Genomic DNA, 57671 nt, shown 5'->3' with positions numbered 1-57671 from the left:
ATATAACAAATGGAGTGATTTATTATGTGGGACCAAGTCCATCAAAACCAGGAATGGTAATAGGATCAGCAGGACCAACTACTAGCTATAGAATGGACCCTTATGCACCGCAGTTAATGGATATTGGTTTAAAAGTAATGATAGGTAAGGGTATGAGAAATAAAGAAGTTATCGATGCTATAAAAAGAAATAAAGCGGTTTACTTAGGAGCTATAGGGGGAGCAGCGGCTCTTATAGCAAAATCTATTGTAAATTCAGAGATTGTAGCTTATGAAGAATTAGGTTCAGAAGCTATAAGAAAGCTGGAAGTAAAAGATTTTCCGGCTGTAGTGGTTATTGACAGCAAAGGAAATAATTTATATGAAATAGGACAAGAAAACTATTTGAATAGTTTATAATAAAAAGAAGAAAGCCTATGTGGTATGTGGCTTTCTTTTTTTAAAAGATTTTGATACTATGAGTCGCGATAGAGAAAGATAGATATTCTCTAATAGATATTTATGCTTTTATATATAGTTTTTCGAAATATTCTGTTAGCATTCTTTCTACTGCAAATTGATCTTTAGTAGTTTCTATACTTTTATGCATCATTGCTACCCATTTATCTTTGTTTTCATAGTAAGTTGGTATAACTCTATAAATAAGAGTTTGATAAAGAGCATCACCATCATGTTGGTCTATATCAGGCACATCTTTTTCAGTGAAGGCATCACCAAATTGCCATCCATTAATATCATCTAAGCAAGCTTCAGGCCACCAACCATCTAAAGTAGAGCAATTAAGCACTCCATTCATAGCTGCTTTCATACCAGAGGTACCACTAGCCTCCATAGGGCGTATTGGGTTATTAAGCCATATATCAGAGCCTCTAGTGAGCATTTTACCGATAGTCATATCATAATTTTCTAAAAATACAACACTATTAGGATATTTCTTACTCATTCTTACTAAAGTAGCTACTATTTCTTTTCCAGTATCATCTAGGGGATGTGCTTTACCAGAAAAAATTATTTGAATTTTTCCACTTGAAAGTAATGGATCTATTATTTCTTCTTTTCTAAAGATTAAATCACTTCTTTTATAAGGAGCGGCTCTTCTTGAAAATCCTATTAAAAGTTTATTAGCATCTAAAGTAACATTATTTCTTTCTTTAACAAATTCAATTAATTCTTTTTTTATTATCATATGAGTATTCCAAAGATCTTCATTTTTTTCAAAAGCATTTGTAATTCTTTCATCTACCCAAGTTTTTTTGTGTATAGCATTTGTGATGGCTAAAATCTCTGATTTGTTTTCAACATCTTTCCACATTATATTAGCAGTTTCACCATGAAGCTGAGCTACTGCATTAGCTTTTCTAGATAAATTTAAGGCAGCTAAGGTCATATTGAAGGGAGAACCACCTAAATCAAGCATTTGCTTTTTAGTTAAACCGTTGAAAGCACCCATATATTCTAATCTAGATAAAGGATGTGATTCATTACCTTGTACTATTGGGGTATGAGTTGTAAAAACTACTTCATCTCTTGTTAATTTTAAAGCTTCATCAAAATCTATTTGTTTATCCATTTTTTCTTTAATTAATTCAGTAGCCGCAAGAACGGCATGACCTTCATTAAAATGATATACATCAACGTCAATATTTAAGACTCTTAAAGCTTTTACACCACCGATACCTAGAACTATTTCTTGTGCTATTCTTTCTTCTCCAAACCAACCATAAAGCTGGCCAGTGATCCAAGCATCATCATTTTCTGGGATATCTGTATCTAGTAGATAAAGTGGGGCATTTCCAAAACAATCAACTAACCAAACTTTACAGATAACAGGAATTTCCCTTATCATAACAGTTACTTTTACCTTTGTATCTTCTAAAAAAGGGTAGTCGTAATTATGATAGGAATCATATGGTTTTCCACCTGTATCAATTCTTTGATCTGTATATCCTTGTTTCCATTTAATACCTATAGCGACTAAAGGTAAATCCATATCTTTGGAACCTTTTATGTGATCTCCAGCTAATATACCTAAGCCACCTGCATATATTTTGAAATTAGAAGCTAATCCGTATTCCATGCAAAAATAAGCTACTTTCGGTAATGATTGTTTTATCATAAAAAATCCTCCTTTTGGTGAATATAAAAATATTATACTATAAGTATATATATGGAACAACGTTTGCGCAAAATTTTTAACATAAATTAATCTTGATATAAAATAATAAAAATCTGCAAATTTTAAAAGCTTTTAACTTTTCTATATTAATTATCGTATATAATATATACAAGTGGAAGGAGGGATTCCCTTGTTAGAAGATGATATTAAGTTGATTGATAAAATATTGGAAGGAGATACTACAAGTTTTGAAAAAATAGTTGATAAGTATGAAATGGGTATAATGAGATATATTTATACTATGGTTAAAAATGTGGCAACAGCAGAAGATATATGTCAAGAGGTTTTTATTCAGGTTTATAATAAATTAGATACATATAATAAAAACTATAAGTTTTCAAATTGGCTTATCCAAATTGCCAAAAATAAAACCATAGATTATATAAGAAAAGAAAATAGAACAAAGGTATTCAATATTGATGAAGCTTATAATGTATCCTCAAAGGAGATTTCACCAGAAGATAGTGCTGAATTTAATGAAACCAAGGAATATTTAAAAAAATATATTGAAGGATTAGAAGAAATAGAAAAACAAATTATAATTCTTAGGTACTCAACAAAAAAAACATTTAAAGATATTGGAACAATACTTGATATTTCTGAATCTACAGTTAAAAAAAAGTTTTATAAAACCAGGCAAGAGTACAAAGAATATGTTTGTAAACTAGAAAGAAGGTGTGAATATGGATTGTAAAGTATTCGCAGAAAAGGTTAATGAATATATAAATAATGAATTAGATGCTGAAGAAAGAAAAGTTATAGAGGAACATTTAAAATCATGTGAACAATGTAGAAAAATTCTTTACTTTGAACAACAACTAGATAATGATTTAATAGATTTATTTGATGAAGAAAACTTGAATTTTAAAAGTAGAAAAACACAAATACTAGAATCTATTGATACAAATAAATATTTTAACAAAAAAGAAGAGAATAAAAAAGAACAAAGTAAAAAAAGTTATTACAAAAATCTGAAAAAAATAACTTTAGTTGCAGCAAGTTTTGTGGTGATTTTTGGGTTTTATAAGATTATAGTAGAAAATTTTAGTATGGGGTCTTATAAAGAAGCTAATAATGAAAGCATAGGAATGACTAAATCAGATATGGAATTAAATGATTCTTCATCTAGTGTTGCTAAAGAAAAAAACTTAATTGAGGGTGACTTAGAAAATAACAACCAATTTGGAGTTGATGGAAAAGTAGAAGAATCACCAAATAAAATAACAGAGGAAACACAAGAAAAGCCCCAAAATACACTACCGAATCAAACTTATGTTGAAGATATAGAATTTAATAGAATTGAAGATAATAAACTTCTCATGCAGGATACTACTTCTATTGATTTAAAATTTAAAGCTATGTCTACAACAGATTTATTGGTTTATATCAAAGATTTAAATAAAGATATTAATGGAGTTGTTAAACTAGATTTTAGTAACCTTGATGAAAATATATCTAAGATTTATTTTTATGAAGATAAATTATTAATAGGTAGTTACAATAAAATAAATAACTTAATCAAAGTTTATGCTTATAATGTGTATAAGGAACAATTAAATTTAGAATTTGAAGAAAATCTTGAGAATTTTAGTATAGTAGATTTTGAAAATGATAATAATGGTAGTATAATGATTATAATGAAAGAATTGATATCAACTAATGAAGAATATCAATATATTAAAAAAAATATAAAAATAGAAGGTAACTAACTTTTAGGAGGAAAAAAATGAAAACAAAATTAATAAGCTCAATTATAATAAGTTTACTGTTAACTACAGTAGTTATGGCTTCAGTAGGGTGTTCTAAAAAGAATACAACAACAGAAAACAATATAAAAGTAGAAATTGAGGAAAATGAAACTAATAACCAAGACAAAATTGATCAAGAAGAGAAAAAAGATGAAAGTAAAGACAATAACAAAGATAAGGTTATAGAAGTTGAAACTAATATATCTTTTGTTAAAAATGCTTTAGATAAAAGCATTGAACCAGAATTTTCTACACCATGGGCAACTTCTTTTGATGGAAAGTATGATGTATGTGTAGAAGGAAGAGGAGAAGATGGCATAGAGGAGGATATTGGGAAAATATATCTAAAAGATAATCAATCAGAAGAGAAATGGTCTTTTAATATAGAAGATAAAGGTGAACAACTATCTCCTAAAAAAGTTGTATGGATAGATGATAAAAATGTTGCTGTTATTGTAGGGTTTGCTTATGGAACCATAGCAGTAGGTGGAGATGTATATAAGCTTGATATTGAAAGTGGAAATTTAACTAAGCTTTATTACACTGGAGACGAAAAAATTCATGTTGTTGACATGAAAAACAATGGTAATAAATTAGAAATGGAATTGTTAGTTTATGAAGATGACAATTATTTAGAATCACATATAGAAAATAAAGTCATTGAATTAAATTAAAAAAGTTCATGGTAGTATGATTTATATGTATTATTAATGGATTTATGAAAAGAATAAATATGAGAAAATTTATTAGAAAGATATTTATAGAAGTTATGAAATTTTCTTGACAATAAGTATTTTTAAATCTATAATAATTATATGAATTACCCTAGAGGGGTATACAAAAATAAGATGTTTTGTAGGAGGTAAGTATGGTTAGAGAATTAATAAGTAAAAATTTCGGTGAAGATGTTATAAATTCAAGTACTCCTGTTGTAGTGGATTTTTGGGCTCCATGGTGTGGACCATGCAAGATGCTTGGACCAGTTATAGAAGAAGTATCAGAAGAATTAGCAGGTAAAGCAGAATTCTTTAAATTGAATGTTGATGATAATGGAGATATAGCTCAACAATATAAAGTATCTTCAATTCCAACAGTAATAGTTTTTAAAGGTGGAGAAGTTGTAGATAAAATGGTTGGTTTTAGACCTAAAGCGGATATTATTAAATTAGTATCTAAGCATATTTAATAATATAGAAGAATATATTATAATATATAAATTTGGGTATTATTTGCCCATAATATAAATCCGACAATATAATAAATTGTCGGATTTGTTATAGGAGGGGATTATCGGAATGGAAAGATTTGATATTGCGATTATTGGTACTGGCCCAGCCGGATTAGAAGCGGCTATTAATGGTAAAATAAGAAATAAAAATATAATTTTATTTGGAAACAGTGATTTTAGTAACAAGCTTATTAAAGCTCCAAAGATTAATAATTATTTAGGCTTTAATGATATTTCAGGCATAGAATTGAAAGAAAAATTTCAACAACATATTGAAGCTATGGATATCAAAATTAATAATGAAAGAATAAATGCAGTTTATGCTATGGGAGATTATTTTGCTTTAATGGTAAACGAGAAAACTTATGAAGCGAAAACAGTAATTCTAGCAATTGGCATGGAAGCAGCAAAACCATTAAAAGGGGAAGAAGAATTTTTAGGCAGAGGGGTAGGCTATTGTGCTACTTGTGATGCACCTTTATACAAAGGCAAAGTTGTAACTATAATTGGATATAATAAAGAAGCAGAAGAAGAAGCTAATTTTGTAAGTGAGCTAGCTTCTAAAGTCTATTATATAAAAATGGATAAAGGCGATTCTTCCTTAAATGAGAATATTAAAGTTATTAATGATAAACCTGTTGAAATAAGTGGTGAAAGCGAAGTTAAAAGTGTAGTAATGAAAAATGGCACCATAGAGACTGATGGAGTTTTTATCTTAAAAGATAGCATAGCACCTAATCATTTGGTTCCCGGATTAGAGCTTGAAGATGGACATATAAAAGTTAATAGAGCTATGGAAACAAATATTGAAGGACTTTATGCAGCTGGTGATTGCATAGGAAAGCCTTATCAATATATAAAAGCAGCAGGAGAAGGCCAAGTTGCATCTTTAAAAGCTGTTGAATATTTAAGCAAAACAAAATAGGATTACCTTATTGGTAATCCTATTTTGTTTTATTTAATTTACATTGAAGAATACATGCTGTCCTATCTTTTTTATGTTAATTTTTTTTACGTTAAACATCCACTTAGAGGTAGCAATCTTTGGATTGTAAAAGAACATGGCTTTATCAGTGGGATCAACACCCTTTATAGCGTCTAATACAGCTCTATAACAGGTATCATTGGTTGATGCTGATACATCACCATTCTTTACACAAGAAAAGGCTGATTTTTGAAGTATTACTTCTTTTATTGTATTTGGAAACTTACTATCTTTTAATCTATTAAGTATTACAGAGGCAACTCCTACTTTGCCATCATAAGGTTCTAAATTACTTTCGGCAAATACTACTTTTGCCATTAAATCTATATCTGATTGAGATAGCATGATATTGTCACCTGAATTTCCGAATACTGTTATTGCTTTGCTTTCATCTTTGTATAAATCTTCAGTTGTTGAATCATACAAAATTGTAGCTTCTGAAAAAGGTGTAATAACAGTAAAAAAGCTTAGCAATGTAACAAGCCAAACAATAAATCTCTTGGGTTTCATTTTAAATCTCCTTTTTATTACCTAAATTAAATTAGGGTTATTAGAATTACAGGAAATATTATGCCCATAATGTAGAAATATAATTCAAAAACTAAAAAAATCCTACCTAAGTAGGATTTAAATGGTTATTTTTGCACTGAAGATTCAAATTTTTCAAAAGCCTCAATAAATTTTTTGTGAGATTCTGTGGCAGTTTTGTAGTTAGAATTAGATGTTTTATAATAGTTATCAAGTATATCATCAGAAATATCATTATCAGTGGTTACAAGTTCTTCATTTGATATAGCGAATTTAAGATTGTTCAAATAAGGTTTATATGAAGAAATAACTTTTAGCATGGATTCATATACAGCTAGCCCATCTTGAGGGATAGAAATAAAAGTTATTTCTGATTCCAGTGAAGTTAGTGATACTAAATCATCATTTATTAAAGAAATGACGCTAGTATAGCTTTGAAGTTCATTTCTAGCACCTTCTATGTTAGTAGAATATGTTTTATTTAAATCATCAAATTGTCTAGAAAATGAATAAATTAAGTCTAAGAAATCTAGATTATCAGATAAAGATATATCAGTAATATTTTTGTTTGAGTCTAGTGAATTTGAAAAATAAGATGGCGTAGATAATAGTTTGAAGAAATTGTCATCAATGGATATTCTACTGGTACCTATAAAAACTTGAGAGTAATAATTCATTGTGTCATCTCTAAAATTTTGTAGTCTTGAAATTGAAATATTCATATCCATTTTTTCTATATCTTTAACAATAAATAAAATTTCTTCAAAAAGTAAAATGTTATTATCTAGTCCTGACAGTAAATTATTATGAGAAATTGAATAACGTTTATTTTTGGAAATAGACTTAATATTTGAACGTACATCTTTTAAAGTGTTTATATCATTAGGTAATAAAGTTAAGAATTTTTCTTGATTAATTGAATCTCCATCAATATAGCTTATAATATTCTTATTTGTTTCAGTAATTTTATTTATTTCAGTTGACATAGTTTTTTCATATTGAGATAAGGAGTTTCGTCTGAAATAGCTATAGCTTACAAAGAAAACACCTACGCAAATAGTGATAAATGCTAATGCAACAGTAATGGTCTTTAATATATTTTTTGTTTTATCTGTCATTTATGAACACTCCTTTTGTTTTTATAATTAATATGATTTAACTGTAACTTAAAAATACTAAATAATCGCAATAAAGTCAAATAATCAATGAAGTATAATAATAATTATATACTATAGTTTCTTTTATTTGTAATAAAATATTTAGAAAAATAAATTAATTAAAATATTGTAAAATGGGCAACAATTTAAAATAGAATAGTGTATAATTGTAAATATAATAGTTTTGAGAGGTGAATACATGGAATTTTTAAATATAATTTTGAATACCATTAAATCAATAAATATTTTTTCTATACTTGACATAGTGTCGGTTTCATTTATATTTTATCAAGTGTATATGCTCTTACGAAAGACAAGAGCGGAGCAATTGCTAAAAGGGATTTTATTAGTAGTATTATTAATACCCATAAGTAGCTTACTTCAATTGCAAACCTTAAATTGGATTTTGAATAAAACTATCACAATAGGAGTTTTATCTCTTGTAATCATATTTCAGCCAGAAATTAGAAAAGCACTTGAACATATTGGGAGAAGCGCTTTTACAGAAAAACATATTTTTCAAGATGATGAGACAATAAGTGTAATAATTTCTGAAATAACCAAAGCAGTTGAAAATTTATCAGCTAGTAAAACAGGCGCTTTGATAGTAATAGAACAAAAGACAGGATTAAGCGATATTATTGAAACAGGAACGAAAATTGATGGAAATACTTCGGCAGCTTTATTAGAGAATATATTTGTGGAAAATACACCTCTTCATGATGGAGCTGTAGTTATTAGGAGTAATAGAATAGCAGCATGTGGATGTTTCTTGCCTCTTTCAAGTGATAGAAATATAAGTAAACAGTTAGGAACTAGGCATAGAGCAGCAGTAGGGATATCAGAAGTTTCGGATGCACTTACTATTATCGTATCAGAAGAAACAGGAGTTATTTCCCTTGCAGTGAATGGAAAATTAACTAGATATTATTCTAATGAAAAGTTAAAAGCTATATTAATAAAAATAATTCAGTACAGAAGAGATAAAAAAATTACTATTGGTGAGAAGGTGAAATCTTGGGTGAAGATAAAAATAAAAGCATAATTATTAAATTAGCTTGTGTTTTAGCAGCATTTTTTCTTTGGATATATACTTCAAATGAAAGTAACTCTCTTCAAACAAGAGTAGTTAAAAATATACCAGTTCAAATTCTCAACACAGAAGCTTTAGAGGATGCAGGATTAATAGTATCAATAGATGAAGAATATACAATATCTTTAAAAATTACAGGAACGGCGGCATCTATTTATTCTGCTACCGTAGATGATTTTACTGTTGTTGCAGATTTAAGTGGGTATGTTTTAAGTGAAGGAACAAAAAAAATACCAGTAAATATTTTAAAATCCCCTGAATCTGTAAATATCGTTAATGATACAACTTTGTGGGCCGAAATTAAATTTGATAAATTAGTAAAAAAAGAAATGCAGGTTAAAATCAATACTACTGGAAATGTTGAAGATGGTTATTATCAAGATTCTCTTGTAGTAGAACCAAGTACTGTTACCATTAGTGGATCTGAAAAATATGTAGATATGGTTTCAAGTATTTATGCGGAAATTGATTTAGAAAATACTAAAACAGATTTAACATTATCTTTACCTGTTTTAGCTGTAGATTCTGTAGGAAAAACTGTTTCTGGAATTACTATAAATCCAGAAAATGTTAAAGTTAGCATTCCAATAAAAGGAACAAAAAATGTGGATATAAATATTACCACAAAGGGAAGTCTACAAGAAAATATGATATTAGAGAAAATCACACCATCCATTGCTCAAATTAAAATTGCGGGAGATGAAAAATTGATTTCTTCTATAGAAAGTATTAGTACTGAACCTGTAGACTTATCGTTACTAACAGAAAAATCTAATAAATTAACAGTCAAATTAGATATTCCTGAAGATTTGGTACTTGTAGGAGATGATGAGGCTATTGAAGTAATAATAGACCTTGATAAAGTAATAGAAAAAAACTTAACAGTAGATATTGAGAATAGAAATTTAGATAGTGCTTTAGATGTAAAATACGTTAGTAAAGAAGTGTCTTTGATTGTTAAGGGAGCTGAAAATATATTAAATAATTTAAGTGAACTTAATGTGGTAGGATTTTTAGATTTTATGGATTTAAACGAAGGAAGTTATGATATACCAGTAAAGTTTGAGTTGCCTAACAATGTTATTATAGTTTCTCAAAATTTAAAAAATGTAAATGTTGCAATCTCAAAAAAGAATATAACAGATACTACTATTGATAGTAGTGAAGATGAAAAGCCTAAGGAAATTAATTAGCTTAGGTGCTTGGAGGAAATAATGACAATAAGAATTAATAATATTACATTAAGTTTAAATGAAGATTTAAAAGTGTTGAAGGAAAAATCAGCTAAAAAACTTAAAATTGCTATAAATGAAATAAAGGATTTTAAAATAGTAAGAGAATCTTTAGATGCAAGAAAAAAAAGGGATATTAAATTTAATTATGTAGTTGAAGTTGCTTTAGAAAACGAAAAAAAAGTGTTTTCTAAATTAAAAGACAATAATATTACTTTAAATTTAGAGGAAAAAGAAAATAGCACTGTTTATGGCAATGAAGTATTGGAAAATAGACCAGTAATTATAGGTATGGGTCCGGCGGGTATGTTCTGTGCATTGCAACTTGCAAAGCATGGATATAAACCTTTGGTAATAGAAAGAGGAAGTGACGTTGAAAAAAGAACTAAGCAGGTAAAAGAATTTTGGAAAAATGGAGAGTTAAACCTTAATTCTAATGTTCAATTTGGTGAAGGCGGCGCAGGAACTTTTTCTGATGGAAAACTTACTACAAGAATAAAAGATACTAGATGTGATTTAATATTACAAGAATTAGTTGCACATGGGGCGCCAGAAGATATAATGTTTTTAGGTAAACCTCATATAGGTACAGATATTTTAAAAAATGTGGTAAAAAATATAAGAGAAGAAATAATTGCCATTGGTGGAGAAGTAAGGTTTGATTCTAAACTGGAAGATATAATAATTAAAGATGGAAAAGTATCTAGAATTATTGTAAATGGGGAAACAATTGAATGTGAAAAGCTTATTTTAGCTTTAGGTCATAGTGCACGTGATACATATGAAATGTTATTTACAAAGGGAATTCATTTATCACCAAAACCGTTTGCTGTAGGAGTTAGAATTGAACATTTGCAAAGTTTAATTAATGAAAATCAATATGGGGAATTTGCAAATCATCCTAGATTAAAATCTGCGGAATACAGATTATCGCATACCAGTTCTATAACTAATAGATCAGTTTATAGCTTTTGCATGTGCCCAGGAGGAGAAGTAGTTGCGGCTTCTTCCGAGAAAGGTAGACTTGTAGTTAATGGTATGAGTAATTATAAAAGAAATAAAATTAATGCAAATTCGGCTATAGTAGTTACTGTAACAGAGAAGGACTTTAAAAGTAATCATCCTTTAGCAGGAATGGAATTTCAAAGGCATTATGAAGAGTTAGCTTTTAAATGTGGGGGAGAAAATTATAATGCTCCAGTTCAATTAGTTGGTGATTTTTTGAAAGATAATGTAAGTACTAAAATAGGTGGAATCAATCCAAGTTACACACCAGGATATAGATTTGCAGATTTAAGAGATTGCTTACCAGAGTATGTAACCACCACAATAAAAGATGGTTTGATTAATTTTGATAAAAAAATAAAAGGATTTGCTGAAAAAGATTCTATACTTACCGGTATAGAAACAAGAACTTCAGCACCAGTAAGAATTAATAGAGATGAAAATTGTGAAAGTGTTTCTTTAAAAGGAATGTACCCAGCAGGTGAAGGAGCAGGATATGCAGGGGGAATAATGTCTGCAGCAGTAGACGGTTTGAAAATTGCGGATGAATTAATAAAAAAATATAAACCATTAAAATAAGATTCTCTTTAGAGAATCTTATTTTAATATATAAAGCAATATATTTTTAATAAAAGGACATAATACAAATATATTGCTCAATATAAATGTTTGTAGTAAAATAAATGTAAAGCATACATAAATGGGGGTGTATTAATTGGTTAAAACATTTCATGATATTATTAGTAAAACCAAAAATCAAGATATTAAAATTGTAGCGGTTGCCGCAGCAGAAGATACTCATGTACTTGAAGCTATAAGTGATGCAAAAAAACAGGGGATTTGTAATGCTATTTTAGTAGGTGATGAGGAAAAAATAGGTAAAATAGCTGAAGATATAAACTTTGACCTTAAAGACATAGAAATAATAAATGAAAAAAATCCATCAAAAGCATCAATGAAAGCTGTAGCCTTAGTTTCAGAGGGTAAAGCTGATATGGTAATGAAGGGATTAGTTGGTACAGCAGATTTTTTAAGAGCAGTTTTAAATAAAGAAATTGGATTAAGAACAGGGAGTTTAATGTCGCATGTGGCAGTTTTTGAAACTCCTAAAATTGATAGATTATTATTTTTAACAGATTGTGCTTTTAATATGTATCCGGACCTTAATGAAAAAGTACAAATTATCAATAATGCTGTAAAGGTTGCCATAGCTGTGGGTATTGAGATACCTAAAGTTGCGCCTATTTGTGCGGTAGAAGTAGTTAATCCTAAAATGCAAGCAACGGTGGATGCAGCTATGTTATCTAAAATGAATGAAAGAGGCCAAATAAAAAATTGTATAATAGATGGGCCTTTGGCTATAGATAATGCTCTTTCAGTGGAAGCAGCAGAAACAAAAGGAATTAATAGTGAAGTTGCAGGATATGCAGATATTTTATTAATGCCTTCTATAGAAGCTGGAAATGTAATGTACAAAACATTAGCATTCACAACAGATTCAGTAAGTGGAGGAATTTTAGTTGGAACTTCGGCTCCAGTAATCTTGACTTCAAGAGCTGACAGTCATAGAACAAAAATGAATTCTATAGCGCTGGCAGCACTTGTGGCAACAAATAAGTAAGAATAGGGGGGAATTAAATGAATTTTAAAATGTTAATTATAAATCCAGGGTCAACTTCTACAAAAATTGGTGTTTATGAAGATGATAAAGAAATATTTGTGGAGTCTTTGACACACTCTTTAGAGGAAATAGAAAAGTATGATAATATATATGATCAGTTTGAGTTTAGAAAAAATCTTATTCTAAATGTTTTGAAAGAAAAAGGGTTTGAAGTTAAATTGCTAAATGCGGTTGTAGCAAGAGGTGGGCTTTTAAAACCTATTAAAGGTGGAACATATACTGTAAGTGAAAAAATGTTAGAAGATTTAAAGATAGGGATACAAGGAGAACATGCATGTAATTTAGGTGCAATTATTGGAAATGAAATAGCTAAACCAATAGGTATACCAGCATTTATAGTGGATCCAGTAGTGGTTGATGAAATGGAAGAAGTAGCTAGGATTTCTGGTATGGAAGGAGTGAAAAGAAAAAGTATATTTCATGCACTAAATCAAAAAGCTGTGGCAAAAAGATATGCCAAAGAAAATCATTTAAAATATGAGGATTTGAATTTGATAGTGGTTCATATAGGTGGAGGAGTTTCTGTAGGCGTTCACCAAAAGGGAAGAGTAGTAGATGTTAATAATGCATTGGATGGAGAAGGTCCTTTCTCACCAGAAAGAAGCGGAAGTGTTCCTATTGGAGAATTAGTAAAGATGTGTTTTAGCGGAGAACATTCACTAGAAGAGATAAAGAAGAAAATTGTAGGTAAGGGGGGAATTATCTCTTATTTGGGGACAAATGATGTTAGAATTGTGGAAGAAAAAATTTGTTCTGGGGATAAAAAAGCAGAATTGATAAAAGAAGCTTTTATATATCAAGTATCAAAAGAAATAGGAGCTTGTGCTACTGTATTAAAAGGAAAGGTAGACTCAATTATTCTTACAGGAGGCATCTCATATAGTAAGAGTGTAACTAAAAAAATAATTGAAAATGTAGGATTTATTTCACCAGTTACTATTTACCCAGGAGAAGATGAAATGCTTGCTTTAGCGGAAGGCGGATTAAGGGTTCTTGGAGGGGAAGAGGTTGCCCGTGAGTATAAATAGGAAATTTAATTTTATTACGAATGAATAAACACTAAAATGACTATCTCTAGACAATGCAAGCCCTTGATGATATAATTATTAAAATTATGGAAGTTTTTATATACAAAAAAAGAAGGTGCTACAGTGGAAAATAAAAATGGGAATGAAAATAGTCAATCAAAGCCTGTTAAGCAGTATTTTGAATGGGGCGATATTAAGTGGATTCAAGAAAATAATGATCTTAAAAAAAGTAAATTTTTAATTGGCCATGTAACATTATTACCAGGACAAAATCAAGAAGAGCATAACCATAGTGGAGATGAACAATTGATTTATGTTGTATCAGGCCAAGGAGAACAATGGCTTAATGATAGATATAATAGTTTGTTACCAGGTAGGATATATAAAACTCCGCCTTTTGCTAAACATGAAGTTCAAAATACAGGAAAGTCACCCTTAGAAATGATTATTGTATATAATATTGATAAATATGATATAAATCAATTAATACCAGCGGAAAATATTTTAGATAACTTTTACTTGGAGGACCCTGCTAAAATTATTGATGTAGAGAGACTACAGAAAATCCAAGATAAATTTTCAGAAGATTCTTATTTAGGAATAGTTATTAAAGATATAAAGGGTAATCTTCTTACAACTCCAAGCAACATACCAGAATTTTGTAAGATAAAAGAAAAAAATATGGAAAAATGTTTTATTAATAAAGAATTTGATAAAAATGATATAGTAGAAACTACAGTTTATGATTGTTGCTATGACGTAAAAAGGATAATGGCACCTATATTTTTAGGAGAAAAATTGGTAGGAACAATAACTTGTGGTCCTGTGATTATAAAAAATCCAAATCCAGAAGTAGAAGAAAAAATTATTAAAGAATATAAAGAAGATGGTGATCAATTACTAAAAGCATATAATTCGCTAAGAAGAGTTAGCAGAGAACAATTGTATGCCATAATTGAAACACTAAGAACAATGAGTAATTCAATTGTGGAAACATCGGTTATCAACTTTATAAATAAAGAAAGACAAGAGAGAACTTTTCAAATTCTAAAGGAAGCAGAGACTAGAAGTAAGCTTGAAAGAACATTAGTAGAAACGAAGATGAAGGTTATTCAATCTCAAATGAGCCCACACTTCTTATTTAATACACTTAGTGTTATAGGGCAACTTGCCTATATGAATGGTGCTAAAGAAGCAGCGGAAACTACTTTTGCCTTATCAAGTCTTTTAAGAACTACACTAACAAAATCTTTAGAGTTTGTTTCTGTTAATGAGGAATTAAAGTATATAAAAGATTATTTGTTTATTCAAAATAAAAGATTTAAAGATTTTATAAAAACAGATATTGATATTGAGGATAAAGTAAAAGATGTGACAATACCTTTCTTAACACTTCAATTATTTGTAGAAAACGCTATAGTTCATGGCTTTAAAAATATGCAAAAACAGTGTGAACTAAAAATTAAGGGAGAATTTCTTGAAGATAGAATAAAATTATCGGTTAAAGATAATGGTGTAGGAATACCTAAAGAAAGACTAGATAATATATCAGAAGAAATAATAAAAAGTTCTGGTGAAGGAATAGGCATAGGACTTACAAGTTTGAAAAGCAGATTAGAGTATTATTATGGTAAGAATTTTGTTTTTGAAATAAAAAGTGAGTATGGCAATGGAACAGAAGTAATATTAATTTTACCTATTAATAGAAAAAAAGAGGTGAAGTAAAATGAAAAAACTTCTAATAGTTGATGATGAAGGTATAACTAGAGAATATATAAGATATGTAGTTTCAGAAAATCATGAGGATGTGGAGATTAAAGAAGCTAAAAATGGAAATGAAGCAATCGAAAAAATAAAGGAATTTTCTCCAGATTTAGTATTGATGGATATAAGAATGCCAGAGTTAGATGGGATTAAAGCTTTAGAAAAAATAAGAAAATTTGATATGAATGTAAAAGTGGCAATTTTAACAGCACATGATGAATTTAGCTATGCACAAAAATCTGTAAAATTAAATGCTATAGATTATTTATTAAAGCCAATATCACCAGAAGATTTGCTTGACTTTATAGACACTTACTTATATGAATCAGATGATGGAAGTGCTTCTAATTTTGGTGTAGTAACACAATTACCAGAAGATAAGCATGTTGCAGATGCTAAGGAGTATATTAATAATAATTATGATAAAAAAATATATCTTAATGATGTAGCAGAGCATGTTGGTTTTAGTCCTTATTATTTCTCAAGATTATTTAAGAAATCTTCGGGAATGAATTTATCTGAATATATAAATAGATTTAGAATAGAAAAAGCCAAGGAATTTATGACTAACTCTAGTTTGAGTTTAAAAGAAATATCTGAAAAAGCTGGATATGAAGATTTCAGTTATTTTAGTACAGTATTTCAAAGATATGAGAAATGTCTTCCAAGTAAATATAGAAAAAGTTTAAGAAAATAGAAAAAGTGTAAGATAAATCTTACACTTTTTCTTTATATAAAAGCAAAATAATTTTATTTTATTGGGTTTAAAATCAATTCAGATTATTTTGCTTATTAGTAGTAAGGATAATCAATTGAGTAAAAAAGCTAATTCAACTATAATAGATTAAATAGTGACGAAAAAATTAATTTATATATAGATAACACAAAAGGAGGGGCTATAAAATGAGAAGTGACGAAATAACAAAAGGCGTGGCAAGAGCACCTCATAGAGCGCTTATGTATGCTATGGGATATTTGCCAGAGGATCTTGCAAAGCCATTAATAGGAGTTGTAAATGCACAAAATGAATTAATACCAGGACATTATCATCTTGATGAAATAGTAAAATCAGTTAAAGAAGGAGTTATCGCTGCAGGGGGAACACCAATGGAATTTCCATCTATAGGTATTTGTGATGGGATAGCTATGAATCATAGTGGAATGAAATATCCATTATCTTCACGTGAACTTATTTGTGATTCTATTGAGGCAGTGAGTATGGGTCATAAATTTGATGGACTTGTATTGGTAGGAAATTGTGATAAGATTGTTCCAGGAATGCTTATGGCAGCAGCAAGACTTAATATTCCGGCTGTATATGTTAGTGGGGGACCAATGTTATCAGGTAAACATAAAGGTAAAACCATTGATTTGATTAGTGGTGCTTTTGAAAGTGTAGGAGCAGAGGCTACTGGACAAATTACAGAAGAAGAACTTACAGAAATAGAGATTAATTCATGTCCTACATGTGGAAGTTGTGCTGGATTATTTACAGCAAATTCTATGAATTGTTTGGCAGAAGCTATGGGAATGGCTCTACCTGGTAATGGAACAATACCGGCTCCGTTTGGAAGAAGAAAACAACTTGCAAAAAAAGCTGGTATGAAGGTTATGGAAATTTTAAAGAAAGATATAAAACCTAGAGATATTTTGACATTAGGAGCATTTAGAAATGCTATAACTGTAGATATGGCTATAGGTGGCTCTTCAAATACAGTACTTCATTTAATGGCAATAGCTAATGAAGCTAATATACCATTGAATCTTGAAGAATTTGATATAATCAGTAAAAAAGTACCTAACATTGCTAAACTTAGTCCATCAGGATATCATAGCATAGAAGATTTAGATAATGCAGGAGGAATTTCGGCAGTAATGAATGTGCTTTCTAAAGCGGGTATGATTTATACTGATGAAATCACTGTAACAGGAAATACAATTCATGAAAATGTACAAAATGTTGAGGTGGCAGACCCAGCAGTAATAAGAACGTTAGAAGAACCATACACTAAAGAAGGTGGAATAGCAATTCTAAGAGGAAACTTGGCTTTAGATGGTGCGGTGGTTAAACAATCAGGAGTTAAACCTGAAATGTTAAAACATAAAGGGCCAGCAAGGGTATATAATTCTGAAGAAGAAGCTTATAAGGCTATATTAGCAAGAGAAATAATAAGCGGAGATGTTGTGGTAATTAGATATGAAGGACCAAAAGGTGGACCAGGAATGAGAGAAATGCTTAGTCCAACAGCTGCTATTTGTGGAATGGGACTAGATACTTCTGTAGCCTTAATAACAGATGGTAGATTCTCAGGTGGAACTAGAGGCCCATGTATTGGACACGTTTCTCCAGAGGCTATGGCAGGTGGTACAATTGGTATTATTGAAGAAGGGGATATTATTGAAATAGATATGCCTAATAGAATTTTAAGAGTAGATCTTTCAGACGAAGAAATTGAGAGAAGAAAAAAAGATTGGGTACAACCACCAATTAATGCTGAAATCGGAACTTATTTAAGAAGATATAGTAAGTTAGTAACATCAGCTAGTACTGGTGCTGTGCTTGAAAGATAATAAAAGTTTTCTATTGTAGCATTGAATGATTATAAAATAAATATATGTAACATAATATAAAAATACCATGGATTTTAATAAAAATCACATGGTATTTTTTATTGCTTTTTAATTGTAAAATTATATTTAAATTGCTATAGTTTAATCTATAGGTATCCCAGTTCAACTATTAATTTATACGTGTCCAAAACTCCTAGAAACATGGAGATTTATAAAACTAGTTGATACGTCTAGTTTTTAGTATAAGTATAAATTAAGTTTCACAATGGGATCTCTATAAAACTGTACGACTAATTATTTCATCTTGTACTTCTTTACAAAGCTCTACAAAAAATGCACTGTATCCGGCAACACGTACAATAAGATCACGATATTCTTCAGGATGTAGCTGAGCTTCTTGTAGTGTTTTGTTATCTACACAATTAAATTGCATCTGAGCATTTCCCATAAAGGAGGCTGTGCGTAGTAGGGTAATCAAACTTGCTTTACCTTCAGCTGTATCTAGAGAATTACTTAATATTTTAAAGTTATGAGCCATTCCAAGACTCATTGATTCAACATTAATTTTAGATACAGATTTTATAACCGCAGTAGCTCCTTTAGTATCAGCGCCTTGAGAAGGACTCATTGCATCAGAAAGTGGTGCACCAGAAACACGTCCATTTGGAGTAGCTCCAATCATTTCGCCCAATGGGGTATTAAAAGATTGGGATAAAGTTCCGTGGATTTGTCTTGCATATAGTGATTTGTGCTGATTGATTTTATGTTCTGTATAATCCACAAGATTAGTGGCAATCATATCCACATAATTATCATCATTACCATATTTAGGTGCATAAAGGCAGTCACGATGTATTTGTTCGTATCCTTCCCAATTGTTGTCAAGGGCTTTTTTTATATCTGCAAGTTTGTACTTTTTATCATCATAAACAAGTTTTTTAATAGCAGCCATACTGTCTACATAAGTACCTAATCCTGCAAAAATTGTTCCAGGTCCATCATAGAGAACTGCTCCACCGGCTGTTACATCTTTACCAGTTTGCATACACCCATCAACAAATAGTGACATATAAGGAGTAGGAGTTATATCTCTAAAAATTTCCTGAACAAGAACAGTACCTCTACCATTCATCTCTAGAAGATAATCAAGTTGTCTTTTTACAGCAGCATCAAATTGTTCATAAGTGGTGAATTCTTCTAAGTCTCCAGTATCTAGCCACTGCTTGTCTCCATAGGATTTAAGAACACCGCGATTCAATGCCATTTCAATAGTAATAGGCCATTGTGTAAAGCCCCCAGCTGTCCATTGATGTATACGTCCAGATTTTTGTGGTTCAACACATCCCATAAGAGAATAGTCACGAGCATCTTCAAAATCAAAGCCTTTTCTAAGCATCATTTTTATATGTGCATCATCAAAATGGCATGCAGGCATACCAGCTCCAGCTTTGATAACATCAACAATTTTTTCTAAATAGCGCTGTGGAGATTGATTGTGAATACGGCAAGCAAGGGATGGCTGGTAAATCTTAACTTTTTCTACAGCATCCATAATTAGATAAGTCAAGTCATTGGTGCCGTCTCCACCTTCACGTTTTTGACCACCTACACACATATTAATAAAAGGCATATAACCTGCAAAATATTTAGCAGTAGCTCCAGGTGTATACCATATCATTTCTGAGCATTTAATCATGAAACAGCCCATTAATTCAAAAGCTTGTTCGTTATCCAATAATCCCTTTTCAATATCTGAGGAATAACAAGGAAAAACATATTGGTCCAAACGGCCTAATGATGTACTACATTGGTTTTCTTCCATCAAAAATAGTGACTGTATTGTCCAAATAGATTGCAATGCTTCATGAAAAGTTTCTGGAGGATTAGCTGGTACACGGGCATTAACCTCAGCAATTTTTTTTAACTCTGCTTTACGTTTTGGATCTTGTTCCTTTTCAGATAATTCATTTGCATAAATTGAAAGACGAGAGGCATATGTTATAATTCCCTCACATATTTCTATAGCAGCTTGATAAAAAGAAATTTTATCTTTGTGTTCATTTTTGTAAGTAGATAATTCAGCAAGATGAGCTTTTGCTTCATCACGAACTCCATAAATCCCCTTTTTAAAAAGAATGATATCATAGCCTGGACTAGTATCGCCACCACCACTAGTCATATGATAGGTCAAATCACTTATGCAAGCCTCAGCACCGAATTCCCACAAACCTTCTTTACGGAAAGCTTTTTCACATTCTTCTGCTAGAGATTTACCTTTCCAAAATGGAAATAATTGTTCGCACATAATCTTTTTATCTTCTTCAGAAATGAAGTAAGGGTCCTGTGGTCTAGTGTCAATAGTGTCAAGTTCATCACGAATCCACTCCCATGCTGTATCAGGTGAAAATGCTCCAGCACGTGCCTTACCACAAGGATGACCAACTATAAGTTCATTTTCTTGTATAAGCATAGGTGCAGTTTCGCATGCTCTTCTAAATCCTTTGGCACGAAGGACATTCCTTGGAAGGCTAGGATATTTTTTTGCGATTTCAGTATATGCCAAGGCACGATGGATAGTAATACTTGGTTTAGCATCCAAGTATGCTTTTTTTAGAATATCAAGACGTTTAGGCAGAACTGTTTTTTTATCTGTCATAATAATCCTCCTTTAAAATTGGTGTAGTATCAAAAGTTATGTTAATAACTTATACACAAAACATTGATTTGCTTTGAATAATTTAAGTATATATCCTCCCTTTAGGACAAAGTCAACATAAGAATAGATAAACTTTTGAGAAAGCTAAATAACCATTTTGTAAAATATTTGTAGATTAATTACTATTTGTTGAAATATATCTAAAAATAAGGCTAAAAAGTATATAAACGGTATCTTTAAAACCTTACTCTAAGGTGACTGTTTAATTGAGCAAGTTACTCATAAGGTTTATAGCCATAGCATAATAGTTATTCAAATATATTTCTTGAATTGTAACATCATATAGTATTTTTACTTATAAATTCCTTGAAAGTTTTTGATAGAGGAGATAAAAATCTTTTGCTATGACAAACAAAGTAGAAATTTCGCTTAAGGTTCATTCCCGATACTTCAACAGGAACAATACTTCCAGTGGATATTTCTTTTTTGATGGCTATTTCTGAAATGAAACTAGCACCAATTTCTAGCTCAATCATTTTCTTTATAGCATCATTATTTGTAGATTCTGTTATAATTTTTAATTGTTTCATTTCTACTCCTGATTTTAGCAATTCTTTTTCAATCATATATCTGGAACCGGAGCCTTCTTCACGCATAATAAGGGGAAAATTCAAAAGATCTTCTAGGCTTATAGTAGTGAAAGGTGATATGTTGGTAGCATAAGATGCAGGAAGTGCTAGTACAATTTTATCTTGCATTAACTCGGTATATTCTAAATTCTTAATATTATATTTAGCACCTACAATTCCAAAATTGATAAAGCCATCTTTTATTGAATTTATAACTTCTTTTGTATCTGTTTGATTAATTTTAAAAAAAACATCAGGGTAAAGAGCTTTGAAATCTTTGATTATATATGGCAGGATATATTGAGCGGGTATACTACTTGAATTTATTTCAATAGCTCCTTCTATTTTTGATGTATATGAACTTAATTTGTAAATTGCAAAATCTTTAATATTAACCATTTCTTGAGCGTAATTATAAAAAAGGGAACCAGGTTCCGTAGGGGTTATTTCACGTCCAGACCTATTGAGCAAAGTAACTCCTATTTCTTCTTCTAATTTTTGAATATGATTTGTAACAGTAGGTTGAGTTAGAAAAAGTTTTTTAGATGCTTTAGAAAAACTTTTTAAATTGACGATTTCAATAAATGAAGTTAGTTGTTTAAAATCCATGTTGAGACCCCTTTTTCAATAGTAGAATATAATTAATATTACAGTAATCATAGAATGAAAGCAAGAAGTAGGGAATTTTCTATTCTTCAGAATTTAGCTTGATTTATGGACTTTATTATATGGTTATTGTAGAATAAAGTAGAATGATATGAGTTGAAAATCAATAATAATTTATTAGATAGGTGATAATATGAAAAAGGAATTATTGAAAGCCCTTCCCAAAATGGACTATTTATTAAAAGAAGAGAATGTAATCAAATATATAGAAACTACTAACAGAACATTGGTAGTAGAGGCTTTAAGAGAAGCTATTGATACATGTAGAGAAAATATACTTACGGATAAGATTGATGAATTGAATATACAAGAAATTTTACGAGATTTTGAGAAAAGGATAAAATTAAAATCTAAAAATCACTTAAGAAGAGTGATTAATGCATCAGGAATAATAGTTCATACGAATTTAGGTAGGTCACTTTTAAGCAAAGAGGCAGCTGAAAATGTTATGAGCGTCATAAGGAATTATAGTAATCTAGAATATGATATTGAGGAAGGAAAAAGAGGTAGCAGATATTCGCATCTTGAATATTTAATCACAAAAATAACTGGTGCTGAAGCAGCCTTAGTTGTAAATAATAATGCGGCCGCGGTTATGTTGGTATTGAATACTTTATGTAATGGTAAAGAGGCTATTGTTTCAAGAGGGCAGCTAGTAGAAATTGGGGGCTCTTTTAGAGTACCTGATGTTATGAAATTTAGTGGGGCTGTTTTGGTAGAAGTAGGAACAACAAATAAAACTCATTTATATGATTATGAGGATAATATTAATGAAAATACAGGCGTTCTTATGAAAATTCATACATCAAATTATAAAATTCTTGGTTTTACTGAAGAGGTGGATGGAGAAGAACTACAAAAACTTGGTGAAAAGCACAATATACCTGTTATTGAGGATTTGGGTAGTGGAGTTTTAATTGATTTTAGAAAGTATGGATTTATTTATGAGCCAACAGTTCAGGAAAGTGTAAATAAGAAAATAGATGTTATTACTTTTAGTGGTGATAAAATGTTTGGAGGGCCTCAAGCAGGTATCATTATAGGAAAGAAAAAATATATTGACAAAATAAAGAAAAACCAACTAACAAGGGCTTTGAGAGTTGGAAAAATGACTATTGCGGCAATAGAAGCTACCTTAAGATTATACTTGTCAGAAGAAGAAGCTGTAGAAAAAATTCCAACTCTTTATATGATGTTATCAGACAAAGAAATTCATAAAAAAAGAGCTCAAAAATTAGTGCGACGATTGAGAAACAATTTAAATAGCTTTAGTTTTAAAGTGGATACTGGATATGCTAAAGTTGGAGGAGGGTCACTTCCTACTGAAACAATACCTTCTTATGTTATTAAAGTTAAATCAAATAATATTTCAACATCTAGGATGGAGAAACTTATGAGAGAAAATGATGTGGCTTTAATTGGTAGGGTAAATAATGATGAGTTTATTATGGATTTACGAACTATATTGGATGAAGAGTTTGATACAATAGTGGATATATTTAAACTAATAGAAGAAAGAGAGTAAGATATATGAAGCATATAATTATAGGAACTGCTGGACATATAGATCATGGTAAAACTCAACTTATAAAAGCTTTAACAGGAAGAGAAACAGATACTTTAGCAGAAGAGAAAAAAAGAGGTATTTCTATAAATTTAGGATTTACTTATTTTGACCTTCCTTCAGGTAAGAGAGCTGGAATAATTGATGTACCTGGACATGAAAAATTTATAAAAAATATGCTTGCAGGAGCTATGGGTATTGATATTGTTGCATTAGTTGTTGCAGCTGACGAAGGAATAATGCCTCAGACAAAAGAGCATCTAGAAATACTTCAGCTTTTAGGAGTAAAAAAAGGAATAATCGTAATTACTAAAAAGGACTTAGTTGATGATGAATGGCTTACTATGATTGAAAATGATGTTAAAGAAGCTACTAAGGATACTTTTTTAAAAAATGCACCAATAATTCCTGTTTCTTCTAAAAATAAAGAAGGATTAGATAATTTGATAAACTTCTTAGATAAGATTGTAGATGAAACAAAAGAAAAAGATAAATATGGACATTTTAGACTTCCTATTGATAGAATTTTTTCTGTTTCAGGTTTTGGAACGGTAGTAACAGGTACTGTTTTAAGTGGAACCATTAAAATTAATGATGAATTAATGATTTACCCCAGTGGAATAAAAACAAAAGTAAGAGGGATACAAATACATGGAGAAACAGCGGAAAAAGCGGAAGCAGCGCAACGTTGTGCAATTAATTTAATGAATGTAAAAAAAGAAGATATTCAAAGAGGGGATATAGTATCCATACCTAATGTAATGGAACCATCATATATAATGGACTCCAAATTAATGTATTTAAAAAGTGTAAAAACAGCACTTAAGAATAGACAAAGGGTTAGATTTTACTCTGGAAGCTCTGAAATAATAGGAAGAATAGTTCTTTTAGAAAAAGAAGAATTAAAACCGGGAGAATCAGCTTTTGTTCAAATTAAGCTAGAAAAAATGGCGGCACTTCAAATGGGAGATAAATTTATTATAAGAAACTATTCTCCAATGTATACAATTGGAGGAGGAACTATAATTGACCCTAAAGCAGAAAAAGCAAAGCGATTTAATAAAACATATATTGATAACTTAAAAACAAAGGGTGAAGGAAGCGTAGAGGAGATTATTGGGCATATAATAGAGGAGTTGAGCCCTAATTTTCCGAGTAAAGATGAAATCACAAAGAAAATTGGTAGAAATATTGAGAACATAGAAGAGGTTTTAATTGAGCTTGAAAATAAAGCAAGGATTTATAAATTAGAACAAAGCGGAAAATCAAATTATATACATGTAAGATATTTTAGAGGATTAGAAGATGATATTAATAAAATATTAAAGGATTATCATAGGAAATATCCACTTGAAGAAGGAATATCAAAAGAAGAATTTAAAACTAAAATATTCTCTAAATCATTAAAAAGCAAATTATATAATGAAGTGTTACAATTACTAGTAAACAATGAAATGCTAGAAGTTAAAGGTAATTATATTTCCAAAATAGGTTTTGAAATAACTTTTAATGAAAAACAGATTAGGATAAAAAATGAGTTGCTTAGTAAAATAAAAGAGGGTAAATTTTCACCCCCAAAATTCAAAGCAATAACGGAAGGAAAGGAAGATGATTTAGAATATAAAAAGGTATTTGAATTACTTATTAAGACTGGTGAATTAATAAAAATATCTCAAGATATAATATTTTCTAAAGAAAATTATGAATTAGCAAAAGATAAAATTATTAATTTTATAAAAGAACATGGACAGATTACTTTATCCCATGCAAAAGAAGAATTAAATACATCAAGACAATATTCTATGGCGTTTCTAGAACATTTGGATGAAGTAAAAGTGACAAAAAGAGATGAAAATATACGAAAACTGATATGATTTTAGAGGGAATATTGACAAATGTTTAAGTGTATTATAAAATGTAGTTGCTTAAGGGAGTAGATAGGTTCTGGTGTGCCTGCCAGTCTTCAAAACTGTGTTGGGGTGTTAATAGCATCCTGGGTGGGTTCGATTCCCACATATTCCCGCCAAAATAAGTCTTCCAGCCTTGATAAGATATAGAATAATCTTATCAAGGCTTTTTTTTATGTGATTTTATTGAATTCAAAAAAGCAAAAAAATAAAAAAAAGTTGATTAAATATTCAAAAATAGCAAAAAAACTCTTTATTTTATAGCAAAAAAGTTGTAAAATAGTAATGTAAACGTTAATTGATAGCAAAATATTTAAAGAAACCAGGTGATTAAGTGAGCAGAATAAAAATTTTTACAGGTCACTTTGGCAGCGGTAAAACGGAAATTGCCATAAATACCGCATTGAATTTAGCCGCTAGTGGCAAAAAAGTTGCAATTGTAGATCTTGACATAGTAAATCCATATTTTTGTGTTCGAGAATTAAATAAATTGTTTCAGGAAAAAGGGATAAGGCTTATAAGTTCAAACCCTGAGTATGTAAACGTTGAATTGATGGTTGTAACTGGAGAGATTAATGCGATTTTCAACGATAAATCTTATGAAGTTATTATTGACGTAGGCGGAGATGATGTGGGTTCAGTGGTTTTAGGACAATATAATAGGTTCCTAAAAAATGAGGATTATGAGATGTACTTTGTTATAAATAATAATAGACCAGAAACTTCAGATGCACAGGGAGTTCAAGAATATTTAAATGAAATTGAAAGAGCCTCTAGATTAAAAGTAACAAGTTTGATTTCAAATACAAATTTGTCTTATGAAACTTTACCACAACATATTATAAAAGGGGACAAAATAGTTTCAGATTTATCTAAGGAAATTGGGTTACCTTATAAATATACAGTAGTTAGAAAAGATTTAGTAAATGATGTTAAAGATAAAATTCAAGGGGAAATATATGCAGTAGATATTTTTATGAAAAAACCTTGGGAATAAATATAACAATAATTTAAGGAGGGGTAATATGGCAAGAGTAACTTTTAAAGAGGATAGGTGTAAGGGTTGTGGACATTGTATAGTAGCTTGTCCTAAAAAAATCATCACATTTTCAGAAGGTTTTAACTTAAAAGGATATCATCCAGCTACAGTAACAGAAGATAAAATGAAAGAGTGCATAGGATGTGCTTCTTGTGGCAAAATTTGTCCGGATTGTGTTATAACCGTTGAAAAATAATAAAGGGGGAGCAAATATATGAGTGAAAAGGTTCTTATGAAAGGAAATGAAGCTATTGGCGAAGCAGCTATAAGAGCAAATTGTCAATGTTTCTTTGGTTATCCAATTACTCCTCAAACTGAGGTGGCAGCATATTTATCAAGAAAAATGACTAAAATAGGAAGAGTATTTTTACAAGCAGAAAGTGAAGTTTCAGCTATTAATATGGTTTATGGAGCAGCGGGGGCTGGGGTTAGAGTTATGACATCCTCTTCAAGTCCAGGAATTAGTTTAAAAGCAGAAGGGATTTCATATATTGCGGGAGCAGAGTTACCTTGTGTTATTGTTAATATTGTTAGAGGTGGACCAGGACTAGGAAGTATTCAACCAGCTCAATCAGATTATTTCCAAGCTACAAAAGGAGGAGCACATGGGGATTTTAATATGCCAGTTTTTGCACCAGCATCCATTCAAGAAATGGTAGATTTGATTCAAGAAGCTTTTGATGTAGCAGATATTTATAGAACTCCTTGTATGATAATGGGAGATGGAATGCTTGGCCAAATGATGGAGCCGGTTGAATTTAAAGAAAGAGTTAAAAGAGAGCTTCCAGATAAACCTTGGGCATCTTCAGGACTTAATGGAAGAAAGAAACACAATGTTATAAACTCTTTATTCTTAAAACCAGAGCAATTAGAAGATCATAATATTAAACTTCAAGAAAAATTTAAAGCAATAAAAGAAAATGAAGTTAAATATGAATTATTTAGTTGTGATAGAGAAAATGATTTAGTCATGGTAGCTTATGGAACTACATCAAGAATATGCAAAAATGTAGTAAGACTTGCAGAAGCAGAAGGAATAAAAGTAGGGGTTGTAAGACCTATAACTTTATGGCCATTCCCCGCAGAAGCTTTTGAGAAAACTATAGATAAAACAAATCATGGATATTTATCAGTAGAAATGAGCTGTGGTCAAATGGTGGAAGATGTTAGATTGTGTGTTGAAGGAAGAAAGCCAGTGAATTTTTATGGAAGATCAGGTGGTATGGTTCCTCACCCAGAAGATATATTAGAAAAAGTAAAAGAGATTATAGGGGGTGCTAAATAATGGCTGTAGTATTCCAAAAACCAGAAGCTTTATTAGACGTACCAACTCACTACTGTCCAGGATGTACTCATGGAACTATCCATAGATTAGTAGCTGAAGTAATAGATGAACTTAAAATTTTAGATAAAACTATAGGAGTAGCCCCAGTAGGATGTTCAGTTTTATGCTATGATTATTTTGCTTGTGATATGTCAGAAGCAGCTCATGGTAGAGCACCAGCTGTTGCTACAGGTATAAAAAGAGCTCTTCCAGATAAAGTTGTATTTACTTATCAAGGAGATGGAGATTTAGCGGCCATAGGTACTGCAGAAGCAGTTCATGCAGCGGCTAGAGGCGAGCTTATTACAACTATTTTTGTTAATAATTGTATTTATGGTATGACAGGGGGACAAATGGCTCCAACTACATTGCCAGGTCAAATTACAGAAACATCACCTTATGGAAGAGATGTAAAAACTCAAGGACATCCAATAAAAGTATCTGAGATGATTTCAACTTTAGATGGTTCATGTTATGTAGAAAGAGTTTCTGTAGACACTGTTCCAAATATTAATAAAGCTAAAAAAGCTATAAAGAAAGCATTCCAAGCTCAATTAGATGGAAAAGGTTATTCATTAATAGAGGTATTATCAATTTGTCCTACTAACTGGGGATTATCTCCTGTTGAATCAATGGATTGGTTAAGAGATAATATGATTCCTTATTATCCTTTAGGTGTTATTAAAGACACTACTAAGGAGGTGGAATAGTATTATGGCTGAACAACAAATAATTTTTGCAGGGTTTGGAGGACAAGGAATACTTTCCATGGGTAAATTCTTAGCTTATGCTGGAATGGATTCAGACAAAAATGTTTCATGGCTACCCTCTTATGGACCAGAAATGAGAGGGGGAACAGCTAACTGTTCTGTGGTAATATCAGATGATTTAGTTGGTTCACCAGTTGTTACTCAATTAGATTCTGCTATAGTTATGAATAGACCTTCTTTAGATAAATTTGAACCTATGATTAAACCAGGTGGATTATTAATTATGGATAGTGATTTGATTAATATAATTCCAGAAAGAGATGATATAACAGTTATAGCTATTCCAGCTCAAAGTGAAGCGGAAAAAATAGGAAATAAAAGAATTGCGAATATGGTACTTTTAGGAGCATATGTGGCTAAGACAGGTATAGTTTCACTAGAAAGCATTGTGGCCTCTTTAAGAGACCATGGAAAAGCTAATTTCTTTGAAGTAAATCAAAAGGCTATTGCTAAAGGCGCAGAATACGCTAAATAAATGATTAATTTTGGGTAGAAGAAAAAACCTCAATTATAATAGGTCAAACTATTATAATTGAGGTTTTTTCTTTCAAAAGATTTACATTAGATAAATAAAAAGAATAGTATCCAAATACTGCAGAAAATATGGTATTACAGCAAGTCAATTTAACTCTACTTGCAGTCAAATAGAAGGAAAAATTGCTTCTATTTGTGAGCTTAAAAAAGATGAATTATCTAGTCTTGAAAGTAAAGTTGAAAAACAAGAAAAGTTTTTAGAAAAACTTATTGTTAAAAAAGAAAAACTTCATAAAAAACTATTAGAAATAAATTAACCTCTGTAGAAGTACCTGATGAAGATATAATAACATCTATTGAAAAAGGAGCCATAGGCATAGATTTTAATGTAAATTTCTTTAGTTTATGTAGAGGTGACAGATATGGAAACCCAATAAAAGAGACTAGAATTAAATATGAATTATACAACAAAACTACAAACCAAATAGAAAGTATGCTTAAACAAGGAATTTCAGAAGCTGTTCATGCTGCTAAAAAAGATAAATTAGATATGTGTATAGAAGACCTTTGTTTTAAGAAAAAGAAATTATTTCTTGATTCTAAAAGTCCCAAATATAAACGAAAAAGATTAAAGCCTTGGTTGAAGAAATTGAAGAAAGAATAGTAAAAGTTAATGGAAAGAGTAAAAAAATATTTGGTGTTTTCTGTTAAAATAATCACATTTATTTATGTAAGGCGGGGCGACGTGGAAACTGACCCTTATAATTTTTGATAAAAGGAATAATCCAAGTCATTTAAAACAATGTTTTCTATGCGGTAAAAGTATGAGGGAGTAAAAAACAATTTTGTTTTGTATAAAAACAGAAAAAGTTACTGTGGCAGAGAAAATTCTGAAACAGTGACTTTTTTTAGTACGTATTAGGTACTTGCTTGAATGTTCAACAAAATAACAAATTGATAAATAATATATCTATTTATTGACATTATACACATATATCAATACTTATTTTATATAATCATTAAAAAATAGTAATAAAAGCTAATATTTTATGTTAGAATAAAATATAAATATAATTAGAAAAAACCAGTGTTTTGTATAAGAAAGGATGTGTGCTATGAAAATCAAAATAGTTGTAGCAGAGGATGAGCCTATTACTAGAATGGATATTTGTGAAATTCTGATTTCTTATGGATATGATGTTGTAGGAGAAGCTTCAAATGGTATTCAAGCTGTAGAACTATGTAGAAGATATAAGCCAGATTTAGTTCTTATGGATATAAAAATGCCGAAATTAAATGGTATACAAGCAGCAAATTTAATAGTTAAGGAAGGCTTAGTGGATTCGGTTATAATGGTTACTGCGTATAGCGGTAAAGAATTCATAGAAGAAGTTAAAGAAATAGGAGTTATTGGATATATCGTAAAACCCATAGATGAACAGAAACTTATTCCACAAATTGAAATAGCTATAGCAAAGAGCAAGGAAATAAAACGGATTAAAGAGGAATTTATAAGAGCTAAAGAGCAGGTGTCAGAGGTTAAGATAATTCACAAAGCTAAAGAAATGTATATGGAAAAATACTCTTTAACTGAGGAAGAAGCATATAAAAAAATAAGGAAATTAAGTATGGATAAACAGTGTTCTATTCTTGAAACCTGTAGTGAATTGCTTAAGTATTATGATGAAATAAAATTTAAGGGGAAATAAAAATATTTATAAAAATTGAGGTAAAAAAATGTTAAGAAAATTATGCAGGGAACATACAAACTTATCAGAAGAAGATATTAGTATATTAGAACAATTAGAACAATCTATCTCTATTATGTCCAATTTGGTGAGAAAGGATATATTTATTGATTGTTTAGCAAAAGAGCCAGATACAGCAATTGTAGTTGCGGAAGCTAAACCTTGTAACTCAGCATCCTTATATAAGAACTCGGTGGTAGGGGAATTAGCTTTAAGAAAAAATGAACCAGCTGTACTTAGAACTCTTGAAATAGGAATGGGTACAACGGATTTGAAAGCTACCACCCAAGAAAATATCATGGCAAAACAAGATACGGAACCAATAAAGAATAATGAGGGGAAAATTATTGGGGTATTGATAATGGAAAAGGATATAAGTGAAGATGTTAACCAAAGCAGGAACATGGAAATTTTATACGAGACAACAGAACAGCTTACTCAAACTTTATTAAATTTGAGAGATGGAGAGAACGAAAATAATGTAGCCTATAATTTAATAAATGATGGTATTGTAATTTTTGATGAAAATGGAATTTGTATGTATGCAAATTATAATGCAGAAGAATTGTACAGTAAACTGGGATATAAAGATAAAATAATAGGAATGAAATTTGAAAATTTAGCATTAAATGAAGCGGATTTTAATCAAATAGTAGAAGAAAGAAAACCAATTGCCTATGATACAAATGTGAGTCGTTTATCTTTGCAGATAAAATATGGGGTAACTCAAAAAACAAGTGATATATATGGCGTTATAATGTTAATTAAAGATATAACATATATAAAAGAAAAGGAAAAAGAAATTATTTTAAAGGCAGTTGCAATAAGAGAAATACACCATAGGGTGAAAAATAACCTTCAAACTATAGCTAGTATTCTTAGGTTACAATCCAGAAGAACAAATAGTTTAGAAGTTAAGAACTCTTATTATGAGAGTATAAGTAGAATTTTAAGTATAGCAACAATACATGAAGTTTTAGCTCAAAATGGTGTGGATGATATTGATATAAAAAGTATATTGTCAATGATAAAGGATAACGCTATAAACAATAATGTGAACTATAATAATAGTATAAAAGTAGAACTTTTAGGTGACAGTTTTTATGTAAACTCGGACAAGGCTACATCAATAGCTATTGTATTAAATGAGCTTATACAAAATTCACTAAAGCATGCCTTTAATAATGAGGTCGAAGGCTTTATAGAAATAAAAATTAAAAAAGGGGACATGTATTCTACAATATGCATCATTGATAGTGGTACAGGATTTGACGTGAATTTGGTTAAGAATGAAAGTTTAGGATTAAACATAGTAAAAAGCATTGTGAAAGATAAATTAAATGGGGTTATAAATATAGCATCTGATAAAAATGGCACAAAAGCTGTATTTAATTTTGAAAATTAACAATAAAGCTGGGGTTATTTTATTAATTTATCAAAAAAATCTTTACTTTTTTAAAAACTTGTGTTAAACTCTACTTAAGTTAGATAGCAAATGCAAAGGCGCATTTATTTTATAATCTAGTGAACTCATATATTTTAAAAAATTTAAATAATAACTTTGAAAAGCAACGGAGCTTTCATATTTAGATGTATTTAACATTTAAGTGTGAGGCTCTTTTTTGTTATATTTTAAATTTAAGAAATTTAGTTTTGCATTGGAGATGATAAAAAGGGAAATGGGAAATAAAATTATTAGTGTGGGTATAGATATTGGTACCACTACTACACAAGTCGTATTTAGTGAATTAATAGTTGAGAACAAAGCTTCTTCTTTTTTGATTCCAGAAGTTAAAATCACAGGTAAAAAAATAATTTATAGAGGAGACATATATTTTACACCTTTACTATCTAAAGAAGAGATTGACTTAAAAGAACTAAAAAAAATCATCACAAAAGAGTACAAAAAAGCAGGTATAGAAAAAGAAAATATAGCAACTGGAGCAATTATAATAACTGGCGAGACTGCAAGAAAAGAGAATGCAGAGAGCGTTTTAAAGATTTTATCAAATTTTGCGGGGGACTTTGTAGTAGCAACGGCAGGAGCAGATTTAGAAGCAGTTCTTGCAGGGTATGGGGCAGGAGCTGGTAAAATTTCTAAGAAGTTCACATCAAAAGTAGTTAATTTTGATGTGGGTGGAGGAACCACAAATGTTGCAATGTTTTGGGATGGTGAGGTTGTAGATTCTTTTGCATTAGATATAGGGGGAAGACTAATACGTTTTGATGAAAACAATAAAATATCGTATATTTCGGAAAAGATAAAAGACCTTATAAATAGTATGAAATTAGATTTACATGTTGGTATAAAACCAAGATTTGAAGATTTAAAATTACTTACAGAAAAATTTGTTGAAATATTTATAAAAGTTAATGAAGGATGTCAATTAAAAGATAAGGAAAATCTTTTTATCGAACATAAAAATAAAGTTCTAAATGGTGAGATTTTTATGTTTTCAGGGGGAGTGTCTGAATTTGTTTTTAATGATGAAAGTGTAAGAACTTTAGAAGAGGTTATAAAGTTTAAAGATATTGGCCCTCTTTTAGGGGACTCAATTAAGGAATATTTTCAAGTACATGAAAAATGGTTAATGGAGCCTAAAGAAAAAATTAGAGCCACTGTAATAGGCGCAGGAAGCTGTTCAGTAAGATTAAGTGGAAGCACAATAGTGTTTTGTGATGAAGTATTGCCTATAAAAAATATTCCCATTGTAAAACTTTTTAATGATAAACATGAAAGTATTAATGATATGAAGAATGCTATAAATGAGGGAATTAAATTTTTCAAAGATACACCCATTGCAATTGCATTTAAGGGACCTAAATCTCCTTCCTATCAAGAAATAAAAATAATGGCAAAGAGTATTGTAGAAGGATTTTCTGATAGTTTATTACCAATTATAGTAGTTGTTGAAAATGACTTTGCAAAAGCTTTAGGTCAGAGTATGGGCAATTTGTTGGGAAATGAAAAGAAGATAATTTGTGTGGATGGTATAAGAGTTGATAACGGTGATTATGTTGATATTGGTAAGTCTATATCAAATGTAGTTCCTGTGGTTATAAAAACATTAATATTTAAAAATTAGGAGGTAATTATTATGAGTAATGAGTTAAACAAAACATTAAAGCCGGTTCAATTGTGGGGAATAATCGTTGGAATGGTTATTTCAGGTATGTATTTTGGGTGGAACTATGCTCTAGAATTTACAAGCCCTGTAGGATTTATAGTGGCTACTTTAATCGTAACTATATTTTATGCTACATTTATGTTCAGTTATGCAGAACTTGCAACGGCTATCCCACATGCGGGTGGACCATCGGAATATGCTTCTCGAGCAATTGGGAATTATGGTGGTTTCTTAGCAGGATTTGCTTGCCTTGTTGAATTTTTATTTGCTACTCCAGCAATAGCTTTAGCGGTAGGAGCATACGTACACTTTTTATTTCCAATAGTTAATACAGTTACTGCAGCAATTATATGTTATAGCTTATTTGTTTTTATAAATTGTTTGGGAGTTAAAACAGCAGCTTTTGTTGAATTGTTTGTTACTATTGTAGCAATTATAGGTCTTATTATATTTACAGGGAGCGGGATTTCTCATGTGAATATTAATAATATAGTTGGAGGCGACATTTTTAAAGGTGGATTAGGTGGAATATTTGCAGCTATTCCGTTTGCTATATGGTTTTACCTTGCAGTTGAAGGAGGCGCTATGGCGGCAGAGGAATGTAAAGATCCTAAAAAAGACATTCCAAAAGGATTTATACTTGCAATAGGAACTCTTGTTGTATTAGCTTTATGTACTTTCTTTGTAACAGCAGGAACTACGCCAGTGGAAACATTAGCTTCAGCAGATTCACCCTTAGCAACAGCAATGGCAAATGTTTTTGGAGAAGGTAGTATTTTAGCAAAGATAGTAAGTATTATGGGTTTATTTGGAACAATAGCTAGTTTGCATGGAATAATAATTGGGTATTCAAGACAAGCTTTTGCAATGTCTAGAGCAGGATATCTTCCTAAATTTTTATCAAAAACAAATAAAAATGGTACACCAATACCAGCTATAATAATTCCTAGTTTGATTGGACTCGTATTTGTAATATCAGGAGCAACTTCTATAATAATAGTAATATCAAGTTTTGGAGCAGTTGCTTTATATATTTTAAGTATGGTTTCATTATTTGTTTTAAGAAAGAAAGAGCCTGAAATGAATAGACCATACAAAGTTATCTTTCCTTTAGTGCCAGCAATTGCTTTAGGTACAGCAATCATATTTTTAGTTGCAGTTACTTGGGCAAATTTAGGAACTATATTATGGGTAATATTAGCTTTCATTTTAGCAACAGTATATTATTTTATAAATGAAAAGATAAAAAGCAGAGTTGAATTAAGCGAAGAAATGAATTAAGGAAAATAGGTGATTTGAATGATTTTGAAAACTAGACTTTTTAATAAAACATATGAATTTGAAACGGTAAAAGAAGTGCTAGCTAAAGCAAATGAAGAAAAATCAGGAGATGCATTAGCAGGTATAATAGCAGAAAATACAGCGGAAAGAGTTGCAGCTAAAGTTGTTTTGTCAGAAATGACTCTTGAAGATTTAAGAAATAACCCAGTAGTTCCATATGAAGAGGATGAAGTAACTAGAGTAATACAAGATTCAGTAGATAAAGAAGCATATAGTAAAATAAAATCTATGACTGTTGGGGAATTTAGAGAGTTTATACTGAAATCTAGTGGAGAAAACATAAGTAAAATAAGAAATGGATTAACTTCTGAAATGGTTGCAGCGGTGACTAAATTAATGAGTAATATGGATTTAGTTTATGGCGCTAAGAAAATAATTAATATTGCTACGTGCAACACTACTATAGGGGAAAAGGGTACCTTTTCCTCAAGACTTCAGCCAAACCATACTACAGATAATATTGAAGGAATTATTGCCTCTGTAATGGAAGGGATAAGCTATGGGGTAGGGGATGCTGTTATAGGATTAAATCCTGTAATTGATACTATAGATAATATTTCAGAAGTTTTAAAGAGATTTAAAGAATTTATGATAAAGTGGGATATTCCCACACAAAATTGTGTGCTTGGACATGTAACTAATCAAATGGAAGCATTGAAAAGAGGTACTCCTATGGATTTGATGTTTCAAAGTATAGCAGGATCTCAAATATCAAATAATGCTTTTGGAATAAATGTAAAACTTATGGATGAAGCTTATGAATTAATGAAAGAGAAGAAAAGTTCAAAAGGTAATAATTTCATGTATTTTGAAACAGGACAAGGATCAGAGCTTTCATCAGAAGGACATAATGGAGCTGATCAACTTACTATGGAAGCTAGATGTTATGGCTTTGCAAAAAGATACAATCCCTTTTTAGTTAATACAGTTGTGGGATTTATAGGACCAGAATATCTTTACGATGGAAAACAAATGATTAGAGCAGGGCTGGAAGACCACTTCATGGGTAAATTATCGGGACTTCCTATGGGCGTTGATGTATGTTATACAAACCATATGAAAGCAGATCAAAATGATTTGGAAAATTTAGCTGTACTTCTAGCAGCTGCTGACTGTTCTTATTTTATGGGAATACCAGGAGGTGATGATGTTATGCTTATGTATCAAAGTACAGGATATCATGATATTGCTTCTATTAGGGAAGTTACTGGAAAGAGACCAATAAGAGAATTTGAAAAAAGAATGGAATCTTTGGGTATCATGAAGGATGGAAGACTAACAGAAAAAGCTGGAGATCCATCATTATTTCAAGTTTAGGAGTGGATTTTATGGAAAAAGAATTTATTGAGGATATATCACTTATTGACTACACAGAAAAAGTTTTGGTGGATAATCCCCATGACAGTGAAGTTTGTAGAAGATTAAAGAAGACTACTAATTCTAGAATCTGTATAGGAAGAGCAGGAGATAGATATAAAACTGAGACTCTTTTAAAATTCAGAGCAGATCATGCTGTTGCTATGGATGCGGTTTGGTCTTTTATTGATGAAAGTGTTATAGATGAATTAGAATTTTTTAAGGTACAAACGCTTATAGAAGATAAAGAACAGTACATTACAAGACCAGATTTAGGAAGAATGTTTTCTGAGGAAACTATAGAAGTTATAAAAAACAAGTGCATACATGATGTGGATGTTCAGATTATAGCTACTGATGGACTTAGTGCTCATGCCATAAATGCAAACTTAAGTAATATTTATCCAATAATTGTTGATGAAGTAAAAGCTAAAGGACTTAAACTTGGAACTCCAATATTTGTGAAGTTTGGTAGAGTAGCAACTATGGATAGAATAAGTGAAGCTTTAAATGCAAAGGTTACAATATTGCTTGTTGGAGAAAGACCAGGACTTGCAACGGGAGAAAGTATGAGTTCATACATGGGTTTTGAAGCAAGTACTCTTAAACCAGAATCTCAAAGAACGGTAATTTCTAATATTCATAAAAATGGAACACCAGCTGTAGAGGCAGGGGCTCAAATTGTAGATTTAATTGAAATAATGATGGAACAAGAGAAAAGCGGAATTGAATTGAAGATATAATAAATAGTAAATTTAAAATAACATTTAACTGCTTGTTAGCCGAGTTTTTTAATTTCCAATTAACCATTGTTATAAACTTAAAAGTATATTATAATTTTCTTGTGTAAAATTTATACAAAGAGAGGTAAATTCATGGGAAGATTATTCGGTACAGATGGGGTTAGAGGAATTGCTAACGTAGAATTGACACCAGAACTTGCATATAGTTTAGGAAGAGCAGGGGCTTTTGCGTTGACAGAAGGAACACATAAACCAAAAATTTTAGTAGGTATGGATACAAGAATATCAGGAGATATGTTAGAATCAGCACTAGTTGCAGGAATTCTTTCAGTAGGAGCAGAAGCAGTATGTTTAGGAATTATTCCTACACCAGCCATAGCTTATTTAACTAGGGAATATAATGCAGATGCAGGGGTAATGATTTCAGCATCACATAATCCTGTAGAATATAACGGCATAAAATTCTTTGATGGTAATGGATATAAATTAAAGGATGAAATAGAGGATAAAATTCAATCCATAATTGAAAATGGATTTAAAGGAGTTCCTAACCCTATTGGAGGAGCCGTTGGTAATAAAATAATGGAAGAATCTGCAATAGAAGATTATATTAATTTTGCTAAATCAACTATTGATATTAAATTGAATGGTTTAAAGATTGCACTTGATTGCGCTAATGGAGCTTCTTACCAAACAGCAGTTGATACTTTTAGACAACTTGGAGCAGAAGTAGTTGTAATAAATAATGACCCAGATGGAGTTAATATTAATAAAAATTGCGGTTCAACTCATCCAGAAGAATTAATGGACTACGTCGTTCGTAAAAAATGTCATTTAGGACTTGCATTTGATGGAGATGCGGATAGATGCCTTGCTGTAGATGAAAAAGGTAACCTTATAGATGGTGATTATATCATGGCTATATGTGGTAAATACATGAAGGATAAGGGATTACTTAAAGACGATGTTATAGTTTTGACAGTAATGAGTAATTTGGGATTATTTATGGCATTAGATAAAGAGAATATAAAAACTATTCAAACAAAAGTTGGGGATAGATATGTTCTTGAAGAAATGATAGATAAAGGCTATAAATTAGGTGGAGAGCAATCAGGACATGTTATTTTTCTAGATTATAATACTACTGGAGATGGACTTGTTACTGGCCTACAAATTGCGGCTGTTATTAAAAAAAGCGGTAAAAAGTTTTCGGAATTAGCGTCAATAATGAAAAAATTGCCTCAAGTTTTAGTTAATGCAACTGTTCCTAATGATAAAAAGAATATTCATGAAGTAGACAAAGATATTGTTAGTGAAATTAATATTATTGAAAAGAAACTTGAAGGTAAAGGAAGAGTCCTTATAAGACCATCAGGAACAGAACCTTTAGTTAGAGTAATGCTTGAAGGCGAAAATCAATATGAACTAGAACAGTTAGCGAAGAATTTAGCTAAATTAATAGAATTAAAAGCAATTAATTAAAAAGCCTTCCATAAAATTTTAAACGTACCCAAATATTGTAGGGGCGGGTTTCCAGGCCCGCCCTTTTATATTCCGGAAATTTCTTGCCAAAGATTAAGGAGTTGTAAAATATATAGATGTTTTTCTTTGCTAAAAAAACTAGGTACATTCAAAATACTAGATTTATAAAGAAATTGTTATAATTTAAAATAAATAAAAGAAAATATAAGCAATTGACAGTTTTTTACGTATAATATAATATATAAGTTATAAGAAGCATGTACTAGATTATAAATTCAGATATAAGTAAAAAAGGAGGTTTAACATATATAAACAAACTAAATATATTATAGTTAGCGCCAGAAGTAGTGGGTAAAGTGCTACTTGACGAGGATGGGGAGTATCGAAATTTCGGCGGATGCCCCACGGTATAACACTATCGATAAACATTGGCAAAGCAAAGAAGTGATTCTTTGTACAAATTCAATGGAGTGTGAATCCAAGTACAGGCTTCCTTTTAAAAATAAAAATTAAAAGGGAGAATTTAATATGTGTGGAATAGTAGGATATTTAGGAAATAAAGATGCAACAAAAGTATTGATTGATGGACTTTCTAAACTTGAGTATAGAGGATACGATTCTGCTGGTATTGCCATTATGAATGAAGGTGAATTATCAGTTAGAAAAAGAAAAGGAAGATTAGCTAATTTAGAAGAGCAATTAGAAAGCAATCCAGTTAGTGGTTCAATAGGAATTGGGCACACAAGATGGGCTACTCATGGAGAACCATCTGATAGAAACTCACATCCTCATACAAACACTAAAGGAACAATTGCAGTAGTTCATAATGGAATTATTGAAAATTATATGGTGTTAAGAGAATGGTTAAGTTCTGAAGGATATAAATTTCAGTCTGAAACTGATACAGAGGTAATTCCTCAATTAGTAGATTACTATTATGAAGGAAATTTATTAGAAGCGGTAATTAAAGCTGTGGAGAAAATGCATGGTAGCTATGCATTAGGCGTAGTTAGCAAAGATGAGCCAGATAAAATGATTGCGGTAAGAAAAGATAGCCCATTAATAGTTGGAATTGGCGAAAAAGAATCTTTTATAGCATCAGATATTCCTGCAGTTTTAAATTATACAAGAGATGTTTATTTACTTGAAGATAATGAATTTGTTTTAATAGATAAAGATGGTATAAAATTATTTGATGAGAACATGGATGTTATAGATAAAGAAGTTTTCCATGTAACATGGAATGCTGATGCTGCTGAAAAAGGTGGATATGATACTTTCATGTTAAAAGAAATATATGAACAACCAAAGGCAATTAAAGATACTTTAACTTCTAGAGTTATAAAAGGGGAACTTATTAAACTAGATAGTATAAAGATAACTAAAGAACAATTAGAAAATATTGATAAAATATATATCGTAGCTTGCGGAACAGCTTATAATGCAGGTGTGGTTGGAAAGTATGTAATTGAAAGCTTGGCTAAAATACCCGTTGAAGTTGATATTGCCTCTGAATTTAGATATAGAGATCCTTTCATAACAGATAAAACACTTCTTATTGTTATAAGTCAATCTGGAGAAACAGCAGATACAATGGCTGCAGTAAGACTTGCAAAGTCAAAGAATGCTAGAGTTCTAGCTATAACAAATGTAGTTGGAAGTTCAGTAGCAAGAGAAGCAGAAGATGTTTTATACACTTGGGCTGGACCAGAAATAGCAGTTGCTTCTACTAAAGCTTATACTACTATGCTTATTGCACTATATATGATTGCTTTATATTTTGCTGAGCAAAAGGGAAGTATTAGAGAAAAAGAAATAGAAAAGATTAAATCAGGATTATTAGATTTATCTGAAAAAACTGCAGAAGTGTTAAGTGATACAGATGCAATAGAAGAGTTTGCTAAAGAAGTTGCAAAACACAAAGATGTATTCTTCTTAGGGAGAGGATTAGACTTTGCTATAGCTATGGAAGCTTCATTAAAATTAAAAGAAATTTCTTATATACACTCAGAAGCTTATGCTGGTGGAGAATTAAAGCATGGAACTATTGCTTTAATAGAAGAAGGAACGGCTGTTATAGCTTTAACAACTCAAAGTGCTTTATTTGAAAAAATGGTAAGTAATATTAAAGAAGTTACTACAAGAGGAGCTAACGTTCTTGCAATAAGTAAAGAAGGTTATGAAGAAATTCAAAAATCAGTAGATACTACAATATATATACCAAAAGTAAGAAGTATATTAGCACCAGTACTTTCAGTAATTCCACTTCAATTACTTGCATATTATGTAGCAGTTGAAAAAGGTTGTGACGTAGATAAACCAAGAAATTTAGCTAAGTCAGTAACGGTGGAATAGATTGAATATAATTTAAAAAATGAATGTTAAGCCAGGAATTTCTAGTCTAAAAATGATTAGAAGTGCCTGGCTTTTTTATGTTTATACTTCTTTCTGATTCTTGATATGAGCTTTTATCGTAAAATCTACTATATAGACATACCACTTCAACTATAAATTTATACGTGTCCAAAATTCCTTGGAACATGGAGATTTATAAAACTAGTTGATACGTCTAGTTTTTAGTACAAGTATAAATTAAGTTTACGTATGGTTTGTCTATATAGGGTTCCCAGTTGAACTATTAATTTATACATGTCCAAAACTAGTTGATGCGTCTAGCTTTTGGAACAAGTATAAATTAAGTTTCACAATGGGAACCCTATATAACAGGATAAATTCAATTCTTTTTTCAATATTCCCGATACTGTTCTAAGTGAAGATATGAAATCAACTTCTGTCTGCTTTTAAGATTCATTTTCTGAAAAATATTATTTAAATGTTTTTTTACTGTGTTTTCACTAATGAATAATATATTACCAATTTCTCTATTACTTTTGCTTTCATAAACAAAGTTAAGCACTTCTTTCTCTCGTTTTGTCAATGAATATTTGTCTAAAAAATTATTATCTTCCGAATTTGGTTCCATTAAAGCCATTCCTTTTAAAGCATAAATAATGCATGTAGAAAGCAGTTCCATATAATAGATGTCGCTATCTTTAAAATCATCTTTTTTGTGATTACGATATAACGTAAGAGAAGCAATATTATAGCCATTAGTTGCATATTCACAATTAAGGACATGCTCAAATCCATAAGTTTTAATATATTCTTTATAATATCTTGATTCCTTACGAATACATTCATTAAGTAGGTCACTATCTCTAAGAATCATGGTTTTTTTTTCATTATGAATCCAACGGCTATAGCTTAATCCTGCAAATTTAGTATCGTAATCAAACAAGAATGAACGCTCAAAAACACTGTCATATTTACTTTTTACAACCGGCTCAACCAAGGAGATTTTTTCATTATGCACATCACATATATCAAAAACACCAAAATCATAATCCATCAAGCTTAACAATTCTTTAAGAAATATTTCTCTAACATCTGTTTCAGGTTCAATTGTATTGATTTTTTTGGCAATAGCGTTGATGATAACAAGACCATAGTTAAATTCCTTCAAGATACACATCCTTTCATCAAACAAGAGATTGAAAACCTTTTATTAATTATTATAACATAGAGTAATATGCAAAAGAAGAGTCCACTCTCAGCATTATTAATCTATTGCAAGAAACAAAACTAAATTTGAATAAAGTAAATAATTTAGTTTTACGGGTGGCCTCATTGATATGAAAATAGAAATTGCAACTTTAGTAGTATATAATCATAAAACTTTATAATGGTGTAACCTTATATAATATGCTGTATTATTTTGTTTAAGCTGAAGAAAAGACTCAATTGAATTAAGTAAGAATTTGAACTAAAATAGACTAGGGGGGATTATTATGTTGTATTATTTACCAATATTAATTATTGTACTTGCAAACATTACTTATCATGTTAGTGCCAAAAGTGTTCCCAAAGAAATGGATTCTTTTTTCTTTTTATCGCTACTGTATATCATTTCAGCCGTGATTTCTTTTGTAATCTATTTCTTTAGAGCAGGGGCAGGTTTTACAGATGTTCCGAATCAGGCGAAATTTATCAATTGGGTGCCATTTTTATTCGCTTTTGGAATAGTCGGATTGGAGTTGGGGAATATATTGATGTATCGCGTAGGGTGGAACATAAGTCTTGGTTCTTTGGTAAGTAATATGTTACTAGGTATAGCCTTGATTGTTTTAGGATATTTTGTTTATAAAGAAACATTTTCTATGAAACAAGTTCTAGGTGTTGTGTGTTGTATGGTTGGTTTGGTTTTGATTAATAATAAATAATTTTGGTAGGAGGATTTCACCATAAAAACTTATATAAAGAAACAGGTAAAAGTCTACACATAAACAATAGTGTAGGCTTTTTTAATTGATATAAAAATGAAAATTGCAACTTTAGTAGTAGATAATAATAAAACTTTATAATGTTTTAACTGTATATTGTATGTTGTATCATTTATTTAAAGACATAAAAGAATCAAAGAACTTCATGAATTCGAATAACATGCTTAAAAACATCACGGTATTTTGTTGGAATCAAAAGGGGGTTTTATATGGAAAAATTAAAAGGTACCTACGCAAGTATTAACCTTGATAATATAATTCATAATTACAAAGAAGTATGCAAATGGGTTGCCAATGATGTGGTTGTGACTACTGTTGTTAAATCAGATGCATATGGGCATGGTGAAAAAAATGTGGTGCAGGCTTTGATTGAAAATGGTGTAAAGATTGTATGTGTCAGCACAATTATAGAAGCACTTAGATTACGAAAAAATTTTCAAGACATAGAAATCATTATACTGGGATATACACCAAGAACCTTACTTAAGAAAGTTGCAGAGAATAATCTTATTCAAACAATCAGTACTGTAGAAGAAGCAGAAATGTTAAATGAAATTTCAAAGACAAAAGTACACATAAAAGTTAATACAGGAATGAACAGGCTGGGGTTTGATTTCAATAATGCGGCTTCCATAGAAAAAATCAGTAAGTTTAAGAATCTGGAGATATGCGGTATATTCACTCATTTATACAGTAGCGATAGTGCTGATAAAACAGCAGTAGAAATTCAATTTCAAAGATTCAGAAATCTAATAGCAATGCTTAAGAGCAAAGATGTTAACGTTGGAACAAAGCATGTATGCAACAGTGGAGGTATTATAGATTCTAGGCATATGCACCTTGATATGGTTCGAGAAGGAATAATGCTATATGGATTATATCCTTCAAACAAAGTGAGTAAAGAGTACATCAAACTCAAAGAGTGTATGGAATTCAAGTCATATATTGCTAGTATAGGCAGTGTAAAAAAAGGTGAAGGAATCGGTTACGGACATACTTTTATTGCTGAAAAGGATATGAAAGTTGCAACAATTAACCTGGGGTATAGCGATGGATTATTTAGAAATTTAAGTAATAATGCTGAGGTTATCATAAATGATCAGCGAAGAAAAATTGTGGGTAGAATTTGTATGAATATGTTTATGGTGGATGTAACTGATATGGAAGATGTATCTATTGAAGATGAAGTGATTATTTTTGGTAAAAGTGAAAACAATTACATTTCTATTGACGAAGTGGCTTCGAAAGCTGGGACAATAAGCTATGAAATAGTTTGTAGAACTGGTTATTCAGTACCAAGGGTTTATGTAAAGAACAATAAAATCATTGAAATTGAAAACGATTTTATTGTTATAAAATAAAAAATTTATTATTTTGAGGAGGATAATTATGATTATAGGTGTACCAAAAGAAATTAAAAATAACGAAAACAGGGTTGCTTTAACACCTGCTTCAGTTCAAGAGTTAGTTTTAAGGGGGCATGAAGTATATATTGAAAATAATGCTGGTATTGGTAGTGGTATCTCTAACGAAGAATATATTGCTGTAGGGGCCGGAATTCTGGACACTCCAAAAGAGGTATTCGATATTGCAGATATTATAGTAAAAGTTAAAGAACCTCTTGAGTGTGAATATGAACTATTTAAAGAAGGACAAGTTTTGTATACTTATTTACACTTAGCTCCAAACCCTAGTTTAACTAAAGCTCTTTTGGATAAAAAGATAATGGGTATTGCATATGAAACAGTTGAAGCAGCAGATGGCAGTTTGCCTCTTCTAACTCCTATGAGTGAAGTTGCGGGAAGAATGAGTACACAAGTAGGTGCCACTTTATTACAAAAATATAATAAAGGTCGTGGAATGCTACTAGGAGGAGTGCCAGGTGTTGCACCTGCAAAGGTTGTAATCTTAGGTGGAGGTGTAGTTGGAACCAATGCTGCTAAGATAGCTATAGGTATGGGAGCTAATGTAACAATTTTTGATGTTAATTCAAAGAGACTTGCATACTTAGATGATATTTTCGGCGGAAGAGTTAATACTTGCTACTCAAATTCTTTAAGCTTAGCTGAAGCACTTAAAAATACTGACTTATTTATTGGTGCAGTTCTTGTTCCAGGTGCCAAGGCTCCAAATCTTGTAACAGAAGAGATGGTAAAAGGTATGAAAGAGGGTAGTGTAATTGTAGATGTTGCCATCGACCAAGGAGGTAGCGTTGAAACTATTGATAGAGTAACAACTCATGACAATCCTTATTATGTATCACATGGTGTGGTTCATTATTCTGTAGCTAATATGCCAGGAGCTGTTCCAAGAACGTCTACTTTTGCACTAAATGGTGCAACTTTAAAACATTTAATAAATATAGTTGAGAAGGGTCCTGTTGAGGCATGTAAGAATGATCCATTACTGTTGAAAGGATTGAATACATACAAAGGGTATGTAACATACAAAGCAGTGGCAGATGATTTAAAATCAGAGCTGAACTTGGAATATAAAGACCCACAAGAATTATTATAAAAAAATTATTTAGTTTTGAAAGAATACTCCAAGAGGGGGTATTCTTTCAAACAAAAATGTATATTCAGATTAAATAGAGGAGACAAAAATGTATCCACGAATTTTAATAGATTTAAAAAAATTTAGTAATAATGTAAAGATTGTAAAAGAAAAAGCGGATAAAAAAGGAATAGAGATATTTGGGGTAAGTAAGGTTTTTTGTGGTGATGAAGTCATAGCAAAGGAATATGCAGCTTTAGGGCTAAGTGCCATTGCTGACTCTAGAATAGAAAATTTGAAAAAACTTAAAGACGTTGATATAAAAAAAGTTTTGCTACGTTTACCAATGCAAAGCGAAATTGAAGATGTAGTCAAGTATGCAGACATATCCCTCAACTCTGAAATCAGCACATTGGAATTAATTTCACAGGAAGCTGAAAAACAAGGGAAAATACACAATGTGATACTTATGGTTGATATGGGTGATTTAAGAGAAGGCTTTTATGATGAAGAGGAAGTATATTTTGCTGTAGGAAAATTATTATTTTTAAAAGGGATTAAAATTATAGGGATAGGTACAAATCTAAGCTGTTTTGGAGCTATCATCCCAAAAATAAGCCATATGCATAAACTTAAAGAAATTAAGAATAATATTGAGATTAGATATAATATAAAACTACAATATGTATCTGGGGGAAATTCTAGTTCTTATTATTTAATGGATAATGAGGAGTTACCAACTGAAATAAACAATTTAAGGATTGGAGAAATATTTGTTTGTGGAAATGAAACAGCATTTGGTAACAAGGTAACAGGAACATTTGATGATGTTTTTGTTTTGGAGGCAGAGATTATTGAGCTAAAAAACAAGCCTTCTTTACCAATTGGAGAATCAGGTGTGGATGCTTTTGGCAAGAAGCCGGTTTACATGGATAAAGGTAATATGCTCAGAGCTATTTGTGCCGTGGGAAAACAAGATGTTAGTTTGGATGCCCTTGTACCTTTTGATAAGGATATAGAAGTCCTAGGTGGAAGTAGTGACCATATGATTATAGATGTTAGTAAATCTAAGAATAAATACAATGTAGGAAAAACAATAAAATTCAAATTGAAATACGGCGGGATCTTATCTGTGATGACAAGTGATTATGCAGAAAAAGTTTATATCAGGTAATGTTAAAAAAAATAATTTTTTATATAACTTATGGAGGGGTGAAGGTTCAATGGATAATATAAAAATAGCTATTTGGGGTTTTGGTGCAATGGGTGCAGGTATGGCAAAAATGCTTTTACAAAAAAGAGGTGTTGATATCGTTGGTGTTTGCGATGTACATCCTGATAGAATAGGAAAGAGTGTAGCAGAAGTGCTAAAAGTGGATAAATATAATGATATTATCATAAACGGTGATATTGAAACGGTTTTAAGCAATAAAAAGGTGGATTTATGTCTTTTGGCTACAGATTCCTTTACAAAAGGTGCCTTTCCTAAATTAAAACTAATCATGGACAAGAAAATAAATGTTATTACTACAGCGGAGGAAATGGCTTATCCTCAAGCACAGGAGCCGGAACTTGCTAAAGAATTAGATGAAATCGCAAAAGTGAATGGTGTAACAGTTTTAGGGACAGGTATCAACCCTGGAATGATAATGGATTTACTTGTTGTGTGCTTGACAGGCTGTATGGAAACAGTTGAATATATTGAGGCAAAAAGAGTCAACAGTCTATCTCCATTTGGTATAACGGTAATGGAAGAGCAGGGTGTAGGGATAACATTAGAAGAATTCAATAAAAGACAGGCACAAGGTGAGTTGGCTGGACATGTAGGATTTAAAGAAAGTGTTAATATGATTTCTGATGCACTAGGCTGGAAAATTGAAAAATTCGAACAGCAAATGAAGCCAATTTCAACAACAGTGAATAGAAAATCACCATATGGGTTTGCTAAAGCAGGAACACTTGCAGGAATCAATATGACTGGGCAATGCTATATAGATGGTGAAGTTAAGATAGATATGATACATCCACAGCAAATTGAACCTGAAATGGAAGGAACACATACTGGAGATTATATAACTATTAAAGGTAATCCACAAGTAAATATGGCTATAACTCCAGAAGTTGAAGGAGGAATTGGTACAATTGCTATGTGTGTAAATATGATTCCACATGTTATCAATGCAAAGTCCGGATTAAAAACAATGATCGACCTACCGGTTCCAAGGGCAATTTTAGGTGATATGAGAGATCTTATTGATTAGGAGGCGCATTATGAAGGCAAAAAAAGGTGACTGGGTAAGGATTTACAATATAGTATTAAAGGCGGAAGAGCGAGGTGCAAATCTTCCGGAGGAAACAAAAAAAGTCCCTCTAGAAATGTGGGATAAAGGTTTTTTAGTTGATGATGCTGCAACCCTTGGCAATAAGGTGGAAGTTGAGACTATTATCGGTAGACATATAACAGGAGAATTAGTGGAGGTTAACCCTAGTTTTGAAATTAACTATGGTAGATGCATTACAGAAACTTTATATATAGGTAAAAAATTAAGAGAAATGTTAGGTGATTAAGTTGAAAAAAAGTATGAGCTATAACGATGTAATGAGTAGAAAAAATCAAATAATGAAAAGTGCTATCGGGATAGATTATGATGTTTTTGAAAGCGGAAGTATAGCATTTGACTATGAACAGATGATGAAAGAGGCAGGGTATAGTCTTGATGAAATGATAAGAATTCAAGGAGATAATTCTGTAGGAAATACACCGATTATTGAACTTAAAAATTTTACAAAAATCGCTAGGAAACTTTCTGTAAAAGGTAAAGGTGCAAGAATATTCATTAAAGATGAGGCAACAAATCCGTCAGGTAGCTTTAAGGCTCGACGTGCAGCAGTAAGTGTATATCACGCAAAGAAGCTTGGATATAAAGGGGTTATTGCTGCTACAAGCGGCAATTATGGTGCAGCTGTAGCTTCTCAGGCAGCCATGCATGGACTAAAGTGTATCATAGTGCAGGAATGCTATGATTCCCAAGGAAAAGGTCAGCCTGAAATTATAGAAAAAGCGAGAAAATGTGAGGCATATGGCGCAGAAGTTGTGCAACTGACTGTGGGACCAGAACTTTTTTATGAGTTTTTGAAACTGCTAGAAAGTACTGGTTATTTCAACGCATCCTTATATTCTCCTTTTGGTATAGCAGGTGTTGAAACATTAGGTTATGAAATATCCAAACAATTTATGAAGCGAGAAGGTAAAAATCCAGATGTAGTTGTATGTACAAATGCTGGTGGAGGTAATTTGACAGGAACTGCAAGAGGTTTAATAAAGGCAGGAGCTACAGATACAAAAGTTATTGGAGCAAGTGTAAACCTAAAAGGGTTGCATATGGCTAGTGATAACCAGTTCAATAAGAAATCCTTTACAACTGGACATACAGGATTTGGAGTACCTTTTTCAACATTGCCTGACCGTTCGGATGTTCCTCGTTCTGCCGGTCGCCCCCTTAGATATATGGATCGATATGTAACGGTGAATCAAGGAGAGGTATTCTATATAACAGAAGCGTTGGCACAAATTGAAGGACTAGAAAGAGGTCCAGCTGGGAATGTATCCTTAGCAGCTGCATTCAGTTTGGCACAGGAACTGGATGAAGATAAAATCATTTTAGTTCAGGAAACTGAATACACAGGAGCAGGCAAACATCTTCAGCCGCAGCTTTCCTTTGCAAAAGAAATGGGAGTTGCTATCATAGTTGGAGACCCAAGAGATGAAATATGTGGGCAAAATATTGTTCTGCCAGAGAATCCAGGTTTGATCAAAGCAGTAGATTTGGATATGAATAAATTAAAGAAGTCATATATTAAAAATGCAGTTATAAAAGTTGATTATGCCACAGAAGGTGATATCCGGTTTTTGGCGGAAGATACTAATTCTACAATAGAGTTTGTTAAAGAAACTTTGGAAGAATTAAACAGGAGGTAGACATGAAAGGTTATTTGAAAAGAGAAGATGATTTTGAAACTAGAAGAAAACACCTTGAAAATTTGTCTGATGAAGAATTAAATAATAGGTTTTGGGAGCTTACTGAAGAAGCGGTTAAACCACTTCTTGAACTAGCAAGAACACATACCTCACCTAGCGTTGAAAGAAGTGTGCTTTTACGTATGGGATTTAGTAGTATTGAGGCAAAACCGCTTGTTGAAATGGCTATAGACAGAGAAGTAATATCAAAAGGTGTTGGTCACTTGGTTTACAAGGCAGCGAAAGAAAATGGAATTTCTGTTAGAGAAGCAGGGCTTGAAATGCTTGATGGCAAGCTTTGGGACAACTTAAAATTCCAATAGGAGGTTATCATGAAGAACTATAAATCAAATGAAAGACTTGATATAAGAGATATTCTAGATGATATTGAGAATTACAGACCTAAAAGACGTGGGTGGACATGGAGGGAAAAAGTTGCTGACCTTCAAATGGATGGACATACCTATTCAGATTGTGCAGAACCTTTGAAAAACAGTATTGGTATCCCAAGCGCTGTTCAATATTTTGACAACCTTGACCCACAACCGGCAGAAAGTATAACAACTGAAATAGCATCCGGAAGATTTGAAGATGACATTAGAAGGATGAGAATGTGTGCATGGCATGGTGCTGACCATATTATGGTTATTCGTACAGCTGGCCAATCACATTATGATTGTTTGATAGAAGGTACACCACAGGGTATTGGAGGCATTCCTGTTTCTAGAAAACAGGTGAGATGCCACAGAAAAGCACTGGATTTCATTGAAGAAGAAGTTGGAAGACCTATAAACTATCACTCATATATTTCCGGTGTGGCAGGACCAGAAATTGCAGTTATGTTTGCAGAAGAAGGAGTGAATGGAGCTCATCAGGACCCTCAATATAATGTACTATATAGAAATATCAATATGGTAAGAAGTTTTGTTGATGCCGCTGAAAGTAAATGTGTAATGACTTGGGCTGATATAGCGCAGATTGACGGTGCTCACAATGCAAATGCTACAGCAAGAGAAGCCTGGAAAGTAATGCCGGAGTTGATGGTACAACATGGCATCAACAGCTTGTTCTCGCATAAAGTTGGTATGAAGAAAGAGAATATTTGTCTTTCTACAGTGCCTCCTTCAGCAGCACCGGTTCCGTGTACCAAGTATGATTTGCCTTATGCCGTTGCTTTAAGAGATTTCTTTAAAGAATATAAAATGAGAGCGCAACAAAACACAAAATATATAACATCATCATCCAGAGAAGCCACTGTTACACATGTGTTGAATATGATGATTTCCAAATTGACACGAGCTGACATTCAATCTACAATAACACCAGATGAGGGCAGAAATGTTCCTTGGCATATGTACAATATAGAAGCGTGTGATACTGCAAAGCAGACCCTTGTTGCACTTGATGGATTACTTGATATGGTCAATCTTAGTGAAGAAGGTTATCTTCCAAAGGAAGTCAGAGAGATTAAAGAAAGAGCGGTTTTATATCTGGAAGAATTACTTGAAGTCGGTGGATACTTTGAAGCAGTTGAAAAAGGATTCTTTGTAGACTCAGCTAAATATCCTGAGAGAAACGGTGATGGTATTGGCAGAAAAATAGATGATGGTATTGGTGCGGGAACAGTGTTCAAGCGTGATGATGACTATATGGCACCAGTTACTGCTCACTATGGATATAACAATGTTGCTCAATATGATAAGAATACTGTAAATGATCCATCAAAACTGATTGACGGTTGTACATTCGAAAAACCGGAAAAAATTATTTTTATTGATGAACTGGACAAGCAAGATAACGTCAATGTACGAATGGAAGAAGCAGAAGCATACAGAAACACTAATTTAATAAAACCAGAGGTTGAATGGTTGGCTGACGGAACAGTTGTCTTGGAACTTTGTTTGCCCACAGATAAAAGAACAGCACAGTTTGCTAGCATAGAGATTGCCAAGAATATGAATATGTTAAATCCAGAAGTCATTCATGTAGAAGCATTGCACCCTTCGGAAGGCACAAGAGTTCAAGTGAAAGGTAAAATTGATTTTTCAGTGGATATTAGCAAACTGGAAATTCCAGAAGAACCTGTTATGCTGTCTGATAATGAATTGTGGGAAGCAATAGATAAGAAACCTTTAAAAGTTGTGGCGGCTACAGTGGGTGAAGATGAACATTCTGTAGGACTAAGAGAAGTAATTGACATTAAGCATGGGGGTATCGAAAAATGGGGTATTGAGGTTGAATATCTTGGAACATCTTGTCCGGTTGAAAAACTAGTTGATGCTGCAATAGAAACCAATGCGGAGGCAATTCTTGCATCTACCATTATCAGTCACGATGACATTCATTATAAGAATATGAAAAAGATCCATGATTTATGTGTTGAAAAAGGGATAAGAGATAAAATCAATATAGTTTGTGGAGGTACTCAGGTAATAAATGAATTAGCGGTGAAAACAGGAGTAGATGCAGGGTTTGGAAGAGGCTCAAAGGGTAAACATGTAGCAACATTTTTGGTTACCCATAGAAAATAATTGTTTTTTCATAGGAGGGTTTTATGAAAATTGATATCCTTGTGGCGGAAATTGGAAGCACAACAACTGTTGTCAATGGGTTTATGATTCATGAAGATGCCCGTTTTCTAGGATTTGGACAGTCTCCTACAACAGTGGAAGAAGGCGATGTCAATATAGGTCTAACAAATGCAATATTAGATTTGCAGAGCAACTTAGGTGTTGAGTATATTGAGTACAATGACTTTATTGCAACAAGTAGCGCTGCTGGTGGTTTGAAAATGACGGTTCATGGGCTTGTATACGACATGACCGTCCGTGCGGCCAAAGAGGCGGCTTTAGGGGCAGGAGCCAATATACACTTGGTAACCGCCGGTAGATTAAGGAGAACGGATCTTGAAAAAATCAAGGAAATCAAGCCCAATATAATGTTGCTGGCAGGTGGAGTGGATTATGGAGAGAGAGATACTGCCATTTACAATGCAGAGCTGATAGCAGGACTACATTTGAACATTCCTATCATTTACGCGGGCAATATACAAAATCAAGACGAGATTAAACTTATTTTCCAGCAAAGTAATTGTAAACTGTATATAGTTGAAAATGTATATCCTAAAATTGACCAGTTGAATGTGGAACCTACGAGAAAAGTGATCCAAGATGTATTTGAAGAACATATTACCAATGCCCCTGGTATGGGAAAAGTCAGAGAAATGGTTAATGGAAATATCATTCCAACTCCAGCAGGAGTTATGGAGGCGACAAAGGTATTATATGAAATACTGGGAGATATAGTTTCTATTGATGTTGGAGGTGCTACAACAGACATTCATTCTGTTACTGAAGGGAATGAAGAAATTTCAAGGATAATGATTTCTCCAGAACCTATTGCAAAGAGAACAGTTGAAGGTGATCTGGGGGTATATGTAAATGCACAAAATTTAATTGAACTTACAACTAAAAAAGAGCTTGCACAGAAAATGGATATTTTCATTGAGAAACTTGAAGAATTAATTAAAAATCAAAAGCCTATTCCTAAAACCGACCTTGAGAAACGGTTTGTTGAAGAACTGGCAACAGTTGCTTGCAAAATAGCTATTGAAAGGCATACAGGCACACTTATAGATCTATTTTCTACATCAGGAAAGAAAAGAATGGCTCAAGGCAAGGATTTAACTGCAGTAAAATATATTGTGGGAACAGGAGGTGCCTTGACAAAACTTCCTAAAAGAGTTGAGATACTAAAAAGTATTATAGAGATAAACAATGGTTTAAAATTGCTTCCAAAAAATACTGCAAAAATTTTGATAGATAATCATTATATTATGGCATCTTTAGGGGTGTTAAGTAAATCACATCAAAAAGAAAGTATAAAGTTACTGAAACAGACGTTGATGCTTCAGTAAAAAATGAAAGTCATAAATTCAAAAAAAAGGGGAAGAAAAATGGAAATTAAAAGATCAAGAAAACCTGTAATTGTAGGAAATACGGCAATGGTAGTTATCGATATGTTTGAAGGATGTATTGGAGAGGAGTCTTGCAACAGTAGTATTCCAATTATGCCTGGAAGTACTGAGAGAATGGAAAAAGCCTCTGCCCTGGTTAAAAAGGCAAGAGAAGCAGGAATGCCGGTAATCGTGGTACAGGAAAGACATAGAAAAACAGGAACTGATTTTGGAAGAGAACTAGATGGAGTAGAAGGGGCACACTGTCTTGAAGGAAGTGACGGAATCAATCCACCGTTTAATGAGATTGGTATGACAGATAAAGATTATATTGTTGTAAAAAGAAGATACTCTGCATTCTTTAAAACGGATATTGAATTACTTTTAAGAGCGCATAAGATAGAAACTTTGATTTTAGTCGGTTCTAATACAGATGTATGTATTCACTATACATTCGTTGATGCACATCAAAATGATTACTACTGTAGAGTACCTGAAGATTGTGTATATGGAGGGAGCAAAGAAGCCCATGATGCATCTATTAAAGCGATGGAATATATGCAGGAAGGTGCAATCCAAACTTATGAGTCAATGCTGAAGTATGTAGAAGAATATAAGAACAGATAATACTTTTGATAAACAACGGAGGGGCTTTTTAGAGGTTCCTGCGTTGTGTTATAAATAGTTATAATCACGGATGGGCAAAAATTCAAATAAGTATACTTTAGTAGTAGAACTATATACTACTTATGTGTATTTTGTGAGTGATACCTAGAAGGTAAAATATTAATATAACATAGTAGTTAAAGAGGAGGTACATTATGGAAAACGGTTATCGAACAAAGCAAAATATCATGAAACTGATTATTTTTACAGCTATTGGAGTTTTTTACTATATGATTCCTTTCAAGGTAAATGGGGAAACAACAATGTGTATCGCATTCATTGAAAACCTTATCATGGATCATATAAAACATTATACGATGATTGCAGTAATTTTTATGATTTTACTAGCAGTGGCTTCGTTGTTTTTTAGTACTATCGGAAAGAATAAAATTCATAGTGAATATTTTAAAAAGCTTTTTGAAGTGGATGTAAAGTCTTTGGTTTGGAGAATTGCCGGTTCCATACTTCTATTTCTTGGATTTTTTCAAGTGGGACCTGAAATGATATGGAGTGAATATACAGGTGGTTTTATCGCATCATATTTGATGCCGGCCTTGATTATTCTATTTGCATTTGCACTTATGTTTATTTCACTTTTATTGGATTATGGTGGAATGGAACTGTTAGGTGGGGTAATAGAACCAATTTTTAAACCATTATTTAAATTGTCTGGGCCTGGATCTTTAATGGCTCTCATTGGTTGGTTTGGCTCAGGTACATCATGTATGATAGTAACAGATAAAACTCATAAAGCTGGGCGTCTAACCACTAAAGAATGTAGTACTATCATATTTGGATTTGCAATTATTTCTTTTCCAGTTACATTTGTATACAGTACTGGAATTGGGGGACTTGATGTTGCTTATTTTCCACAGTTAACAATAGCATTAATACTTATAGCTATCATTTCAACATTTATTTTAGTTAGAATTCCACCTATTTCGAAAAAATCAACAAGTTACTACAATGATCAAGCTCCACAAGTTAAAGAAAATGATAATAGCAGCAGATGGCAAAAAATCATTGATTCAGCATTGAAAAAAGCTGACCAAGCACCAAGCTTTGGAGCAATGATTAAAGAAGGGCTTAAAGAAACTTTTACTTTGATGGTGGAAGTATTCCCTATGATTACTGTTGTGGCAGTAACTGTTTTGGTTATTTCTGAAAATACTCCCGTTTTTGATGTTATGGCTATTCCTTTTGCTCCGATATTAACTGCAATGGGGTTACCGGAAGCAGCCGCCGCCGCACCATCGTTCTTTACAGGATTTGCTGATTTAATATTACCATTTTTGGGATCTGCATCAGTAAGCTCTCAATTAACCAAATTTGTAATTTGTGTAGTAGCGATTACACAAGTGTTTTGTATGAGTGAAGGTGGCGTTATTCTAATGAAATCAAGTATGAACATTAAGTTTAAAGATTTAGCCATAATCTTCATTGTTAAAACAGTGATTGCTATTCCCATAGCATATTACTTTGGGGTTCTTGTCGGAATAGCTTAATAATGCTGAGAGGACACCAAAAAAATAGATATTTAAAAGGAATATTATTTGATATTATATAACAAAAAGGAATAAGTCTTTATTAGCATTTAGCAATAAAGGCTTATTCATAGAATTGGAAGGAGAGAAACGTTTATGAAAAAAACAAGTAAAATAGTTGCATTGGTTATAGCAATAATCTGTTTGTTTTGCTTTCTTAGCTTTGGTGAAACTAGAGGTACAAACTTTACAGATTATGGTGCACTATCCTTAATTCCTCCTGCAATAACAATAATTTTAGCATTTATTACAAGAAACACACTTATATCCATGTTTGTTGGTGTATGGGCTGGAGCCAGTATAATTATGGATTGGAATCTTTTAGATGGTTTACTTAGCACCTTTTCAGACTATATTATTCCTCAAATGGCTGATAGCTGGAATGCAGGAATGTTGGTCCTTATTTCGCTTATAGGTGGATTTATGTATATGATAAATGCATGCGGAGGAGCTGAAGCTTTTGGAAGATGGGCTCAAAAACATGCAAATTCAAGAAGGAAGGCACAGCTTATGACTTGGGTTGCACCTTTTTTGGTATTGTTTGACCAAGGATGTCTGCTAGTAGGAATTATTATGAGACCTGTTACAGATAGAATGAAAGTTTCACGAGTAAAGCTTGCGTATATTACAGATTCTATGGGCGCACCTCTAGTATCCATGTCACCTATTAATGATAATGGAGTATATCTTATTGGACTTATTGCTGCTGAGATTTCGGCACTTGGGCTTTCACAGAGCGCTTATAAATTATATTTTGGAATGTTTCAGTTTAATCTTTATGCTGTTTGCACTATATTTACTGTATTAATTGTTATTTTGTTTGGTCTTGACATAGGCCCTATGTATGAGGCTGAAAAAAGGGCTAAAGAGACTGGAATGACATATGGTGAAAATGATAATCTAATAGCTGAGCCACCGGAAAATAGTATTCCAGAGAACCATAACCTGTCTATGATAAATTTTCTGGCACCTGTTTTAGCATTAATAATTACAATGTTAACTACTATATTCTATACAGGTAATGTTTTAGAAAATGGAGTTTTGGGAAGCTTTAGTAACTGTGACATTCAAATTTCAATAATTTTCAGCTTTTTAATAGGTTCAGTAGTAGCTGGTATAGTTGGTATAAAATCTAATTTAATTAATACTGAAGATATATTTGAACAGTGGACTAAAGGAGCAGCTACTATGGTACAGGTGCTTATTATACTTATTATGGCATGGAGTATTAGTTCATTAACAAAGAATATGGAAATAGGTTCATATATAGCGGGATTACTACAAGGAAATATTTCATCTGCATCCCTTCCTTTTATTATGTTTATCCTTGGTATTATTATTTCCTTTGCTACAGGAAGTTCATGGGGAGTCTGGGCTATAGGACTACCAATAGCAATTCCATTAGCTATTAATATGGGAATATCGCTACCTCTTATTATAGGTGCAGTTGTAAGCGGAGGTCTTTTTGGTGATAACTGTTCACCTATATCAGATACTACAATTCAGTCTTCAACTAGTGCATGTTGCGATCACATTCAGCATGTTAAAACACAGCTGCCTTACGCAGCAATAGTTGGAGGAGCTTCTGCAATAGGTTACTTGGTAGCAGGTTACGCGAGTGAGGCTTTAG

Annotated in this window: 49 protein-coding genes and 1 tRNA gene (2 of these 50 running past the window's edge); 44 read left to right on the top strand and 6 right to left on the bottom strand. The window is 31.6% G+C overall.

Annotation, left to right across the window (positions count from 1 at the left end):
- On the top strand, positions 1-398 hold the 3' portion of the coding sequence (locus BUB83_RS07300) for a Fe-S-containing hydro-lyase (RefSeq protein ID WP_073337786.1). It extends 157 nt beyond the left edge of the window; only the last 398 of its 555 coding nucleotides appear in the window; its start codon lies off the left edge, out of view; the stop codon is at positions 396-398.
- Between the two features lie 100 nt (positions 399-498).
- Here BUB83_RS07300 and glgP read toward each other — a convergent pair whose 3' ends face one another.
- Positions 499-2115: an alpha-glucan family phosphorylase gene (gene glgP / locus BUB83_RS07295; RefSeq protein ID WP_073337785.1), complete on the bottom strand. Its 1617-nt coding sequence runs from the start codon at positions 2113-2115 to the stop codon at positions 499-501.
- 190 nt (positions 2116-2305) lie between these two features.
- Here glgP and BUB83_RS07290 point away from each other — a divergent pair, with 190 nt between their 5' ends.
- The 5 genes from BUB83_RS07290 (at position 2306) to BUB83_RS07270 (ending at position 6076) form a co-directional block, all read left to right on the top strand.
- A complete protein-coding gene (locus BUB83_RS07290) occupies positions 2306-2869 on the top strand; it encodes an RNA polymerase sigma factor (RefSeq protein ID WP_073337784.1) in 564 nt (187 codons plus the stop codon).
- Positions 2859-3884 carry a zf-HC2 domain-containing protein gene (locus tag BUB83_RS07285; protein WP_073337783.1) on the top strand — a complete coding sequence of 342 codons (1026 nt, stop codon included), beginning with the start codon at positions 2859-2861 and terminating at the stop codon, positions 3882-3884. Before BUB83_RS07290 ends, BUB83_RS07285 begins: the two co-directional genes overlap by 11 nt.
- A gap of 17 nt (positions 3885-3901) precedes the next feature.
- Positions 3902-4597, top strand: coding sequence for a DUF4652 domain-containing protein (locus BUB83_RS07280; protein WP_073337782.1), 696 nt, complete (start codon positions 3902-3904; stop codon positions 4595-4597).
- A 194-nt stretch (positions 4598-4791) separates the two neighbouring features.
- Complete coding sequence (gene trxA / locus BUB83_RS07275) at positions 4792-5109, top strand: thioredoxin (protein ID WP_073337781.1); 318 nt, start codon at positions 4792-4794, stop codon at positions 5107-5109.
- 109 nt (positions 5110-5218) lie between these two features.
- Complete coding sequence (locus BUB83_RS07270; RefSeq protein ID WP_073337780.1) at positions 5219-6076, top strand: NAD(P)/FAD-dependent oxidoreductase; 858 nt, start codon at positions 5219-5221, stop codon at positions 6074-6076.
- Between the two features lie 33 nt (positions 6077-6109).
- Here the strand turns inward: BUB83_RS07270 and BUB83_RS07265 are convergent, their stop codons facing one another.
- Positions 6110-6646 (bottom strand): cell wall hydrolase, encoded by a 537-nt coding sequence (locus BUB83_RS07265; RefSeq protein ID WP_073337779.1) that lies wholly within the window; start codon positions 6644-6646, stop codon positions 6110-6112.
- Between the two features lie 125 nt (positions 6647-6771).
- The gene (locus BUB83_RS07260; RefSeq protein ID WP_073337778.1) at positions 6772-7782 is read right to left on the bottom strand and encodes a hypothetical protein; all 1011 of its coding nucleotides are present in this window, start codon (positions 7780-7782) and stop codon (positions 6772-6774) included.
- Between the two features lie 238 nt (positions 7783-8020).
- On the opposite strand from BUB83_RS07260, the gene cdaA reads away from it, so the two are divergent.
- From cdaA to ilvD, 8 genes are all read left to right on the top strand, one after another.
- Positions 8021-8866, top strand: coding sequence for a diadenylate cyclase CdaA (cdaA, locus tag BUB83_RS07255; protein WP_073337777.1), 846 nt, complete (start codon positions 8021-8023; stop codon positions 8864-8866).
- The gene (locus BUB83_RS07250; RefSeq protein ID WP_073337776.1) at positions 8839-10107 is read left to right on the top strand and encodes a CdaR family protein; all 1269 of its coding nucleotides are present in this window, start codon (positions 8839-8841) and stop codon (positions 10105-10107) included. Before cdaA ends, BUB83_RS07250 begins: the two co-directional genes overlap by 28 nt.
- 21 nt (positions 10108-10128) lie before the next feature.
- On the top strand, positions 10129-11730 hold the full coding sequence (locus BUB83_RS07245; RefSeq protein WP_073337775.1) for an NAD(P)/FAD-dependent oxidoreductase: 1602 nt from the start codon (positions 10129-10131) through the stop codon (positions 11728-11730).
- A gap of 136 nt (positions 11731-11866) precedes the next feature.
- Positions 11867-12772, top strand: coding sequence for a phosphate butyryltransferase (ptb, locus tag BUB83_RS07240; protein WP_073337774.1), 906 nt, complete (start codon positions 11867-11869; stop codon positions 12770-12772).
- Positions 12773-12789: 17 nt separating this feature from the next.
- Positions 12790-13860, top strand: coding sequence for a butyrate kinase (gene buk, locus BUB83_RS07235; protein ID WP_073337773.1), 1071 nt, complete (start codon positions 12790-12792; stop codon positions 13858-13860).
- Positions 13861-13983: 123 nt separating this feature from the next.
- On the top strand, positions 13984-15585 hold the full coding sequence (locus BUB83_RS07230; RefSeq protein ID WP_073337772.1) for a PocR ligand-binding domain-containing protein: 1602 nt from the start codon (positions 13984-13986) through the stop codon (positions 15583-15585).
- Between the two features lies 1 nt (position 15586).
- A complete protein-coding gene (locus BUB83_RS07225; protein ID WP_073337771.1) occupies positions 15587-16321 on the top strand; it encodes a response regulator transcription factor in 735 nt (244 codons plus the stop codon).
- 206 nt (positions 16322-16527) lie between these two features.
- Entirely contained in the window at positions 16528-18195 is a 1668-nt protein-coding gene (ilvD, locus tag BUB83_RS07220; protein WP_073337770.1) for a dihydroxy-acid dehydratase, read from the top strand.
- A gap of 274 nt (positions 18196-18469) precedes the next feature.
- Here ilvD and cutC read toward each other — a convergent pair whose 3' ends face one another.
- Both cutC and BUB83_RS07210 read right to left on the bottom strand, forming a co-directional pair.
- Positions 18470-20851 (bottom strand): choline trimethylamine-lyase, encoded by a 2382-nt coding sequence (gene cutC / locus BUB83_RS07215; RefSeq protein ID WP_073337769.1) that lies wholly within the window; start codon positions 20849-20851, stop codon positions 18470-18472.
- Between the two features lie 338 nt (positions 20852-21189).
- Positions 21190-22089, bottom strand: coding sequence for a selenium metabolism-associated LysR family transcriptional regulator (locus BUB83_RS07210; RefSeq protein ID WP_073337768.1), 900 nt, complete (start codon positions 22087-22089; stop codon positions 21190-21192).
- Positions 22090-22279: 190 nt separating this feature from the next.
- On the opposite strand from BUB83_RS07210, the gene selA reads away from it, so the two are divergent.
- The 17 genes from selA (at position 22280) to glmS (ending at position 41377) form a co-directional block, all read left to right on the top strand.
- Positions 22280-23671 carry an L-seryl-tRNA(Sec) selenium transferase gene (gene selA, locus BUB83_RS07205; protein ID WP_073337767.1) on the top strand — a complete coding sequence of 464 codons (1392 nt, stop codon included), beginning with the start codon at positions 22280-22282 and terminating at the stop codon, positions 23669-23671.
- 5 nt (positions 23672-23676) lie between these two features.
- A complete protein-coding gene (gene selB / locus BUB83_RS07200; RefSeq protein ID WP_073337766.1) occupies positions 23677-25584 on the top strand; it encodes a selenocysteine-specific translation elongation factor in 1908 nt (635 codons plus the stop codon).
- 55 nt (positions 25585-25639) lie between these two features.
- Positions 25640-25736 (top strand) — tRNA-Sec (locus BUB83_RS21880).
- 215 nt (positions 25737-25951) lie between these two features.
- Positions 25952-26614, top strand: coding sequence for a nucleotide-binding protein (locus BUB83_RS07195; RefSeq protein WP_073337765.1), 663 nt, complete (start codon positions 25952-25954; stop codon positions 26612-26614).
- Positions 26615-26642: 28 nt separating this feature from the next.
- Complete coding sequence (locus tag BUB83_RS07190; RefSeq protein WP_073337764.1) at positions 26643-26852, top strand: 4Fe-4S dicluster domain-containing protein; 210 nt, start codon at positions 26643-26645, stop codon at positions 26850-26852.
- An 18-nt stretch (positions 26853-26870) separates the two neighbouring features.
- Entirely contained in the window at positions 26871-27941 is a 1071-nt protein-coding gene (locus tag BUB83_RS07185) for a 3-methyl-2-oxobutanoate dehydrogenase subunit VorB (protein ID WP_073337763.1), read from the top strand.
- Positions 27941-28690, top strand: coding sequence for a thiamine pyrophosphate-dependent enzyme (locus tag BUB83_RS07180; RefSeq protein ID WP_073337762.1), 750 nt, complete (start codon positions 27941-27943; stop codon positions 28688-28690). The genes BUB83_RS07185 and BUB83_RS07180 overlap by 1 nt, the downstream gene beginning before the upstream one ends.
- 4 nt (positions 28691-28694) lie before the next feature.
- Complete coding sequence (locus BUB83_RS07175) at positions 28695-29225, top strand: 2-oxoacid:acceptor oxidoreductase family protein (protein ID WP_073337761.1); 531 nt, start codon at positions 28695-28697, stop codon at positions 29223-29225.
- A gap of 492 nt (positions 29226-29717) precedes the next feature.
- Positions 29718-29888: a hypothetical protein gene (locus BUB83_RS21875; protein ID WP_159434057.1), complete on the top strand. Its 171-nt coding sequence runs from the start codon at positions 29718-29720 to the stop codon at positions 29886-29888.
- A gap of 451 nt (positions 29889-30339) precedes the next feature.
- A complete protein-coding gene (locus tag BUB83_RS07170; protein WP_073337760.1) occupies positions 30340-30933 on the top strand; it encodes an ANTAR domain-containing response regulator in 594 nt (197 codons plus the stop codon).
- 28 nt (positions 30934-30961) lie between these two features.
- Complete coding sequence (locus BUB83_RS07165) at positions 30962-32377, top strand: sensor histidine kinase (RefSeq protein ID WP_073337759.1); 1416 nt, start codon at positions 30962-30964, stop codon at positions 32375-32377.
- 274 nt (positions 32378-32651) lie between these two features.
- Positions 32652-34058, top strand: coding sequence for an ethanolamine ammonia-lyase reactivating factor EutA (locus tag BUB83_RS07160; protein WP_073337840.1), 1407 nt, complete (start codon positions 32652-32654; stop codon positions 34056-34058).
- A 12-nt stretch (positions 34059-34070) separates the two neighbouring features.
- Positions 34071-35381 carry an ethanolamine permease gene (eat, locus tag BUB83_RS07155; protein WP_073337758.1) on the top strand — a complete coding sequence of 437 codons (1311 nt, stop codon included), beginning with the start codon at positions 34071-34073 and terminating at the stop codon, positions 35379-35381.
- A gap of 18 nt (positions 35382-35399) precedes the next feature.
- Positions 35400-36758, top strand: a complete 1359-nt coding sequence (locus tag BUB83_RS07150) for an ethanolamine ammonia-lyase subunit EutB (protein ID WP_073337757.1) — start codon at positions 35400-35402, stop codon at positions 36756-36758.
- 11 nt (positions 36759-36769) lie between these two features.
- Positions 36770-37540 (top strand): ethanolamine ammonia-lyase subunit EutC, encoded by a 771-nt coding sequence (eutC, locus tag BUB83_RS07145; RefSeq protein WP_073337756.1) that lies wholly within the window; start codon positions 36770-36772, stop codon positions 37538-37540.
- A 132-nt stretch (positions 37541-37672) separates the two neighbouring features.
- Positions 37673-39022: a phosphoglucosamine mutase gene (glmM, locus tag BUB83_RS07140; RefSeq protein WP_073337755.1), complete on the top strand. Its 1350-nt coding sequence runs from the start codon at positions 37673-37675 to the stop codon at positions 39020-39022.
- Positions 39023-39550: 528 nt separating this feature from the next.
- On the top strand, positions 39551-41377 hold the full coding sequence (gene glmS, locus BUB83_RS07135) for a glutamine--fructose-6-phosphate transaminase (isomerizing) (RefSeq protein ID WP_073337754.1): 1827 nt from the start codon (positions 39551-39553) through the stop codon (positions 41375-41377).
- Between the two features lie 391 nt (positions 41378-41768).
- Here the strand turns inward: glmS and BUB83_RS07130 are convergent, their stop codons facing one another.
- Positions 41769-42545 (bottom strand): helix-turn-helix domain-containing protein, encoded by a 777-nt coding sequence (locus BUB83_RS07130; RefSeq protein ID WP_073337753.1) that lies wholly within the window; start codon positions 42543-42545, stop codon positions 41769-41771.
- 325 nt (positions 42546-42870) lie between these two features.
- Here BUB83_RS07130 and BUB83_RS07125 point away from each other — a divergent pair, with 325 nt between their 5' ends.
- The 13 genes from BUB83_RS07125 to BUB83_RS07065 all read left to right on the top strand — a co-directional run.
- Positions 42871-43302 (top strand): EamA family transporter, encoded by a 432-nt coding sequence (locus BUB83_RS07125; protein ID WP_084133447.1) that lies wholly within the window; start codon positions 42871-42873, stop codon positions 43300-43302.
- A 269-nt stretch (positions 43303-43571) separates the two neighbouring features.
- On the top strand, positions 43572-44723 hold the full coding sequence (alr, locus tag BUB83_RS07120) for an alanine racemase (RefSeq protein WP_073337751.1): 1152 nt from the start codon (positions 43572-43574) through the stop codon (positions 44721-44723).
- Between the two features lie 28 nt (positions 44724-44751).
- Positions 44752-45879, top strand: a complete 1128-nt coding sequence (gene ald, locus BUB83_RS07115; protein ID WP_073337750.1) for an alanine dehydrogenase — start codon at positions 44752-44754, stop codon at positions 45877-45879.
- An 88-nt stretch (positions 45880-45967) separates the two neighbouring features.
- Positions 45968-47032: an ornithine racemase Orr gene (gene orr / locus BUB83_RS07110; RefSeq protein WP_073337749.1), complete on the top strand. Its 1065-nt coding sequence runs from the start codon at positions 45968-45970 to the stop codon at positions 47030-47032.
- 49 nt (positions 47033-47081) lie between these two features.
- On the top strand, positions 47082-48119 hold the full coding sequence (ord, locus tag BUB83_RS07105; protein WP_073337839.1) for a 2,4-diaminopentanoate dehydrogenase: 1038 nt from the start codon (positions 47082-47084) through the stop codon (positions 48117-48119).
- A 10-nt stretch (positions 48120-48129) separates the two neighbouring features.
- Positions 48130-48426 (top strand): 2-amino-4-oxopentanoate thiolase subunit OrtA, encoded by a 297-nt coding sequence (gene ortA, locus BUB83_RS07100; RefSeq protein WP_073337748.1) that lies wholly within the window; start codon positions 48130-48132, stop codon positions 48424-48426.
- Entirely contained in the window at positions 48419-49837 is a 1419-nt protein-coding gene (gene ortB / locus BUB83_RS07095) for a 2-amino-4-oxopentanoate thiolase subunit OrtB (RefSeq protein WP_479723230.1), read from the top strand. Before ortA ends, ortB begins: the two co-directional genes overlap by 8 nt.
- Before the next feature lie 2 nt (positions 49838-49839).
- Complete coding sequence (locus BUB83_RS07090) at positions 49840-50199, top strand: ornithine aminomutase subunit alpha (protein WP_073337746.1); 360 nt, start codon at positions 49840-49842, stop codon at positions 50197-50199.
- Between the two features lie 9 nt (positions 50200-50208).
- Entirely contained in the window at positions 50209-52407 is a 2199-nt protein-coding gene (gene oraE, locus BUB83_RS07085; protein WP_073337745.1) for a D-ornithine 4,5-aminomutase subunit OraE, read from the top strand.
- 23 nt (positions 52408-52430) lie between these two features.
- Positions 52431-53792 carry a GlmL-related ornithine degradation protein gene (locus BUB83_RS07080; RefSeq protein ID WP_073337744.1) on the top strand — a complete coding sequence of 454 codons (1362 nt, stop codon included), beginning with the start codon at positions 52431-52433 and terminating at the stop codon, positions 53790-53792.
- A gap of 87 nt (positions 53793-53879) precedes the next feature.
- Positions 53880-54458, top strand: coding sequence for a cysteine hydrolase family protein (locus tag BUB83_RS07075; RefSeq protein WP_200801446.1), 579 nt, complete (start codon positions 53880-53882; stop codon positions 54456-54458).
- Between the two features lie 194 nt (positions 54459-54652).
- Positions 54653-56002 (top strand): YjiH family protein, encoded by a 1350-nt coding sequence (locus BUB83_RS07070; RefSeq protein WP_073337742.1) that lies wholly within the window; start codon positions 54653-54655, stop codon positions 56000-56002.
- A 135-nt stretch (positions 56003-56137) separates the two neighbouring features.
- Positions 56138-57671: the 5' portion of a Na+/H+ antiporter NhaC family protein gene (locus BUB83_RS07065; protein WP_084133446.1), read on the top strand. It continues 77 nt past the right edge of the window; only the first 1534 of its 1611 coding nucleotides appear in the window; it begins with the start codon at positions 56138-56140; its stop codon lies beyond the right edge, outside the window.

The sequence above is a fragment of the Clostridium grantii DSM 8605 genome, from assembly GCF_900129965.1.
In the GTDB taxonomy this organism is placed as follows: domain Bacteria; phylum Bacillota; class Clostridia; order Clostridiales; family Clostridiaceae; genus Clostridium_AF; species Clostridium_AF grantii.
This window is presented reverse-complemented; position numbering and strand designations above follow the sequence as displayed.

Bases quoted from the DNA above. Each gene is read 5' to 3' on its own strand.
- glgP (WP_073337785.1), bottom strand. From the start codon at position 2,115: ATGATAAAACAATCATTACCGAAAGTAGCTTATTTTTGCATGGAATAC.
- BUB83_RS07285 (WP_073337783.1), top strand. From the start codon at position 2,859: ATGGATTGTAAAGTATTCGCAGAAAAGGTTAATGAATATATAAATAAT.
- BUB83_RS07280 (WP_073337782.1), top strand. From the start codon at position 3,902: ATGAAAACAAAATTAATAAGCTCAATTATAATAAGTTTACTGTTAACT.
- trxA (WP_073337781.1), top strand. From the start codon at position 4,792: ATGGTTAGAGAATTAATAAGTAAAAATTTCGGTGAAGATGTTATAAAT.
- BUB83_RS07270 (WP_073337780.1), top strand. From the start codon at position 5,219: ATGGAAAGATTTGATATTGCGATTATTGGTACTGGCCCAGCCGGATTA.
- BUB83_RS07265 (WP_073337779.1), bottom strand. From the start codon at position 6,646: ATGAAACCCAAGAGATTTATTGTTTGGCTTGTTACATTGCTAAGCTTT.
- BUB83_RS07260 (WP_073337778.1), bottom strand. From the start codon at position 7,782: ATGACAGATAAAACAAAAAATATATTAAAGACCATTACTGTTGCATTA.
- cdaA (WP_073337777.1), top strand. From the start codon at position 8,021: ATGGAATTTTTAAATATAATTTTGAATACCATTAAATCAATAAATATT.
- BUB83_RS07245 (WP_073337775.1), top strand. From the start codon at position 10,129: ATGACAATAAGAATTAATAATATTACATTAAGTTTAAATGAAGATTTA.
- buk (WP_073337773.1), top strand. From the start codon at position 12,790: ATGAATTTTAAAATGTTAATTATAAATCCAGGGTCAACTTCTACAAAA.
- BUB83_RS07225 (WP_073337771.1), top strand. From the start codon at position 15,587: ATGAAAAAACTTCTAATAGTTGATGATGAAGGTATAACTAGAGAATAT.
- ilvD (WP_073337770.1), top strand. From the start codon at position 16,528: ATGAGAAGTGACGAAATAACAAAAGGCGTGGCAAGAGCACCTCATAGA.
- cutC (WP_073337769.1), bottom strand. From the start codon at position 20,851: ATGACAGATAAAAAAACAGTTCTGCCTAAACGTCTTGATATTCTAAAA.
- BUB83_RS07210 (WP_073337768.1), bottom strand. From the start codon at position 22,089: ATGGATTTTAAACAACTAACTTCATTTATTGAAATCGTCAATTTAAAA.
- selA (WP_073337767.1), top strand. From the start codon at position 22,280: ATGAAAAAGGAATTATTGAAAGCCCTTCCCAAAATGGACTATTTATTA.
- selB (WP_073337766.1), top strand. From the start codon at position 23,677: ATGAAGCATATAATTATAGGAACTGCTGGACATATAGATCATGGTAAA.
- BUB83_RS07190 (WP_073337764.1), top strand. From the start codon at position 26,643: ATGGCAAGAGTAACTTTTAAAGAGGATAGGTGTAAGGGTTGTGGACAT.
- BUB83_RS07185 (WP_073337763.1), top strand. From the start codon at position 26,871: ATGAGTGAAAAGGTTCTTATGAAAGGAAATGAAGCTATTGGCGAAGCA.
- BUB83_RS07180 (WP_073337762.1), top strand. From the start codon at position 27,941: ATGGCTGTAGTATTCCAAAAACCAGAAGCTTTATTAGACGTACCAACT.
- BUB83_RS07175 (WP_073337761.1), top strand. From the start codon at position 28,695: ATGGCTGAACAACAAATAATTTTTGCAGGGTTTGGAGGACAAGGAATA.
- BUB83_RS21875 (WP_159434057.1), top strand. From the start codon at position 29,718: ATGCTTAAACAAGGAATTTCAGAAGCTGTTCATGCTGCTAAAAAAGAT.
- BUB83_RS07170 (WP_073337760.1), top strand. From the start codon at position 30,340: ATGAAAATCAAAATAGTTGTAGCAGAGGATGAGCCTATTACTAGAATG.
- BUB83_RS07165 (WP_073337759.1), top strand. From the start codon at position 30,962: ATGTTAAGAAAATTATGCAGGGAACATACAAACTTATCAGAAGAAGAT.
- BUB83_RS07160 (WP_073337840.1), top strand. From the start codon at position 32,652: ATGGGAAATAAAATTATTAGTGTGGGTATAGATATTGGTACCACTACT.
- eat (WP_073337758.1), top strand. From the start codon at position 34,071: ATGAGTAATGAGTTAAACAAAACATTAAAGCCGGTTCAATTGTGGGGA.
- BUB83_RS07150 (WP_073337757.1), top strand. From the start codon at position 35,400: ATGATTTTGAAAACTAGACTTTTTAATAAAACATATGAATTTGAAACG.
- eutC (WP_073337756.1), top strand. From the start codon at position 36,770: ATGGAAAAAGAATTTATTGAGGATATATCACTTATTGACTACACAGAA.
- glmM (WP_073337755.1), top strand. From the start codon at position 37,673: ATGGGAAGATTATTCGGTACAGATGGGGTTAGAGGAATTGCTAACGTA.
- glmS (WP_073337754.1), top strand. From the start codon at position 39,551: ATGTGTGGAATAGTAGGATATTTAGGAAATAAAGATGCAACAAAAGTA.
- BUB83_RS07125 (WP_084133447.1), top strand. From the start codon at position 42,871: ATGTTGTATTATTTACCAATATTAATTATTGTACTTGCAAACATTACT.
- alr (WP_073337751.1), top strand. From the start codon at position 43,572: ATGGAAAAATTAAAAGGTACCTACGCAAGTATTAACCTTGATAATATA.
- ald (WP_073337750.1), top strand. From the start codon at position 44,752: ATGATTATAGGTGTACCAAAAGAAATTAAAAATAACGAAAACAGGGTT.
- orr (WP_073337749.1), top strand. From the start codon at position 45,968: ATGTATCCACGAATTTTAATAGATTTAAAAAAATTTAGTAATAATGTA.
- ord (WP_073337839.1), top strand. From the start codon at position 47,082: ATGGATAATATAAAAATAGCTATTTGGGGTTTTGGTGCAATGGGTGCA.
- ortA (WP_073337748.1), top strand. From the start codon at position 48,130: ATGAAGGCAAAAAAAGGTGACTGGGTAAGGATTTACAATATAGTATTA.
- BUB83_RS07090 (WP_073337746.1), top strand. From the start codon at position 49,840: ATGAAAGGTTATTTGAAAAGAGAAGATGATTTTGAAACTAGAAGAAAA.
- oraE (WP_073337745.1), top strand. From the start codon at position 50,209: ATGAAGAACTATAAATCAAATGAAAGACTTGATATAAGAGATATTCTA.
- BUB83_RS07080 (WP_073337744.1), top strand. From the start codon at position 52,431: ATGAAAATTGATATCCTTGTGGCGGAAATTGGAAGCACAACAACTGTT.
- BUB83_RS07075 (WP_200801446.1), top strand. From the start codon at position 53,880: ATGGTAGTTATCGATATGTTTGAAGGATGTATTGGAGAGGAGTCTTGC.
- BUB83_RS07070 (WP_073337742.1), top strand. From the start codon at position 54,653: ATGGAAAACGGTTATCGAACAAAGCAAAATATCATGAAACTGATTATT.